General features: G+C 53.2%; 53 protein-coding genes, 4 tRNA genes and 1 riboswitch (2 of these 58 only partly in view). Of the genes, 17 read left to right on the top strand and 40 right to left on the bottom strand.

Going from position 1 to position 57,137, the window contains the following annotated elements; all coding sequences use genetic code 11:
• From rpsL to CA264_RS19300, 16 genes are all read right to left on the bottom strand, one after another.
• On the bottom strand, positions 1 to 334 hold the 5' portion of the coding sequence (gene rpsL, locus CA264_RS19375; protein ID WP_025609048.1) for a 30S ribosomal protein S12. It extends 80 nt beyond the left edge of the window; 334 of the gene's 414 nt are visible here — the first part of the coding sequence; its start codon is at positions 332 to 334; its stop codon lies beyond the left edge, outside the window.
• 104 nt (positions 335 to 438) lie between these two features.
• The gene (locus tag CA264_RS19370; RefSeq protein WP_025609047.1) at positions 439 to 756 is read right to left on the bottom strand and encodes a DUF3467 domain-containing protein; all 318 of its coding nucleotides are present in this window, start codon (positions 754 to 756) and stop codon (positions 439 to 441) included.
• A gap of 7 nt (positions 757 to 763) precedes the next feature.
• Positions 764 to 5,080 carry a DNA-directed RNA polymerase subunit beta' gene (gene rpoC / locus CA264_RS19365; RefSeq protein WP_025609046.1) on the bottom strand — a complete coding sequence of 1,439 codons (4,317 nt, stop codon included), beginning with the start codon at positions 5,078 to 5,080 and terminating at the stop codon, positions 764 to 766.
• Between the two features lie 102 nt (positions 5,081 to 5,182).
• On the bottom strand, positions 5,183 to 9,055 hold the full coding sequence (gene rpoB / locus CA264_RS19360; RefSeq protein WP_025609045.1) for a DNA-directed RNA polymerase subunit beta: 3,873 nt from the start codon (positions 9,053 to 9,055) through the stop codon (positions 5,183 to 5,185).
• Positions 9,056 to 9,216: 161 nt separating this feature from the next.
• The gene (gene rplL, locus CA264_RS19355; RefSeq protein WP_025609044.1) at positions 9,217 to 9,597 is read right to left on the bottom strand and encodes a 50S ribosomal protein L7/L12; all 381 of its coding nucleotides are present in this window, start codon (positions 9,595 to 9,597) and stop codon (positions 9,217 to 9,219) included.
• A gap of 43 nt (positions 9,598 to 9,640) precedes the next feature.
• Positions 9,641 to 10,165 carry a 50S ribosomal protein L10 gene (gene rplJ / locus CA264_RS19350; RefSeq protein WP_025609043.1) on the bottom strand — a complete coding sequence of 175 codons (525 nt, stop codon included), beginning with the start codon at positions 10,163 to 10,165 and terminating at the stop codon, positions 9,641 to 9,643.
• Between the two features lie 4 nt (positions 10,166 to 10,169).
• Positions 10,170 to 10,862: a 50S ribosomal protein L1 gene (rplA, locus tag CA264_RS19345; RefSeq protein ID WP_025609042.1), complete on the bottom strand. Its 693-nt coding sequence runs from the start codon at positions 10,860 to 10,862 to the stop codon at positions 10,170 to 10,172.
• A 14-nt stretch (positions 10,863 to 10,876) separates the two neighbouring features.
• The gene (gene rplK, locus CA264_RS19340; protein WP_025609041.1) at positions 10,877 to 11,320 is read right to left on the bottom strand and encodes a 50S ribosomal protein L11; all 444 of its coding nucleotides are present in this window, start codon (positions 11,318 to 11,320) and stop codon (positions 10,877 to 10,879) included.
• A 12-nt stretch (positions 11,321 to 11,332) separates the two neighbouring features.
• Positions 11,333 to 11,893 carry a transcription termination/antitermination protein NusG gene (gene nusG, locus CA264_RS19335; RefSeq protein WP_025609040.1) on the bottom strand — a complete coding sequence of 187 codons (561 nt, stop codon included), beginning with the start codon at positions 11,891 to 11,893 and terminating at the stop codon, positions 11,333 to 11,335.
• 8 nt (positions 11,894 to 11,901) lie between these two features.
• A complete protein-coding gene (gene secE, locus CA264_RS19330) occupies positions 11,902 to 12,093 on the bottom strand; it encodes a preprotein translocase subunit SecE (protein WP_025609039.1) in 192 nt (63 codons plus the stop codon).
• Between the two features lie 29 nt (positions 12,094 to 12,122).
• A tRNA-Trp gene (locus CA264_RS19325) sits at positions 12,123 to 12,195 on the bottom strand.
• A 109-nt stretch (positions 12,196 to 12,304) separates the two neighbouring features.
• Complete coding sequence (gene tuf / locus CA264_RS19320) at positions 12,305 to 13,492, bottom strand: elongation factor Tu (protein ID WP_025609038.1); 1,188 nt, start codon at positions 13,490 to 13,492, stop codon at positions 12,305 to 12,307.
• A gap of 73 nt (positions 13,493 to 13,565) precedes the next feature.
• Positions 13,566 to 13,637: transfer RNA gene (locus CA264_RS19315), tRNA-Thr, on the bottom strand.
• 108 nt (positions 13,638 to 13,745) lie between these two features.
• Positions 13,746 to 13,818, bottom strand: a tRNA-Gly gene (locus tag CA264_RS19310).
• A 79-nt stretch (positions 13,819 to 13,897) separates the two neighbouring features.
• A tRNA-Tyr gene (locus tag CA264_RS19305) sits at positions 13,898 to 13,980 on the bottom strand.
• 206 nt (positions 13,981 to 14,186) lie between these two features.
• Positions 14,187 to 16,679: a M1 family aminopeptidase gene (locus CA264_RS19300; protein WP_084196293.1), complete on the bottom strand. Its 2,493-nt coding sequence runs from the start codon at positions 16,677 to 16,679 to the stop codon at positions 14,187 to 14,189.
• 85 nt (positions 16,680 to 16,764) lie between these two features.
• On the opposite strand from CA264_RS19300, the gene CA264_RS19295 reads away from it, so the two are divergent.
• The 3 genes from CA264_RS19295 (at position 16,765) to frr (ending at position 18,738) form a co-directional block, all read left to right on the top strand.
• Complete coding sequence (locus CA264_RS19295; protein ID WP_025609037.1) at positions 16,765 to 17,265, top strand: acyl-CoA carboxylase biotin carboxyl carrier protein subunit; 501 nt, start codon at positions 16,765 to 16,767, stop codon at positions 17,263 to 17,265.
• An 80-nt stretch (positions 17,266 to 17,345) separates the two neighbouring features.
• Positions 17,346 to 18,122: a UMP kinase gene (gene pyrH / locus CA264_RS19290; protein WP_025609036.1), complete on the top strand. Its 777-nt coding sequence runs from the start codon at positions 17,346 to 17,348 to the stop codon at positions 18,120 to 18,122.
• Between the two features lie 52 nt (positions 18,123 to 18,174).
• Entirely contained in the window at positions 18,175 to 18,738 is a 564-nt protein-coding gene (gene frr / locus CA264_RS19285) for a ribosome recycling factor (protein WP_025609035.1), read from the top strand.
• Between the two features lie 141 nt (positions 18,739 to 18,879).
• Here frr and nadD read toward each other — a convergent pair whose 3' ends face one another.
• The 4 genes from nadD to CA264_RS19265 are packed head-to-tail and all read right to left on the bottom strand — an operon-like array spanning position 18,880 to position 20,942.
• A complete protein-coding gene (gene nadD / locus CA264_RS19280; protein WP_025609034.1) occupies positions 18,880 to 19,452 on the bottom strand; it encodes a nicotinate (nicotinamide) nucleotide adenylyltransferase in 573 nt (190 codons plus the stop codon).
• Complete coding sequence (gmk, locus tag CA264_RS19275) at positions 19,449 to 20,033, bottom strand: guanylate kinase (protein WP_025609033.1); 585 nt, start codon at positions 20,031 to 20,033, stop codon at positions 19,449 to 19,451. Before gmk ends, nadD begins: the two co-directional genes overlap by 4 nt.
• 6 nt (positions 20,034 to 20,039) lie before the next feature.
• On the bottom strand, positions 20,040 to 20,321 hold the full coding sequence (locus CA264_RS19270; protein ID WP_025609032.1) for an anti-sigma factor family protein: 282 nt from the start codon (positions 20,319 to 20,321) through the stop codon (positions 20,040 to 20,042).
• Between the two features lie 27 nt (positions 20,322 to 20,348).
• Entirely contained in the window at positions 20,349 to 20,942 is a 594-nt protein-coding gene (locus tag CA264_RS19265; RefSeq protein WP_025609031.1) for a sigma-70 family RNA polymerase sigma factor, read from the bottom strand.
• Between the two features lie 308 nt (positions 20,943 to 21,250).
• Between CA264_RS19265 and CA264_RS19260 the strand changes: the two genes are divergently transcribed.
• Both CA264_RS19260 and CA264_RS19255 read left to right on the top strand, forming a co-directional pair.
• Positions 21,251 to 21,991 (top strand): class I SAM-dependent methyltransferase, encoded by a 741-nt coding sequence (locus CA264_RS19260; RefSeq protein WP_025609030.1) that lies wholly within the window; start codon positions 21,251 to 21,253, stop codon positions 21,989 to 21,991.
• Between the two features lie 60 nt (positions 21,992 to 22,051).
• Entirely contained in the window at positions 22,052 to 23,146 is a 1,095-nt protein-coding gene (locus CA264_RS19255) for a glycosyltransferase family 4 protein (RefSeq protein WP_025609029.1), read from the top strand.
• 1 nt (position 23,147) lies between these two features.
• On the opposite strand, the gene CA264_RS19250 is transcribed toward CA264_RS19255, so the two are convergent.
• Entirely contained in the window at positions 23,148 to 23,918 is a 771-nt protein-coding gene (locus tag CA264_RS19250) for a glycosyltransferase family 2 protein (protein WP_025609028.1), read from the bottom strand.
• 287 nt (positions 23,919 to 24,205) lie between these two features.
• Here CA264_RS19250 and CA264_RS19245 point away from each other — a divergent pair, with 287 nt between their 5' ends.
• Both CA264_RS19245 and CA264_RS19240 read left to right on the top strand, forming a co-directional pair.
• Positions 24,206 to 27,178 (top strand): ligand-binding sensor domain-containing protein, encoded by a 2,973-nt coding sequence (locus tag CA264_RS19245; protein ID WP_025609027.1) that lies wholly within the window; start codon positions 24,206 to 24,208, stop codon positions 27,176 to 27,178.
• A 29-nt stretch (positions 27,179 to 27,207) separates the two neighbouring features.
• Positions 27,208 to 27,954, top strand: a complete 747-nt coding sequence (locus CA264_RS19240; RefSeq protein WP_025609026.1) for a LytR/AlgR family response regulator transcription factor — start codon at positions 27,208 to 27,210, stop codon at positions 27,952 to 27,954.
• Between the two features lie 130 nt (positions 27,955 to 28,084).
• Here CA264_RS19240 and ahcY read toward each other — a convergent pair whose 3' ends face one another.
• Together ahcY and CA264_RS19230 are read right to left on the bottom strand one after the other, a co-directional pair.
• On the bottom strand, positions 28,085 to 29,392 hold the full coding sequence (ahcY, locus tag CA264_RS19235; RefSeq protein ID WP_025609025.1) for an adenosylhomocysteinase: 1,308 nt from the start codon (positions 29,390 to 29,392) through the stop codon (positions 28,085 to 28,087).
• 166 nt (positions 29,393 to 29,558) lie between these two features.
• A complete protein-coding gene (locus CA264_RS19230; RefSeq protein WP_025609024.1) occupies positions 29,559 to 30,254 on the bottom strand; it encodes a DUF4397 domain-containing protein in 696 nt (231 codons plus the stop codon).
• A 160-nt stretch (positions 30,255 to 30,414) separates the two neighbouring features.
• Here CA264_RS19230 and CA264_RS19225 point away from each other — a divergent pair, with 160 nt between their 5' ends.
• From CA264_RS19225 to CA264_RS19210, 5 genes are all read left to right on the top strand, one after another.
• Positions 30,415 to 31,602 (top strand): THUMP-like domain-containing protein, encoded by a 1,188-nt coding sequence (locus CA264_RS19225; protein ID WP_025609023.1) that lies wholly within the window; start codon positions 30,415 to 30,417, stop codon positions 31,600 to 31,602.
• A gap of 111 nt (positions 31,603 to 31,713) precedes the next feature.
• The gene (locus tag CA264_RS19220) at positions 31,714 to 31,923 is read left to right on the top strand and encodes a hypothetical protein (protein ID WP_025609022.1); all 210 of its coding nucleotides are present in this window, start codon (positions 31,714 to 31,716) and stop codon (positions 31,921 to 31,923) included.
• Positions 31,924 to 32,017: 94 nt separating this feature from the next.
• Positions 32,018 to 32,281, top strand: coding sequence for a hypothetical protein (locus CA264_RS19215; RefSeq protein ID WP_025609021.1), 264 nt, complete (start codon positions 32,018 to 32,020; stop codon positions 32,279 to 32,281).
• Positions 32,282 to 32,308: 27 nt separating this feature from the next.
• A complete protein-coding gene (locus CA264_RS21980; protein ID WP_157593750.1) occupies positions 32,309 to 32,482 on the top strand; it encodes a hypothetical protein in 174 nt (57 codons plus the stop codon).
• 252 nt (positions 32,483 to 32,734) lie between these two features.
• The gene (locus CA264_RS19210) at positions 32,735 to 33,220 is read left to right on the top strand and encodes a GNAT family N-acetyltransferase (protein ID WP_025609020.1); all 486 of its coding nucleotides are present in this window, start codon (positions 32,735 to 32,737) and stop codon (positions 33,218 to 33,220) included.
• A gap of 56 nt (positions 33,221 to 33,276) precedes the next feature.
• Here the strand turns inward: CA264_RS19210 and CA264_RS19205 are convergent, their stop codons facing one another.
• Positions 33,277 to 33,876, bottom strand: a complete 600-nt coding sequence (locus CA264_RS19205) for a DNA-3-methyladenine glycosylase (protein WP_025609019.1) — start codon at positions 33,874 to 33,876, stop codon at positions 33,277 to 33,279.
• 159 nt (positions 33,877 to 34,035) lie between these two features.
• A riboswitch (cobalamin riboswitch) is annotated at positions 34,036 to 34,244 on the top strand.
• 107 nt (positions 34,245 to 34,351) lie between these two features.
• Between CA264_RS19205 and CA264_RS19200 the strand changes: the two genes are divergently transcribed.
• Positions 34,352 to 36,268 (top strand): TonB-dependent receptor plug domain-containing protein, encoded by a 1,917-nt coding sequence (locus CA264_RS19200; protein WP_036777573.1) that lies wholly within the window; start codon positions 34,352 to 34,354, stop codon positions 36,266 to 36,268.
• A gap of 22 nt (positions 36,269 to 36,290) precedes the next feature.
• Positions 36,291 to 37,391 carry a YncE family protein gene (locus CA264_RS19195; protein WP_025609016.1) on the top strand — a complete coding sequence of 367 codons (1,101 nt, stop codon included), beginning with the start codon at positions 36,291 to 36,293 and terminating at the stop codon, positions 37,389 to 37,391.
• Between the two features lie 73 nt (positions 37,392 to 37,464).
• Here CA264_RS19195 and CA264_RS19190 read toward each other — a convergent pair whose 3' ends face one another.
• Positions 37,465 to 37,773, bottom strand: coding sequence for a hypothetical protein (locus CA264_RS19190; RefSeq protein ID WP_051364524.1), 309 nt, complete (start codon positions 37,771 to 37,773; stop codon positions 37,465 to 37,467).
• 155 nt (positions 37,774 to 37,928) lie between these two features.
• Between CA264_RS19190 and CA264_RS21975 the strand changes: the two genes are divergently transcribed.
• Together CA264_RS21975 and CA264_RS19180 are read left to right on the top strand one after the other, a co-directional pair.
• Complete coding sequence (locus tag CA264_RS21975; RefSeq protein WP_157593749.1) at positions 37,929 to 38,105, top strand: hypothetical protein; 177 nt, start codon at positions 37,929 to 37,931, stop codon at positions 38,103 to 38,105.
• Between the two features lie 51 nt (positions 38,106 to 38,156).
• The gene (locus CA264_RS19180; protein ID WP_025609013.1) at positions 38,157 to 38,384 is read left to right on the top strand and encodes a DUF2798 domain-containing protein; all 228 of its coding nucleotides are present in this window, start codon (positions 38,157 to 38,159) and stop codon (positions 38,382 to 38,384) included.
• Positions 38,385 to 38,456: 72 nt separating this feature from the next.
• On the opposite strand, the gene CA264_RS19175 is transcribed toward CA264_RS19180, so the two are convergent.
• Positions 38,457 to 38,774, bottom strand: coding sequence for a hypothetical protein (locus CA264_RS19175; protein WP_157593748.1), 318 nt, complete (start codon positions 38,772 to 38,774; stop codon positions 38,457 to 38,459).
• A 297-nt stretch (positions 38,775 to 39,071) separates the two neighbouring features.
• Between CA264_RS19175 and CA264_RS19170 the strand changes: the two genes are divergently transcribed.
• Positions 39,072 to 41,273: a B12-binding domain-containing radical SAM protein gene (locus tag CA264_RS19170; RefSeq protein WP_025609011.1), complete on the top strand. Its 2,202-nt coding sequence runs from the start codon at positions 39,072 to 39,074 to the stop codon at positions 41,271 to 41,273.
• Positions 41,274 to 41,343: 70 nt separating this feature from the next.
• On the opposite strand, the gene CA264_RS19165 is transcribed toward CA264_RS19170, so the two are convergent.
• The 14 genes from CA264_RS19165 to CA264_RS19100 form a co-directional block, all read right to left on the bottom strand.
• Positions 41,344 to 42,264 carry a DUF6624 domain-containing protein gene (locus CA264_RS19165; protein ID WP_025609010.1) on the bottom strand — a complete coding sequence of 307 codons (921 nt, stop codon included), beginning with the start codon at positions 42,262 to 42,264 and terminating at the stop codon, positions 41,344 to 41,346.
• A 352-nt stretch (positions 42,265 to 42,616) separates the two neighbouring features.
• Positions 42,617 to 44,644 carry an excinuclease ABC subunit UvrB gene (gene uvrB, locus CA264_RS19160; RefSeq protein ID WP_025609009.1) on the bottom strand — a complete coding sequence of 676 codons (2,028 nt, stop codon included), beginning with the start codon at positions 44,642 to 44,644 and terminating at the stop codon, positions 42,617 to 42,619.
• A 303-nt stretch (positions 44,645 to 44,947) separates the two neighbouring features.
• Entirely contained in the window at positions 44,948 to 45,973 is a 1,026-nt protein-coding gene (locus CA264_RS19155) for a Kelch repeat-containing protein (RefSeq protein WP_084196292.1), read from the bottom strand.
• Positions 45,974 to 45,982: 9 nt separating this feature from the next.
• A complete protein-coding gene (locus tag CA264_RS19150; RefSeq protein WP_025609007.1) occupies positions 45,983 to 47,380 on the bottom strand; it encodes a DUF4270 family protein in 1,398 nt (465 codons plus the stop codon).
• A gap of 383 nt (positions 47,381 to 47,763) precedes the next feature.
• Positions 47,764 to 48,135, bottom strand: coding sequence for a hypothetical protein (locus CA264_RS19145; RefSeq protein WP_025609006.1), 372 nt, complete (start codon positions 48,133 to 48,135; stop codon positions 47,764 to 47,766).
• 274 nt (positions 48,136 to 48,409) lie between these two features.
• The gene (locus CA264_RS19140) at positions 48,410 to 50,104 is read right to left on the bottom strand and encodes an outer membrane beta-barrel protein (protein ID WP_025609005.1); all 1,695 of its coding nucleotides are present in this window, start codon (positions 50,102 to 50,104) and stop codon (positions 48,410 to 48,412) included.
• A complete protein-coding gene (locus CA264_RS19135; RefSeq protein ID WP_025609004.1) occupies positions 50,088 to 50,666 on the bottom strand; it encodes an RNA polymerase sigma factor in 579 nt (192 codons plus the stop codon). The genes CA264_RS19140 and CA264_RS19135 overlap by 17 nt, the downstream gene beginning before the upstream one ends.
• 508 nt (positions 50,667 to 51,174) lie before the next feature.
• On the bottom strand, positions 51,175 to 51,579 hold the full coding sequence (locus CA264_RS19130) for a YkvA family protein (RefSeq protein WP_025609003.1): 405 nt from the start codon (positions 51,577 to 51,579) through the stop codon (positions 51,175 to 51,177).
• A gap of 97 nt (positions 51,580 to 51,676) precedes the next feature.
• On the bottom strand, positions 51,677 to 52,417 hold the full coding sequence (locus CA264_RS19125; protein WP_025609002.1) for a shikimate dehydrogenase family protein: 741 nt from the start codon (positions 52,415 to 52,417) through the stop codon (positions 51,677 to 51,679).
• A gap of 4 nt (positions 52,418 to 52,421) precedes the next feature.
• Positions 52,422 to 53,375, bottom strand: coding sequence for a polyprenyl-phosphate transporter (locus tag CA264_RS19120; protein ID WP_025609001.1), 954 nt, complete (start codon positions 53,373 to 53,375; stop codon positions 52,422 to 52,424).
• Positions 53,376 to 53,481: 106 nt separating this feature from the next.
• Entirely contained in the window at positions 53,482 to 54,255 is a 774-nt protein-coding gene (locus CA264_RS19115) for a phosphosulfolactate synthase (protein ID WP_025609000.1), read from the bottom strand.
• Between the two features lie 6 nt (positions 54,256 to 54,261).
• Positions 54,262 to 55,659, bottom strand: a complete 1,398-nt coding sequence (locus CA264_RS19110; protein ID WP_025608999.1) for a tetratricopeptide repeat protein — start codon at positions 55,657 to 55,659, stop codon at positions 54,262 to 54,264.
• An 83-nt stretch (positions 55,660 to 55,742) separates the two neighbouring features.
• A complete protein-coding gene (locus CA264_RS19105) occupies positions 55,743 to 56,717 on the bottom strand; it encodes an NAD-dependent epimerase/dehydratase family protein (protein ID WP_025608998.1) in 975 nt (324 codons plus the stop codon).
• 38 nt (positions 56,718 to 56,755) lie between these two features.
• A protein-coding gene (locus CA264_RS19100; RefSeq protein WP_025608997.1) for a tyrosine-protein phosphatase crosses the window boundary here: on the bottom strand, positions 56,756 to 57,137 show its 3' portion. It continues 371 nt past the right edge of the window; only the last 382 of its 753 coding nucleotides appear in the window; the start codon falls outside the window, past its right edge; it ends in the stop codon at positions 56,756 to 56,758.

The following is a 57,137-nucleotide window of genomic DNA, read 5'->3' as shown; positions in this document are numbered from 1 at the left end:
GAAGACGGCCGTTTACTCCTGCCGTATCCAGGGCTCCACGTACGATGTGGTAACGTACACCCGGAAGGTCTTTCACTCTACCACCTCTGATAAGCACAATAGAGTGCTCCTGCAGGTTGTGTCCTTCACCTGGGATGTAAGCGTTAACTTCTTTACCGTTGGTAAGTCTTACCCTGGCTACTTTACGCATCGCAGAGTTTGGCTTCTTTGGCGTAGTTGTATATACTCTAGTACATACACCACGGCGCTGTGGGCATGAATCTAAGGCAGGAGACTTTGACTTAAATGTCAACTTTTCTCTACCTTTTCTTACTAATTGCTGTATAGTAGGCATTTACTAGCTGTTAATTATAGATTTTTCCACTTTAAATTTTGGTCTGCAAAGGTATAAAATTCACTTTGCAATTTCAAAATTTTAATTCATTAATTCTCTGCACCTTAGGCCTCTCCTACTGTTCCGCCGAAGTTCATCGGAAAGGAAGGAGCCTCCTGAGATTGCTTGATTTCGCCGAAACTGGCCTCGAATTTCTTGACATTATCTGCCAGAGCAGCCAAAAGTCTTTTGGCGTGCTCTGGTGTGATAATTATTCTTGATTTTACTTTGGCCTTAGGCAGCCCCGGCATCAATCTTATGAAATCAATCACAAACTCGCTGCTGGAGTGGGCAATCATGGCAAGGTTTGCGTACTCGCCCTCAGCCACCTCCTCCGTCAGCTCAATGTTTATCTGATTCTGTTTCTGCAGATCTTCAGCCATGGCTCAGTTATTTATTTTGCAACTCTTGCTGCTTTGTTCTCGCTGTTGTCTTTTTAGACTCCACCAGCGCATCATACTCTTCCTGGCTACCCACGATCAGGTTCTGGTATTCACGCAGACCCGTACCGGCTGGGATCAGGTGACCTACGATCACGTTCTCCTTCAGTCCAAGTAGTTCGTCGGCTTTACCTTTGATAGCGGCTTCGCTCAGTACTTTCGTAGTCTCCTGGAACGAGGCAGCCGAGATAAAGCTTTGCGTACCCAGTGACGCCTGTGTAATACCCTGCAGCGTAGGACGAGAAACGGCTGGCTGTGCATCGCGCACTGTCACCAGGCGCAGGTCACGGCGCTTCAGGCTAGAGTTCTCATCGCGCAGGCGACGAGGTGTCACAATCTGACCTGGCTTCAGGTTGGTCGAGTCTCCGGCATCTTCCACAACTTTCATGTCGATGATGTGGTCGTTCTCTTCCATGAAGCTGATCTTATCAACTGTTTGATTCTCCAGGAAGCTGGTATCACCAGCATCCACTACCACTACTTTCTGCATCATCTGGCGCACGACAACCTCAATGTGCTTGTCGTTGATCTTCACACCCTGCAGACGGTATACTTCCTGAATCTCATTTACCAGGTACTCTTGTACCGCACCCGGGCCTTGAATATTCAGAATGTCTGTAGGCGTGATCGCTCCGTCTGATAACGGCATACCCGCACGGATAAAGTCATTATCCTGTACCAGGATGTGCTTGGAAAGCGGCACCATGTATTTCTTCTTCACGCCGTCTTTCGACTCGATGAAGATTTCACGGTTACCACGCTTCACGCTACCGTATGTAACCACACCGTCGATCTCAGACACTACCGCCGGGTTGGACGGGTTACGCGCTTCGAACAACTCCGTCACGCGTGGCAGACCACCCGTAATGTCTCGTGTTTTACCGATAGCACGCGGTATCTTCACCAGGATCTGTCCAGCTTTGATCTTCTCGCCGTTCTCTACAGTCAAGTGAGCACCTACCGGAATGTTATAGCCTTTCGGCTCACCGTTTTTCGGGTTCACCACAATAGCAGGGTTCTGCGTCTTGTCTTTCGTGTCGATGATTACCTTCTCACGGTAACCTGTCTGCTCATCTGACTCCTCACGGTAAGTAACACCTTCGATGATGGATTCGTAAGAGATTTCGCCATCGAACTCGGAAAGGATAACCGCGTTATAAGGGTCCCAGTTACACAGGATCGCGCCCTTTTCAACTACCTGTCCTTCATTCACATGCAGGAATGAACCATATGGTACGTGGTTGCTGATCAGCAGCTTTCCTGTATTAGGATCTACTACTTTCACTTCACCTGAACGGCCCATCACCACTTTAACCGGCTCTCCTTCGTTGTTCACTGTATCCAGTGAGCGAACGTCTTCGAACTCGATCTTACCGCCAAACTTCGCCAGGATGGTTGCCTCTACCGCAATGTTAGAAGCCGTACCACCTACGTGGAATGTGCGGAGTGTCAGCTGTGTACCCGGCTCACCGATAGACTGTGCGGCAATTACACCTACAGCCTCGCCCTTCTGCACCATGAAGCCTGTCGCCAGGTTACGGCCGTAGCACTTGCCGCATATACCGCGCTTAGACTCACAAGTCAGCACGGAGCGGATCTCAACAGACTCGATCGACGTGTTTTCAATAGCACGGGCGATCTCTTCTGTGATCTCCGTACCTGACGCCACGATGAGATCGTTTGAGATTGGGTCAAACACATCATGCACTGCCACTCGGCCCAGGATACGCTCAGACAGAGACTCTACAATATCTTCGTTGTCTTTCAGTGCGCTCACTTCCAGACCACGCAGCGTACCACAGTCTTCCTCGTTCACGATCACGTCCTGCGATACGTCTACCAGACGACGCGTCAGGTAACCGGCATCGGCCGTTTTAAGGGCCGTATCCGCAAGACCCTTACGGGCACCGTGTGTAGAGATAAAGTACTCGATTACATCCAGACCTTCCTTAAAGTTAGAAAGGATCGGGTTCTCGATAATCTCACCAACGGAACCTTGCAGGGACTTCTGAGGCTTGGCCATCAGACCTCTCATACCACCCAACTGACGGATCTGCTCTCTTGAACCACGGGCTCCGGAGTGCATCATCATGAAGATGGAGTTAAAGCCTTGGTCTTCGTTCTCCAGGCGGCGCATCAACGTTTCCGTAATCTGGTTGTTGATACGTGTCCAGATGTCAATAACCTGGTTGTAGCGTTCGTTGTCCGTGATCAGACCCATAGAGTAGTTTTGCCATACAGCATCTACATCCTTTTTAGCCTGCTCTACCAACACTTCCTTCTCAGCCGGGATGTTGATATCACCAAGACCCATTGACAGACCTCCTTTGTAGGCAGACTGGAATCCTAGTGTTTTGATATCGTCCAGGAACTGGGCTGTACGTGCCATGCCCGTTTCCTTAAATACTCTTGAAATGATCTGCTGCAGCTTTTTCTTAGTCAGCAGTTCATCGATATATCCTACCTCTTCCGGTACAAACTGGTTGAAGATTACACGGCCGGCAACTGTCTCGATCAGCTTTGTCTCGAGTTCGCCTTGCTCGTTCTTAACCTTTGTTCTTACCTTGATGTAGGCGTGCTTAGAGATTCGCTTCTCGTTGGTGGCAATCACCACTTCCTCCGCAGAGTAGAAGCTCATTCCTTCGCCTTCGATCTTTTCGTTCTCTGTGCTGCGCTTTCCTTTTGATACATAGTATAAACCAAGTACCATGTCCTGAGAAGGTACCGCAATTGGAGCACCGTTTGCAGGGTTCAGGATGTTGTGCGACGCCAGCATCAGCATAGAGGCTTCCAGTACGGCAGCAGGTCCTAGTGGAACGTGCACCGCCATCTGGTCACCGTCAAAGTCGGCGTTGAATGCCGTACACACCAGTGGGTGCAACTGGATCGCCTTACCTTCGATCAGTTTCGGCTGGAAGGCCTGAATACCTAATCTGTGGAGTGTAGGAGCACGGTTGAGGAGCACTGGGTGGCCTTTCAGCACGTTCTCCAGGATGTCCCACACAACAGGGTCCTTACGGTCAACTATTTTCTTCGCTGACTTTACCGTCTTTACGATGCCTCTTTCGATCAGCTTGCGGATGATGAACGGCTTGAAGAGCTCAGCTGCCATGTTCTTAGGCAGACCGCACTCGTGCAGCTTCAGTTCAGGACCAACCACGATTACCGAACGGCCAGAGTAGTCCACACGCTTACCAAGCAAGTTCTGACGGAAACGTCCTTGCTTACCTTTCAGCATGTCAGAAAGCGACTTCAGCGCCCGGTTACCTTCTGCACGAACAGCGTTCACTTTACGTGAGTTGTCGAACAGGGAGTCTACCGCTTCCTGCAGCATTCGCTTCTCGTTACGGAGGATCACCTCAGGGGCTTTGATCTCGATCAGACGCTTCAGACGGTTGTTACGGATAATCACACGTCTGTACAGGTCGTTCAAGTCAGAGGTAGCGAAACGGCCACCGTCCAACGGAACGAGTGGGCGAAGCTCCGGCGGGATAACAGGCACCATGCGGATAACCATCCACTCCGGTCTGTTTTCGATACGTGTGGTGGCATCACGGAAGGCTTCCACTACGCGCAGACGCTTCAAGGCCTCAGCTTTACGCTGCTGCGATGTTTCGTGTGCGGCTGCGTGGCGCAGCTCGTAAGACAGATCATCCAGGTTGATGCGCTCCAGCAGCATTTGCAGGGCCTCGGCACCCATTTTCGCGATGAACTTGTTTGGATCATTGTTATCCAACATTTGGTTCTCGCGTGGCAGTTTATCCACCATGTCCAGGTACTCGTCTTCTGTCAGGAAGTCCAGCGTGTTTACGCCGTCTTCCGCCAGGATACCTGGTTGAATAACTACATATCTTTCATAATAGATAATCTGGTCGAGCTTCTTTGTTGGCAAGCCCAGCAGATAACCTATTTTGTTTGGAAGAGATTTGAAGTACCAGATGTGCGCAACCGGAACTACGAGCTCAATATGGCCCATACGCTCACGACGCACTTTTTTCTCCGTCACCTCTACACCGCAACGGTCGCAGATGATGCCTTTGTATCTGATTCTTTTATACTTTCCGCAGTGGCATTCCCAGTCCTTTACGGGTCCGAATATTCTTTCGCAGAACAGACCACCCATCTCAGGCTTATAGGTTCTATAGTTTATGGTCTCAGGCTTTACTACCTCTCCGTTGGAACGCTCCAGGATTGACTCCGGCGAAGCCAAGCTGATCGTAACTTTAGAGAAGTCCTGAGTTAGCTTTTTATTTTTCGCAAATGCCATATTATTAGAATAATGTCGATACAATGAATATGCGTTACAGCTTAACCTGTATAAGTATGCAAAGCGCTTTGGCTTATGCCGCAGCGCTTTGCTTTATACTTGTTACTCTAACGTAATCTCCAGAGCCAATCCTCTCAACTCGTGAATCAACACGTTGAATGATTCCGGGATGTTTGGCTTCGGCAGCACGTCGCCTTTCACGATTGACTCGTAGGCTTTCGCACGACCGATCACGTCGTCAGATTTAACTGTAAGTATTTCTTGCAGCACGTTTGAAGCTCCGAAGGCCTCCAACGCCCACACCTCCATTTCACCGAAACGCTGACCACCAAACTGCGCTTTACCGCCCAGTGGCTGCTGCGTGATCAATGAGTATGGACCGATAGAACGGGCGTGCATCTTATCGTCAACCAAGTGGCCCAGTTTCAGCATGTAAATCACACCTACTGTTACCGGTTGGTCAAAGCGATCACCACTCAGGCCATCGAACAGGTACGAACGGCCGAAGTGCGGCAGTCCGGCCTCAGCCAGCTCAGCAGAAACCTGCTCTTCTGTGGCACCGTCAAATATTGGCGTAGCGTATGTTCTACCCAATCTTAACCCGGCCCATCCAAGTACAGTTTCGTAGATCTGACCGATGTTCATCCTTGAAGGTACACCAAGTGGGTTCAGTACGATATCCATCGGTGTTCCGTCTTCCAGGAACGGCATGTCTTCTTCGCGTACGATACGGGCTACAACCCCCTTGTTACCGTGGCGGCCGGCCATCTTATCACCCACTTTCAGCTTACGCTTCTTAGCGATGTATACTTTCGCCAGCTGCACGATACCTGCTGGTAACTCATCACCTACCTCCAGTGTGAAACGCTCACGCTTGAAGTGCGCGGATACGATGTTGCGGCGCTTGTTATAGTTCTTCACAAGCTCCACCAGCATGCTGTTTGTGCTGTCGTCGGTGGTCCAGTTCTCCAGAATAAGATCTTTGAACATGTTCACCTCTTCCGGCACCGCGTAGTTGCTTTCGTCCTTGTAAGGGTTCTTCTCAGGGAACAGCGCATCGATGATGTTCTTTCTGCTGAACTTAGACCCTTTCGTCAGGATTTCATCGCCGAACTTGTGACGGATGCCTTGAGACGTTTTGCCTTCCAGCAGTTCCACCAGCTTGTCCACCATCACATTCTTGATGGCTGTCAGCTCCTTCGAGTATTTTACCTTCAGCTCTTCTACCTCTTTCTTAGACTTGGCCCGAAGGTTTTTGTCTTTCTTAGGACGAGAGAAAAGTTTTGTGTCTATTACCACACCGTTCAGTGATGGCGGCGCTTTAAGCGAGGCATCCTTCACATCGCCGGCTTTATCACCGAAGATGGCTCTCAGCAGTTTCTCCTCCGGCGTTGGGTCCGTCTCACCTTTCGGCGTGATCTTACCGATCAGGATGTCTCCCTCACGCACCTCAGCACCGATACGGATGATACCGTTCTCATCCAGGTTGCGTACGGCTTCCTCACTCACGTTCGGGATCTCAGAAGTAAGCTCTTCCTCGCCACGTTTCGTCTCACGCACTTCCAGCTCGAATTCTTCGATGTGGATAGAGGTAAACACGTCGTCGCGAACAACTTTCTCTGAGATTACAATAGCATCCTCAAAGTTGTACCCTTGCCATGGCATGAACGCCACCTGCAGGTTACGGCCCAGGGCAAGCTCACCATTGTTCGTGGCGTAGCCTTCGCACAGCGGCTGTCCCTTTGTTACGCGCTCGCCTTTCTTAACAAGCGGCGTCAGGTTGATGCACGTATCCTGGTTTGTTCTTCTGAACTTGATCAGGTTGTAAGTCACGTACTCAGCGTCGAAGGAAACAAGTTTCTCCTCGTGCGTCAGGTCGTACTTCACAACGATCTTGTTAGCATCTACAAAGTCAATCACACCTTCGCCTTCGGCGATCACAAGCGCTCTTGAGTCTATCGCTGCTCTTCCTTCCAGGCCTGTACCTACGATCGGAGCCTGAGGCTTCAGAAGTGGCACTGCCTGACGTTGCATGTTCGATCCCATCAGGGCACGGTTGGCGTCATCATGCTCCAGGAACGGAATCAGAGAAGCCGCAACCGATACAATCTGGTTCGGGGCAACGTCCATATATGTATAGGTGTTCGGAGCTTCCACAGGGAAGTCACCTTCGAAACGACCTTTTACAGTTGGGTTGATAAAGTTACCGTCCTCATCAATGATGGCGTTGGCCTGTGCGATGTGGTGGGTATCTTCTTCTTCGGCTGTGAGGTACTCGACAGAACCGTCTACAACCACTTTACCTTCGATCACCTTTCTGTAAGGCGTCTCGATAAAGCCCATGTGGTTCACGCGGGCGTGCACGCACAGGGAAGAAATCAGACCGATGTTCGGGCCTTCCGGTGTCTCAATGGTACACAGACGGCCGTAGTGTGTGTAATGAACGTCACGTACTTCGAAACCGGCACGCTCTCTAGACAGACCGCCTGGCCCCAGTGCAGATACACGACGCTTGTGCGTCACCTCTGCCAGCGGGTTGGTCTGGTCCATGAACTGAGAAAGCTGGTTTGTTCCGAAGAACGAGTTGATCACAGAAGACAGCGTACGGGCGTTGATCAGGTCAACCGGTTTGAAGTCTTCGTTGTCGCGCACGTTCATACGCTCTTTGATGGTACGGGCCATACGGGCCAGACCAACACCGAACTGGGCATACAGCTGCTCTCCCACCGTTCTTACACGGCGGTTGCTCAAGTGGTCAATATCATCCACTACAGCCTTCGAGTTGATCAGACCGATCAGGTACTTCACGATCAGAACGATGTCCTCGTTGGTCAGCACTTTCGCCTCCCAGTTGGTATCCAGGCCAAGCTTTTTGTTGATTCTGTAGCGTCCAACTTCGCCCAGGTCATAACGCTTGTCAGAGAAGAACAGCTTCTGGATAATATCGCGGGCTGTTTCAACGTCTGGCGCCTCTGTGTTACGCAGCTGGCGATAGATCTGCTCCACGGCTTCCTGCTCTGAGTTAGAGTTGTCTTTCTGAAGCGTGTTGTAGATGATCGCGTAGTCAGCGATGTTCACGTTCTCGCGGTGCAGGATAATGGACTGCACGCCAGAGTCAAGGATAATGTCTATATCTTCTGGAGTTATCTCTGAGTCACGCTCTAAGATAACTTCGTTACGGTCGATGGAAACTACCTCGCCAGTATCCTCATCCACGAAGTCCTCCGTCCATGTTCTCAGAACACGGGCAGCCAGCCTGCGGCCAACTGAGTTCTTCAGTGTGTTTTTGTCTGCAGGGATTTCTTCTGAAAGCCCGAACAGATCCAGGATATCTTTATCCGTACCATATCCAATGGCACGAAGCAACGTAGTAACAGGGAACTTCTTCTTACGGTCGATGTAAGCGTACATAACGTTGTTCACGTCAGTGGCAAACTCAACCCAGGACCCTTTAAAAGGAATAATTCTGGCAGAGTAAAGCTTTGTACCATTCGTGTGCTTGCTCTGGGCAAAGAACACGCCTGGTGAACGGTGCAACTGCGATACAATAACACGTTCAGCCCCATTGATCACAAAGGAGCCTTTTTCGGTCATGTACGGGATGTTGCCTAAGAACACCTCCTGCTCTATCGTTTCAAAGTCCTCGTTATCCTCGTCGTTACAGATCAGGCGAAGCTTTGCTTTTAATGGAACAGAATAGGTAAGGCCCCTGTCGATGCTTTCATCTACAGAGTATTTTGGAGGATCTATATGATAGTCGATAAACTCCAGTACGAAGTTTTCGCGTGAATCGGAGATAGGAAAGTTCTCGGCAAACACCTTAAACAAGCCTTCCTGCGCTCTATTTTCAGCCGGTGTTTCCAACTGAAAGAAGTCCTGAAACGACTGAACCTGAACATCTAGGAAGTCAGGGTAGTCAATAACAGGCTTGATAGAGGCGAAATTGATTCTATCTGTCGTTTTATTCTTAGCCAAAGCCTTGGAATTTTACGTTTATAATCATTTACTGGCACACAGAGTCCAAAACAGCTGTGGGCAAAAAAAAGATCCAATTTTATTTGAATCTATATACAAACAGGAAAAGACCTGACGAATTTGCCAGGTCTACCTGTTCTCAGTATGTTGATAAAGCGAGATTATTTAACCTCCACTTCAGCACCAGCTTCTTCCAAAGATTTCTTCAGTGAGTCTGCTTCGTCTTTCGCAACACCTTCTTTCAGTGTCTTAGGAGCACCGTCAACTAGCTCTTTCGCCTCTTTCAGGCCAAGACCAGTCAGCTCTTTTACAAGCTTAACTACCGCTAGTTTCTGAGCACCAGCTGACTTAAGGACTACGTCAAAAGAAGTTTTCTCTTCTGCAGCAGCTCCACCTTCAGCAGCACCACCACCAGCAACCATTACTGGAGCAGCAGCAGCAGGCTCGATGCCATACTCATCCTTAAGGATAGTAGCTAGTTCGTTAACTTCTTTAACAGTTAAGTTTACTAACTGCTCAGCGAATGCTTTCAAATCTGCCATTTTTATAGAAATTAAAAGTTACTTATTGATTACGTTTTTTAAATTATTCTTTTTCTGATAAAGTTTTCAAGATGCCGGCCAGTTTACCGCCGCTGCTCTGAAGGGCAGATACCACGTTCTTCGCTGGAGACTGAAGCAGACCAATAATATCGCCGATAAGCTCATTTTTGGACTTGATTTCAGACAGAGTTTTCAGCTGCTCATCGCCAATGAAAATGCCACTGTCGATAAAAGCACCTTTCAGCAGAGGAAGCGTGTTGCCTTTCTTTCTGAAGTCCTGGATCAGTTTCGCAGGTGCATTGCCTGACTCTTGCGAGAACAGGATACCGGAAGCGCCCTTTAAAACATTATCCAGCGCAGAAGTGTCAGCTTCTAAAGTATCTAGCGCTTTCTTGATAAGAGTGTTTTTGTACACTTTGTATTCGATACCACGATCGAATGCCATTCTTCTGAACGCATTGATGCCAGCTACACTCATCGTGGAAGCATCAGTTATGTAGAAGTAGTTAGTGGTAGCTAACTTCTCGCTCAGGTCTTTTACGATTATCTCTTTTTCTTCCCTGGTCATGTTCTTAGATAGCTGAGTTCTTTTCAACGGTTACCGCCGGGCTCATTGTGCTAGACAATGTAATGCTCTTGATGTAAGTTCCTTTTGCAGAAGCTGGCTTCAAACGGTTCAGGGTCTGGATAACCTCGTTTGCGTTTGCTGCAAGTTGCTCAGCAGAGAAAGACACTTTTCCGACGCTTGTGTGGATGATACCGAATTTGTCAACTTTGAAGTCGATTTTACCGGCTTTCACCTCTTTAACAGCTTTCGCTACATCTTGAGTAACGGTACCCGACTTAGGGTTTGGCATCAGGTTACGAGGACCTAAGATTCTACCCAAACGACCTACTTTAGCCATAACTGCAGGCATCGTGATGATTACGTCAACATCCGTCCATCCTTTTTCGATTTTCTGGATATAATCATCAAGACCAACGAAGTCAGCGCCAGCTTCTCTAGCTTCCTCCTCTTTGTCCGGAGTAACTAGGGCAAGTACTTTTACTTCTTTACCAGTACCATGAGGCAATGTAACGATACCACGAACCATCTGATCTGCTTTTCGTGGATCTACGCCTAAACGTACATCAATATCAACAGAGGCATCAAACTTTGTGAAGGTAATGTCCTTTACAACTGAAGCGGCATCTGTTAAAGAATACTCTTTCGTTAGATCGGCTTTCGCTAAAGCCGCTTTTCTATTTTTTGAAATCTTCGCCATTTTCCTTCAACTTGTTATTCGTTCCACGGAGCTGTGCCAGATACGGTGATTCCCATGCTTCTTGCTGTTCCTGCTACCATTTTCATGGCTGACTCCAGTTTGAAAGCATTCAGGTCAGGCATCTTCGTTTCAGCAATCTCTTTGATCTGATCCCATGATACCGAGCCAACTTTGTTACGGTTAGGCTCTTTGGAACCGCCTTTGATTTTAGCGGCGTCCATCAGCAACACTGGAGCAGGTGGAGTTTTAACAACGAAGTCAAACGACTTGTCTGCGTAAATAGTAATCAAAACTGGTAACACCTGGCCTGCCTTATCCTGTGTTCTAGCATTGAACTGCTTACAGAACTCCATGATGTTAAGACCTTTAGAACCAAGTGCAGGTCCAACCGGTGGCGATGGGTTCGCGGCACCTCCCTTTATCTGAAGCTTCAGATAACCTTTTATTTCCTTTGCCATTATATGTATTTACTACGATTCTTTTTCTACTTGCATGTAGTTCAGCTCAACCGGTGTGTTTCTTCCGAAGATCTTCACCATTACGTTCAGCTTCTTACGCTCCTCGAACACCTCTTCCACCGTACCGGAGAAACCGCTGAATGGACCATCCATTACTTTTACAATCTCCCCAACTACAAATGGCGTGTCAAGTACTTCTGTCTGCTCTTCTGCCTCGTCTACAGTACCCAGTATTCTGTTTACCTCCGACTGGCGCAGCGGCACCGGCTTTTTACTTGCCGCACCCTTCTCCTCAGTACCTAAGAAGCCGATGACACCCGGCGTACTGATAATAATGTGTTCTGCTTCACCGTGAGAGAGGTCGGCGTGCACCAGCACGTAGCCTGGGAAAAAACTACGCTCTCTGATTCGTTTCTTGCCGCCTCGCATTTCGTATACTTTCTCTGCCGGTATCAACACCTGCGGAACATACTCATCGAGGTTGTGCCTCATTATCTCATTCTCCAGGTAAGCTTTCGCTTTTTTCTCCTGGCCACTAACCGCACGAACTACATACCACTTTAAATCAGCCATAGACTTTATTAAAACTGGTTGTAAAACCAAGTCAGCACAGTATCGAACCCAAAGTCCATTGCGCCAACCACAAGAGCAAAAATCAAAGAACCGATCAACACCAGCACCGAGCTGTTCTGCAGCTCAGAGTATGTTGGCCAGGAGACTCTATCTTTCATCTCCTCCACAGTATCGTTAATATAGGTCCTTATGTTGCTCATCGCTTCGCTTACCAGATAGTGAAAAATTGCACGGGTGGAGAGACTCGAACTCCCAGCCAATGGTTTTGGAGACCACTACTCTACCAATTGAGCTACACCCGTAAAAAAATGCACGCCACTTTTTTAAATGGAGTGCAAATTTATCCATAAGTTTTATGAAAACAAACCCGTTCTTAAAAAACTTTTCCAAGAACGGGTTTGAAACATATTATTAGTCAAGGATTTCAGTTACCTGACCGGCACCTACAGTTCTACCACCCTCACGGATAGCGAAACGCAGACCTTTCTCCATCGCTACAGCGTTGATCAGGTTCACCTCGATAGTGATGTTATCACCTGGCATAACCATTTCTACGCCTTCTGGAAGCATGATCTCGCCAGTAACGTCTGTCGTTCTGAAGTAGAACTGTGGACGGTACTTGTTGAAGAATGGCGTGTGACGGCCACCTTCTTCTTTAGAAAGAACGTAAACTTCGGCTTTGAATTTAGTGTGAGGCTTAACTGAACCTGGCTTACAGATAACCATACCACGACGGATATCAGTTTTCTCAATACCACGAAGCAGCAGACCTACGTTGTCACCAGCTTCACCTCTGTCAAGGATCTTGCGGAACATCTCCACACCAGTAACTGTAGACTTCAGGTTCTCAGCACCCATACCAAGGATTTCAACCGGCTCACCTGAGTTGATTACACCACGCTCGATACGGCCAGTAGCTACTGTACCACGACCAGTGATTGAGAACACGTCCTCAACTGGCATCAAGAATGGAAGGTCAACCAGACGCTCTGGAAGTGGAATCCAGCTATCAACAGCATCCATCAGCTCTTCGATAGTTTTCACCCACTTGTCGTCGCCGTTAAGGCCACCAAGAGCTGAACCCTGAATCACTGGAATGTTATCGCCATCGAACTCGTAGAAAGAAAGCAGTTCACGGATTTCCATCTCAACCAGCTCAAGAAGCTCTGGGTCGTCCACCATGTCCACTTTGTTCATGAATACTACCAGCTGAGGTACACCTACCTGACGGGCAAGAAGGATGTGCTCACGCGTCTGTGGCATAGGACCATCAGTAGCAGCAACCACTAGGATAGCACCGTCCATCTGGGCAGCACCAGTAACCATGTTCTTCACGTAGTCAGCGTGACCTGGGCAGTCAACGTGAGCATAGTGACGGTTTTCTGTAGCGTATTCTACGTGAGAAGTATTGATAGTAATACCTCTTTCTTTTTCTTCAGGAGCGTTGTCAATTGAAGAGAAGTCACGAAGCGAAGCCAGACCTTTCTTAGCCAACACAGTAGTGATAGCAGCTGTAAGAGTAGTCTTACCGTGGTCAACGTGACCAATAGTACCGATATTTACGTGCGGTTTGGAACGGTCAAATGTTTCTTTAGCCATTGTATGATATTAAATTAAGGTTAAAACGTTTAAGTTTATGTCGCGCTTTTAAATATACACGTAACGGACTGTGAGCCAACGATGGGAATTGAACCCACGACCCCTTCCTTACCAAGGAAGTACTCTACCCCTGAGCTACGTCGGCTTTTGAATCCACCAGAAAACTACAACCCTATTTACACTAAAAAGGAAGCTCATCTGCATGAATTTCCTTCTCCAGTCCTTTTAGTAAATATGTTTTCTGACTTAAATGAGCGGGAGACGAGGGTCGAACTCGCGGCCTATAGCTTGGAAGGCTATCGCTCTACCAACTGAGCTACTCCCGCTTACTTTAATTTTGAATGAGTGAATAATTGAATGCCTGAATACACAATTCACTCATTCGCTTATTCACTCATTCAGTTGTGGGGAGAGCAGGATTCGAACCTGCGAAGTCGTAAGACAACGGAGTTACAGTCCGTCCCATTTGGCCGCTCTGGAATCTCCCCGAAACTTAATCCTACATCAAAACAGCAGAACTTTTCCCTTAAAACCTCACCGCTTCTGCCGTGTTCTTCGTTCTAAGTGGATGCAAAATTAAGCGCTTTTTTATCGAAGTCAAACATTCCGGTAAAAAAATGTTAAAAAATTTCGCGCAGGCTTACGCACCGTACATTTCCAGCAGGCGCGCGTCCTTCTCATTGGCCTTGATCTGCTACAGCAAAGCCTGCACCTCCGGCTTCTCCGACATCACCATAAGTGCCTGATAGGCAGCCGCGCGCACGTAGTACAACCGGTGGTGCTGCGCCAGGTCGGCCAGCAGGGAAATCACTTCGGGGGTGTTCGTCTCGCTGTTTCCGGCCAGGTAGGCGCCAAAGCTTTGCAGGAGGTAATAAAGTTCGCCGCCGCTTGCTGCCTTCATCTGTTTCATAAACCAGCCGTACTTTTCAGGGCCGGCCTCCACGGCATAAAGGGTGGCCAGGGCCAGCACTATTTCCTCGTTGGTCTCACCCTCAAACCGGGCAAGCTTCTTCGGCGCGTCCGCCGCACCGGTGCCCGCGTAGGCAAGTATGGCGGCGGCGCTGGCCTGGTAGGAACTGTCGCGCATGGCTTTTTCAAACACCGGTTTATACTTGTTGCCGTTCCAGCCTGCCAGGGCAAGTATGGCGTCGGCCCGCACGGCTCCTTTTTCGTCCTGTGTGGCCATTTCCTTTACCTTCGGCTCTACCGGCGCTGCCTGCCCCTCCTTTAGCTGGCTGAGCATGTTTATGGCTTTGCTTCGGACCATCCAGTATTCATCCCGCAGGGCCTGCTGGTACATGCTGAGCACCTGCGGGCGGGCCGCCTGCTCCTGTAGTTCCTCCAGCGCCTCGAGCTTCAGGGCCAGCTGTTCGGCGTTGTGGAATTGGAAGAGCAGCTCCTGCTCTGTTTTCTCCTGCTCCACCACCCCCAGTAGCTGCTGCTCCGGGTCCAGCAACACCAGCTGCGGCTGCTCCGCCACATCAAAGGTAAAGAGCTGCTCGGCCTTGTCTACCACCACCGGGTGCACCTGCTTTTTGCCCCCCGCCCACACGGCGACGTTTAGCGGCAGGCGGTACAGCGGCGCATAGGTTGTGTCCTGCATCTGCCGGACGTACAGCTTTACCTGCCCGTTGGCGTAGGTTTGCTCCACTTTCAGCTCCGGGTGCCCCGGCTGCATAAACCACTGGTCAAAGAACCACATCAAGTCACGGCCTGTCACATCCTCGAAGGCCATGCGCAGCTCCGCCACCTCTACATCGGAGAACTTGTTTCGCGTTAGGTATAAGTTGAGCGAGGCCCACCAGGCTTCGTCGCCAACCAACTGGCGCAGCATGTGCAGCACGCGGCCGCCTTTGGCGTAGGAGTGGCTGTCGAACATGTCTTCGCGGTCTTTGTAGTAGTAGCGGATGAGCGGCTCCCGCTTTTCCTGCGCCTCATCCAGGTACTGGCTTAGCTCATCCATCTGCAGGTAGGCGGCCTCGTCTGCGCCGTACTTGTGCTCGGCCCACAGGTACTCGGAGTAGTTGGCGAAAGCCTCGTTCAGGGGCAGGTTGGCCCAGGACTCCGTCGTTACGTAGTCTCCGAACCACTGGTGGAACAGCTCATGCGCGATAATACCGTCCCAGCTCTTATCGAGCAGCTCGCGCTCGTTTAGCTGCAGATCCTCCATAAAGGTGGAGGCCGAGGTGTTCTCCATCGCCCCCGACACAAAATCGCGCACGACCACCTGCGCATACTTTGGCCACGGGTAAGCCACTCCCAGCTTCTGCGAGAAAAACTCCATCATTTCGGGCGTGTTGCCGAATACTTTCTTGGCTGTATTTTTATAGGCCGGCTCCACATAGTAGTTCACCTCCCTGTCGCGCCACTTGTCCTGCACCACGGCAAAGTCGCCGATGGCCAGCATGGCCAGGTACGGGGCGTGGGGCAGCTCTTGCTTCCAGTAATCTGTTTTGGTGCCGTCGGCGTTCTGCCGCGAGTAGATAAACTCGCCGTTGGACAGGGTTTTATACTTGGGGTCTACCGTAACGTAGATTTCCTGCGTCATGCGCTCGTTGGGCGCATCGATGGTGGGGAACCAGGCCGAGCTGGCCTCCGTTTCGCCCTGCGTCCAGATCTGCTGCGGCTTGTTCGGCTCCTTCCCCAGCGGGTTGATAAAGTACAGGCCCTTATCCGCTGTAATGGCATCGGAGCCACCGGTCGGCAGCTCGTTCGGCTTGGCTGTGTAGTCTACCTCAATGGTGTACTGCTCCTCGCGGGTGTAGGCCTTACCCAAGTCAATCGTCAGCTTTTGGCCGTCATAGTCAAACTCCAGCGGCGTTCCGTCGTAGCCTTGCATTAGGTATACGCTGTGGATATCCATGCCTTTGGCATCCAGCACCAACTGGCGCTGCGGGTAGAAGTATGGCTTTGCCGTAATCTCCGCCAAACCGTGCAGGTACTGTTTCTCCCAGTCAAAGCTCACGCGCAGGGTGGTGTGCAGCAGGTCGCTCTCCTTGGTTCGGGAGGGGTTAAAGGCATACTTTTTCGATGCCCACACGGGCACAGCGTCGGCGGGGGCTGCTTTGGCTTTGCGTGCAGCCGGGGCAGGGGCTTTTGTCGCTACAACGGCTTTATTGGTGTTGCAGCCACTCGTAAAGGCCATGGCAGCCGCTAAACCTACTATGCTCAGAAACCTATGATTCATGCTTGGAATGATTTAATTTTGAGGTGAAGTTCTAAAAATACTCTGAGAAACCACTAACTTTAAGGTCAAAACCATACGAAAGAAGATGCTTCAGGTAAAAACCGGTAACGACAAAACATGGCAGGTTGATATTCAGAAAGATGGTATCTCCCTAAACGGAACACCTTTTGGCTGGGACGTCTCGCCTATCGGCCCCAATACCTACCACATCATCAAAGGCTCCCGCTCCTTCACCGCGGAGGTAGTTTCGGCTAATTACCAGGAAAAGACCTTCAACTTTAAGATAAACGGTGCCATACAGACTGTTAGCGTTAAAGACCGTTTTGACCTGCTGCTGGACAAGCTGGGCATGAGCAACGCCAACGCCAACAAGGTGAATGACGTGAAAGCGCCCATGCCGGGGCTTATACTTGAGATTAAGGTAGAGCCGGGCCAGGAAGTAAAGAAAGGCGACCCGATCATGATCCTGGAGGCGATGAAGATGGAGAACATCCTTAAGTCGCCGGGCGATGGCGTCGTAAAGGAAATAAAGGTGCAGACCAGGCAAAACGTAGAAAAGAGCCAGGTGCTGATCCTTTTTCAATAGATATTTGTTAGCGAGAGCGGCTGCCACGGTGGCCGCTTCTTTGTGTTAAAAGAATTCAAAACCTATACAGATAAAATACCGTGAAGTATAAACGAATTTTGCTAAAGCTGAGTGGCGAGGCACTGATGGGCGAACAGCAGTACGGCATCGACTCTAACAGACTGATTCAGTATGCCGAAGAGATTAAAGAGGTAGCCGCCCTGGGTGTGGAAGTGGCCGTAGTGATTGGCGGAGGTAATATTTTCAGGGGCGTGCAGGCGGAGCAGGTTGGGCTGGACCGTGTGCAGGGAGACTACATGGGCATGCTGGCGACCGTTATCAACAGCATGGCACTGCAAAGCGCCCTCGAGAAACTGGGCGTGTACACGCGACTGCTCTCCGGCATCAACATTCAGCAAGTATGCGAGCCCTACATCCGCCGCCGCGCCGTGCGCCACCTGGAGAAGGGCCGTGTGGTAATCTTTGGCGCCGGCACCGGTAACCCGTACTTCACAACCGATTCGGCCGCCTCGCTGCGCGCCATCGAGATTGAGGCCGACGTGGTACTGAAAGGCACCCGTGTGGACGGCATTTACTCTGCTGACCCGGAGAAAGACCCGAACGCCGTATTCTACTCCCAGATCTCGTTTAAGGACGTTTTCGAGCAGGGGCTGAACGTAATGGACATGACAGCCTTTACGCTGTGCAAAGAGAATGACCTCCCTATTATCGTGTTCGACATGAACACGCAGGGCAACCTGAAGCGCCTGGTGCAGGGCGAGCGCGTGGGAACGCTCGTGAGCATGGACGACCTCGGCGAAACGCTGAAGGAAACGGTAGACCAGATGCAGTCGGGGCCAAAAGGCGACAAAAAATAAAATTTGCTATTTTTGCCCAGAAATTTTTCAGAACAAGAATAAGTAAACAGATATGACGGAAGAAATTCAGTTTTACCTAAGCGAGGCGGAGGAGTCTATGCAGAAGGCCTTGCAGCATACCAGCAGCGAGCTAACCAAAATCAGAGCGGGTAAGGCCTCCCCTGCCATGATCGAGCACCTGCGCGTAGACTACTACGGCAACCCGACTCCAATTTCCCAGGTTGCCAACGTTGCTGCACCGGATGCACGCACGCTGCTTATCAAGCCTTGGGAGAAGAACATGCTTGGTGAGATCAACAAAGCCATCAAGAACAGCGACCTTGGCCTGAACCCACAGCAAGAGGCTGACGCGGTTCGCCTGAACATTCCTGCCCTGACGGAGGAGCGCCGCCGCGACCTGGTAAAGCAGGTGAAGGGAGAAACAGAGAACGGCAAGATCAGCATCCGCAACATCCGTAAAGATGTAAACGACTCGCTGAAGAAGCTGCAGAAGGAAGGCACTGCCGAAGACGCCGTTCGCGACGCAGAGGGCAAAGTACAGAAGCTGACTGACGCTTACATCGTGAAGATAGATGAGCTGCTTGCCAAGAAGGAAGCGGAGATCATGACGATCTAAATGCGTACCTCGTAGCACGCAGCAAGAAATACGATTACAGAAAAGGCCTTCGATCAAGATCGAAGGCCTTTTCTGTTTTCACTCAAGTTATACTACAAACTGGGCGTGCTACGTGTATCGCGTTACCTGACACGAGGAAAGCTACTGGTAGAGCCGGTGCACCTGGATGTAATCGGCCACCTCATCCGGCACCAGGTACTTTATACTTTTCTCCTCTCGTATGCATTTGCGGATGAACGTGGCGGAGATATCCAGTACAGGAGCTTTCACAAAAGTTACGTTCGGCATGTCCGGCAGCTCCGTGGTAACGGAGCCGGAGCGCGGGTAAACGTAAACCTTGTGAAACGCCAGGATGCTCTCGGCGTTCTTCCACTTCGGAAACAACGACAGGTTGTCCTCCCCCATAATCAGCACAAACTCATAGCTGGGATACTTCTCCTGCAGATAGGTCAGGGTGTCGATGGTGTAGCTCGGCTTGGGCATGCTGAACTCAATGTTCGACACGCCCAGGTTCGGGTTATCGGCTATCGCCAGCGACACCATGTGCAGCCTGTCGAACTCGTGCAGCAGCGTGTTGCTGGGCTTAAACGGGTTCTGCGGAGACACAACCAGCCATACCGTATCCAGGTCGGTGTTGGTGGCCATGAAGTTGGCAAGTATAAGGTGCCCGGTATGGATGGGGTTGAAGGAGCCAAACAGGAGCCCTACCTTCATACGATCGCGGGTTCAGACTTCAGAAAATCATTTACCAGCTTCTCCGCCTCAGTGCAGGCCCGGGTCAGGTCGTCGTTCACGATCACCTTGTCGAACTGGTCCTCAAAGCCCATCTCAAACTTGGCTTTGAACACGCGGCTGCTGATGCTGGAGGCCGAATCGGTGTTGCGGGCCGTCAGGCGCTTGGCCAGCTCGTCTATGGACGGTGGCTTAACGAATACGGCCAGTGCTCTTTCTTTGTAAAAATGCTTTATACTTAATCCTCCTTTTACGTCTACGTCCAGAATAACGTGCTTGCCGCTCTTCCAGATCCGTTCGATTTCAGACTTTAATGTACCGTAGAAAGCGCCCTCGTATACCTCCTCCCACTCTACAAACTCATCGTTTGCGATTTTCTTCTTAAAATCCTCGGGCGTGATAAAGTAGTAGTCTTTGCCATTCTCTTCGGTGCGGCCGCGCTTGTCGCGGGTGCAGGCCGAGATAGAGAAATTCAGCTGGGGGTTTACGCTGAGCAGGTGCTTTACAATAGTGGTTTTACCGGCACCGGATGGCGCCGAGAAGATGATAATCTTGCCTTGCATTAGGGGTTATAACGTTTCTTGAATCCTCGCTTTTATAGACTGCACCAGGCTATGTGGTACAATCACGCGCTTCAGGTGGCCGGTTATCAGCCCTTTCAAGAGCTTTTGTTTTTGATGGTTCTCGAAGCAGCTGACGCAGTCTTCAATATGGTGGTTGAAGAACTTCTGTTCCTCGGGGGACGCCTCGCCGTCAATCATCAGGTCTAGCATGTGAGATACCTGCTCACAGTCGGCCGTACGCGCATCGCCAGGTGCTTTTGGGTATACTTCTGTAATTTTTGATTCCATCTTAACTCAAACTCTTAATTTTCTTCTCTAACTGTTATATCCCATGCCTTTAGCATACTTTTCCAACTTCTCTTTCAAAGAGTTCCGGGCTCGGTGCAACCTGGAGCGTACGGTGCCTATGGGGATGTCCAATATCTTGGCCATCTCTTCGTAGGTAAAGCCTTCCAAATCACAAAGTATAATCACTGTCCTAAAGTCCACGGGCAGAGCATTCAGGGCGCTGGCCACCTCGTCGCCGATCAGGTCCTGCACGCTTTCAGTGCGCATGTCGGTCGTGGATGCCACGCCGCTCTCACCTTCCACGTCCTCGGAGTTGTAATACCCCTCCACCTCGCTGTAGTCTACCTTGGCAGGCTGTTTGCTCTTCTTCCGGAACTCGTTAATGAAAGAGTTCTTCAGGATTCGGAACAGCCATGCTTTTGCATTAGTTCCTTGCTCGAAGTAGTCAAAAAAGCGGTATGCCTTCAGGTAAGTCTCCTGTACCAGGTCGTTGGCGTCGTCTTCGTCTAAGGTGAGCCTGTAGGCAAAATTGTACAGAGGGTCCAGCACAGGAAGCAGTTCGGCCTCGAACCGTGCGTCCTTTTCCTCTTTACTAAGCTGTTTACCTGTTTGCTCGCTCATTTACTTTAATGGATTTTGTACTTTAGTGAAGTCCTCCATCGCGCGTAATACGCAAATATAGGAATTTTAATTACATACCACGCTTGGGGCTTAAGGGTTACGGCCTGCCTGCCCAAATGTGCTTGTATGGTCTTATACGTAGCATTTTTAAAGTTGCAGGCATTATTGTATTTAAGTACAATATTTTCTCCGGAACTGAAACTTGATTACCATTGAAGATAATTTGTTATATTTAGTAGGCGATCATCATTTGTAGCCATAAGTATTGCAAACCCTAAACCGATCAGCACCTGTTACTCCTGATTCTTATGAGAAGAAGTTATAAAGGCATCCCCATCAATACCTCCAAGAACACCCACGAAACCGTCTTTAACCTACTGCCAGCCGACAAAGGAGCCCGTATTCTTGATGTTCCCTCCGGAGCAGGCGCATTTACCCAACGGCTGAAGGACAATGGCTACAGCAACATTGTCAGCGTTGATGTTGTAAACGGGCTGCAGATAGCGCATGACCAGTTTATCCAGGGCGACATGACCAAGCCCCTGCCGTTTGAGGACAACTCAGTGGATGTGGTTGTTTGTATAGACGGCATTGAGCACATCAACAAGCAGTTTGACTTCGCCAGGGAAGTGAACAGGATACTAAAGCCCGGCGGCTACTTTATCGTTTCTACCCCTAACATCAGCTCGCTGCACTCCCGCTTCAGGTGGTTCTTAACAGGCCACCACAACAAGTGCAAGTCGCCGCTGGATGAGCAAAGGCCTGACCCCTCCCACCACATTGCCATGATCTCCTACCCGGAGATGCGCTACCTCCTGCACTCCAGCAACTTTAGGATTGACGTAGTAACGACAAACCAGACAAAGCCTGCCTCCTGGCTGTACCTTCCGCTAGTGCCCCTCGCTTACCTCACCACAAAGATGGTGTACAGTAAGGAGGAGAAAGACCAGGACCAGCGAACGCGCAACAGGCAGATTATCTCTCAAACACACTCAAAGCCTGTCCTCTTTGGGGAAACAATGATTGTAAGAGCGCAAAAGGTAGGCTAACTTTGGCGCCAAAGCCTGTCATCCGGCTTTCTACACGACTGTAAGAACCAACACAACGGAATGCGCATACTACATCTGGTATCAGAGAAAACATGGAGAGGCGGTGAGCAACAGGTGGCCTACCTGATAGAGGAGCTCGACAAGCAGGGAGTAACCAACCTGGTAGCGTGCCGGCAGCACTCTGCCTTTCATACTTACTGCCAGCAACAACAGCTGCCGCACCTGGCCCTGCCATTCGCCAATGAGTTTGATGTAGTAACGGCACTGCGGGTAAAAGCCTACAGCAAGCAAAACAAGGTTGATTTAATGCACGTGCACAGCGGCCACTCGCATGCCATTAGTGTGCTGTCGCATGTGCTTGGCAACACCCTGCCTATTATACTTAGCCGCCGCGTGGATTTCCCGGTTAAGAACAATCTGCTCTCCCGGTTAAAGTATAACTACAAAGGCATTAAGCGCGTTGTTTGCGTTTCTGATAAAATAAAGGAAGTAGTATCAGCAAGCCTGAAGCACCCTGAGCTCTGTGTAACGGTGCACAGTGGCGTTGACCTTAGCCGCTTTGCCAACAGCAAAAAGGACGGTAAGCTCCACCGCGAGTTTAACCTGCCTCCATCAGCCCCGCTTATTGGCAATGTGTCTGCCATCGCCCCACACAAAGACTATTATACCTTTGTAGATACCGCTGAACTGGTGCTAAAGCAGCACCCTGAGGCATTTTTCTTTATTGTTGGAGATGGCCCGCTGCGAGAGGAAATAAAGGCTTACGTGCAGCAAAAGAAGCTGCAGCAGTCCTTTGTCTTCACAGGCTTCAGAAATAATGTCCCCCAGCTGATGCCGGAGCTGGACGTGATGCTGGTTACCTCCGAGACGGAAGGGCTGGGAACGACCATCCTGGATGCCTTTGCCTGCCAGGTACCGGTAGTTGCGACCAAGGCTGGTGGCATACCAGAAATCGTGCGGAACGAAGACACAGGGCTGCTGGCACCTGTAAAATCGCCGGCCATACTTGCCGAGAAAGTGCACCAGGTGCTCACCAACGCGGCCCTGCGCAGCACTATCATACAGGGGGCGAGCAAACTTCTGCAGGAGTTCTCGAAGGAGAACACAGCGCTGCGCACCTTAGCCGTTTACAAAGAAGTACTGCAGCAAGTATAGATCAGCTGCCCCTGTTAACCTGCTTGTTGTGCATGTACAGCTTGACGTACTTGTAGTAAACAGACACGGCAGAAGAAACAGAAATGATAAACCCCTCCGGCCCATCCATAAAACCGCGCTTTAAGATATAGGCCCTGAAAAAGCGGAAGGCAGGTTTCAGGATTACCATCGGCAGCGACACAGTCTTTCCATCCCGAATCAGGGCTTTAGACGAAGCATCCGTAAACCTGTTTATCTGCCCCAGGTGCTGCGACACACTGTAGTACGAGTAGTGCAGCAGGTCGCCCTGCAGGTGCTGCAGTTTGGCTCCTTTGCTCAGGATGATCTTATCGTGGGGGTTCTCGCCTCCCCAGGTGGCCTTGCTGCGGTCAAACAGGCGCACTTTGGTGTCCGGGTACCAACCGGAGTGGTGAATCCACTTGCCGCAGTAGTTGGTGAGGCGGTTCATACTGTAGGCGTCGGCCTGCCAGTTGCTTTTTGCCGCCAGCACGGCCTGCTCCAGATCCGGCGACAGGGCCTCATCGGCATCCAGCGAGAGCACGTGGTAGTGGGCAGCCTGGGTTAAGGCATAGTTCTTCTGCTCTATGTGCCCCTCAAAGGGATGCTCCACAAACCGGCACCCGAAAGAAAGGCAGATCTCCTTCGTACGGTCCGTTGAGAAAGAGTCTACCACAACGATTTCATCAGCCACGTTTCTGACTGACTCCAGGCAGCGCGCAATGTTACGCTCTTCGTTGAAGGTGATAACGACTACTGAGATGCTTACAGGCATAGAGGCAAGAGTATTACTACCAGAAAAAGAAATTACCTTGTTTCGGCTTTCAGGCAGCTAGCAAGCGCCTGCCGAAGTGCCCAAAGTTACTCATTTCTCAACTTTAGCCTCTTTCACTACTAAACATTTAACGTTTACAGCCAAAAACAGCGTTCTAGCCAAGAACACGCAACCATTTCCCTTATACTTTTTCACAGAGCATGCGTAAGGAGTCTATACCTTAACCGCTTTCGCGTTGGATCCTGACCAGGAGAGACCCGCCACCGGAGGCAAAACGGAGACAACGAATGCACTGCTTGCGCGCCATCCTTTTCCTATGTCTGCTCCTGACCACTGCTGTTGGCGCTGCACAGCAGTACAACATCCGTAGCTGGACCCTGGAGCAAGGCCTGCCGCAGTCGCAGGTGATGGCCATACAACAGGACCACGAAGGGTTTCTCTGGCTGGCTACCCGCGCCGGCCTCAGCCGCTTTAACGGCACCGACTTTACCACCTATACCAAGGAAGAAGGGCTGAGCAGCCACAACATCTCCACGCTTTTCCTGGACAGCCGCCATCGGCTCTGGGTCGGCACGACGGACGCCGGCCTGCTGCTCTTCAATGGGGTTTCCTTTCAGCCGTACGGGCAAGAGCAGGGGGTCGGGGCAAAAGCCGTACGGGGCATAACAGAGGATAAGGCAGGCAAGCTGTGGCTGGCAACCGATAACGGCGTGTACTCCCTGGCCAGGGAGGGCATGCTGAAATACGCCTCCCTGCCCGACCTAAACTACACCGCTGTTACTGCTACCCCTACCGGAGAACTATGGGCGGGCACAGCAGACAACGGCCTTTACAGGGTGAAAGGCAGCCAGACAACGCACTTCACCGCCGGCAACAGTGAGCTTCCCTCCAACCACATCACCGCGTTGTCCGTCAGCAAAAGCCACGAAGTATGGATCGGCACGGCAAAGGGCCTGGCACAGGCGGAGCAAACTACCCTCAGCAGAGTTCAACTGCCGCAGCACCTCGATAGCAGCCGTATTACCAGCTTTACCAGCGATCACTATAATAACCTCTGGGTGGGGCTGCAGCGCAACGGCCTCCTCAAGTATAACGGTGACTCCTTTACACATATCACCCGAAACGGCGGGCTCCGCACCAACCGCATCACGGCGCTGTCCACCGATAAGGAGGGCAATGTATGGATCGGCACCAACGGATACGGCCTGCAGCAACATATGGCTCCCTGGTTTGTGCATTTCTTCGAGTTCCCCAACCTCACAGAGCCCCGCGTTACCGCTATCGCCCAGGACAGGAACGGCACCCTCTGGCTCGGCACCGATGAGGGAGAGCTGGCAAAGATGGAGCAGCACAACCTGACATGGCTCAGCAGGAAGCCCTGGCCCCAGGGCACCACCGTCTACAGCTTTCTACCGACACCGGAGGCGCTCTGGGCCTGTACCAGCAACGGCGTTTGGCGCCTGGCGCAGCAAACCACCACGCACTACAGCACCGCCGAGGGGCTTCCCTCCTTGGATGTGTACCAGGCTACAGCAGGCCCGGACGGGCAGCTGTACTTGGCAACAGGAGGCGGTGTGGCTGTGCTGCAAGGCAGCACCTTCCGGCTGCTTCCCTCTCCGGAGGGCACGCTCAAGGCCAACTCTATCCTGCGCGACAGCAAGGGCCGGATCTGGGCTGGCGGCGACAAAGGCATCTTTCGGGTTGAGCGGGGCCAGGTAGTGCAGCCCCCGGAGCTGCAGGGCCTGCACCTGACGGAGGTGCGGTCCATCACAGAAGACAAGAAGGGCGTGCTGTACTTCGCGGCCTTCAACACGGGCATCCTTATGCTGCAGGGCACAAAGGCAACGCTCGTTACTGCCGCCGAAGGCCTTCCGAGCGAGGCTGTTAAAAGCGTGTACGCCGACAGCGCCGATAACCTCTGGGTAGCCACCAGCCGCAACGTGCTGAAAGCCCGTTTGCCGGCGCTGCGCCAGGAAGGCGCTTTTAACCACAGAAGCTACTCAGGGCCCAGCGGTTTCAGAGGAATGGAAGTATGCGACAACGCCATGCTGCAGACGCAGGAAGCTGTGTGGTTTGGCACAACCAAAGGGCTGACAAAGTACCTGCCCGGGCTGGACCGCCGCAACAAAGTGCCCCCCAGGCTGACCTTAACCGAGGTACTGCTGTACTCCAGGCCCACCGACTGGGAAGCACTGGGCTATGCCTACGACAGCCTCACCGGCCTACCGGTAAACCTCCGCCTGCCGCACACCCAGAACCACCTGGCCTTTAATTTTCAGGGTATTTGCCTCTCTGCACCGGAGCAGGTAAAGTATAAGTACAGGCTGGTGGGCTACGAGGATGCCTGGTCGCCGGTAACCAGTCGCTCCTTCTCCACCTATGCCAACCTCTCGCCCGGCACCTACACCTTTGAGCTGATGGGCCAGAACAACGACGGCTACTGGACGCCCCAGCCCCTTACCTACACGTTTTCCATTGTGCCGCCCATCTGGCGCCGGGAGTGGTTTATAGGGGTGCTGCTGGTGGTGATTGCCGGCACCATCCTGAGCGTGGTGCGCCTGCGCGAGCGGAGCCTGGTAAAAATGAACTCCCTGCTGGAGCTAAAGGTGAACCACCGCACGCGCCTGCTGGAGCGCCAGAACAGGGAGAAGGAAATCCTCCTGCAGGAAATCCACCACCGTGTGAAGAACAATCTCCAGATCGTGATCAGCTTGCTTAACCTGCAGGCCCGCCACGTGGAGGACCCATCGGCGCAGGAGGTAATGAAGGCGCTGCGCAGCCGCGTGCGGTCTATGTCGCTGCTGCACGAGCGCCTGTACCAGCACAGCAACCTGGAGCATATCAACCTGGAGGATTACTTTATTGAAATATGTGAAAGCCTTTATGCCTCCTATGGCGTAAGTATGGACAGAATTGCGCTGGAATTGGACGTGCCGGATATAAAAGTAGATGTAGACTCGGCCATAACACTGGGCCTGATCGTAAACGAGCTAGTATCCAATACCTTAAAGTATGCGTTCCAAGAAGGAGAGCACGGTGTGTTGCGCATTGAGCTGATAAGGCACGATGAGGTGCAGTACACCCTGACCGTGAGCGATAACGGACGCGGCTTACCAGAAGACTTTTTCCTGAAACAGCAGAAGGGGCAATCCTTTGGGCTTAAACTAGTACAGTCGCTGAGCAAGAAACTGGAGGGAAATATTCGCTTTTACAACAATAATGGCACAAAATCAATATTATATTTTGTTTTGCCATCGTAATTAAATTTTTAACGTATGAACCTAATGCTATGACAAAACCTAAAATCCTTATATCGGAAGATGAGGTCATCATCGCGGAAGACCTTGCGGCTAGCCTGGAAGAGTTAGGTTACGAGACGTGTGCCATAGATGCAGGTGAAGACACTATAGACATGATCCGGGAAACCCAGCCTGACCTGGTGCTGCTCGATATTAACCTGCGCGGCAGTGCCGACGGGGTTGACATCGGCTCGCGCATCCGCGAAGAGTTCAAGATCCCGTTTATCTACCTCACCGCCTACGCCGATCACGCAACCATCGACCGCGCCAAGAAGACCGAACCCGACGGCTTTCTGGTAAAGCCTTTCGACGAAAAGAGCCTCCGCTCCGCCATTGAAATCGCGCTGTACAAACACGACAGTAGCCAGAAGAACGGAAAAGAGACCAACGGCAACCAGCTGGAGCACAAAGAGCAGGAAGTAACCTCTGACTATATCTTTGTGAAGGTAAAGCACCGCATCATTAAGGTGCATTACAGCGACATCCTCTGGGTGGAGGCCTATGACAACTACTCCTTTATTGTGACCGCCGACCAGAAGTACCTGGTAAGCTCCACCCTGAAGGATATGGAGCATAAGCTGCCGTCGCAGAACTTTGTGCGCGTACACCGCTCCTACATCGCCAACCTGGACAAGATAGAAGCACTGGAGGAGAACTCTGTGGTCTTCTCGAAAGGAGACGTCCCGATCGGGAAGTCTTACAAGAAAGCGCTCATGTCTAAGTTCAACATTATATGACCAAACACTACTACACCTAAAAATACGAAGCGGGTTTACGGCGCCACCTGCCAGGGCGGCCGTGCCCAAAAAGAAAAGGCCGGCGCTTTGCAGCACCGGCCTTCTTTATACATAAACGGGGAAACCCGGATTAGTATCTGTAGTACTCTGGCTTGTACGGCCCTTCTACCTCCACGCCAATGTAACTGGCCTGGTCAGGAGAAAGCTCATCCAGCTCCACACCGATCTTGCTCAGGTGCAGGCGTGCCACTTTCTCATCCAGGTGCTTCGGCAAAGTATAAACCTTGTTCTCGTAAGCCTCTGTGTTTGTCCAAAGCTCCAGCTGCGCCAGCGTCTGGTTAGAGAAAGAGTTAGACATCACAAAAGATGGGTGACCGGTAGCACAGCCCAGGTTCACCAGGCGGCCTTCTGCCAGCACAATAATGTCTTTCCCGTCAATGTTGTACAGGTCAACCTGCGGCTTGATCACGTCTTTGGTGTTGCCGTACGTTTTGTTCAGCCAAGCCATGTCGATCTCGTTGTCGAAGTGGCCGATGTTACAAACGATGGTTTTGTCTTTCATCGAACGGAACTCCTGCTCCCCGATGATGTCTTTGTTGCCAGTAGCTGTTACTACAATGTCAGCCTCTTTTACGGCGTCCACCATTCTTTTCACAGCGAAACCGTCCATAGCAGCCTGCAGTGCGCAGATTGGGTCGATCTCGGTAACGATCACGCGGGCACCGGCACCGCGAAGCGAAGCGGCAGAACCCTTGCCAACGTCACCGTAGCCAGCCACAACAGCCACTTTACCGGCCATCATCACGTCCGTGGCACGGCGGATAGCGTCTACCAGAGACTCCTTACAGCCATACTTGTTATCGAACTTAGACTTGGTTACAGAGTCGTTCACGTTAATGGCAGGCATAGTCAGCGTGCCGTTTTTCATGCGCTCGTACAGGCGGTGCACGCCCGTGGTTGTCTCCTCAGACAAGCCTTTGATACCGGCAGACAGCTCAGGGTACTTGTCCAGCACCATGTTGGTAAGGTCACCACCGTCGTCCAGGATCATGTTGAGCGGCTGGCGGTCTTCCCCGAAGAACAGCGTTTGCTCAATGCACCAGTCAAACTCCTCGGCAGTCATGCCTTTCCAGGCATAAACAGAGATACCGGCAGCAGCAATGGCAGCGGCAGCATGGTCCTGCGTAGAGAAGATGTTGCAGGAAGACCAGGTTACCTCAGCACCCAGCTCTACCAGCGTTTCGATCAGCACAGCCGTCTGGATCGTCATGTGCAGGCAGCCTGCGATGCGTGCGCCTTTCAGCGGCTTGCTTGGGCCGAACTCCTCGCGAATTGCCATCAGGCCAGGCATTTCAGCCTCAGCCAGTCTTATTTCCTTGCGGCCCCAATCGGCCAGCGAGATATCTCTTACTTTGTACTTCAAATATGTCTCTACCATTTTTTGATGATTTTTCAGATGAAAACTCAAATTTACGCAATTTGTTGCGGTTGGTCAATATTACTTAGTCTGAGGCGGTTCTGATTGAGTAGGCCGCACAAAAGACAGCGCCCGCCAAAGGAGGGTGGCGGGCGCTGCAAAGCCAGGTTGTAAAGGAGGAGGCAGTTTAGTCGTTCACGATGACCTCCACGCCCAGATTGTTGTTGTTTCCGGCAGGCGGTGTTAAGAAGCCTTTAGCGAAAACGGTGTAGATCTTGCCTGCTTCGAGGGTAAGGGTAGCCGTTACAGCGGCCAGGTCTGTGCCAACCGGCTGTACTTCCAGCGTGTAAGTGCCCGCATCTACAGGAGTAAAGGCCGTCGCCTCTTTAAACTCCAGGTCCGAGAACAGCTCAGGCCCACCCTGCACAACCACATCCACGTTCGGCGCATCCGGCGACAGGTGCACAACGCGCACATGCGCTTTACCGGCGGCAGGGTCTGTCAGGTTATCCTCCAGCACCAAGGGCTCAATGTTGCCAAGCGTGTTAACGGCAAATACGGTGTAGTCTTTGTCCTCTTCAAACGGCACATCGGCGTTGATAACCGGGCTGCCCACGCCTGCTCCGGCGGCTGTTACTTTAATGTTTCGCGTACCCGCCTCCACATCAAGGTAGCCTGTGTTGCCCGGGTAGTTCAGGGGCGTGGCGTTAACCAGGGTGTTGTCCAGGTACAGGTCTACGGCAGGTGCGTCAGGGGAAGCGTGCACCACCATCACGTTCGCCTCGTCCTCCACAATGTCCAGGTCATCATCGTCGTCGTCACAGCTTGCAAGCACCATGGTAGGCAGCACGGCCACCAGCAGTAGTTTCATCCATTTTCTCATAGCGTTTTTATTTAAGTTTTAAATTTTTGTTGATTATTGGTTTAACTGCCTTTGTTCAATTTTGTTTAATAAATTTTAATAATCATTAAACAAAATATATACTTATTACGGAAGGTGAACGAAATAAGTATCTTTGCCTAAAGAACAAGCAGGCCTTACTATGCGCGTATTTACCACCGAGGAGCTAGATTTTATAGGGGCACACCAGCACCAGGACGCTGCCCAGCTGATGCTGCAGGCAAAGCGGTACCCACACCTGCCGGTGCTTGAGTTGGTGCAGCAGATACAGGCGCGGCAAAAAGCTGCCCAGAAGCTGCCAACCTGGGTAGAGCACCCGCAAGCGGTGTTCCCGGTGGCGCTGTCGGTGGAGCAGAGCTCCTCAGAGGCAACGGCGGCCTTTAAGGCTAGCCTGGTAAGCGGTAGGCTGCTGGTAGACCTGACCGGCGGCTTCGGCGTGGACAGCTTTCATTTTGCCCGCAGCTTTGCGCAGGTGACCCACGTGGAACAGAACCCGGAACTGCAGGAGATAGCCGCGTACAACTTCAACCTGCTTGGGGCCGGCAACATCCGGAGCGTAGCGACTACGGCCGAGGATTTTCTAAGGGATTTTACAGGCACGGCCGATGTGCTGTACCTGGACCCGGCCCGCCGTGGCAACCACGCCCAGAAGCTGCACCTGCTGCAGGACTGCGAGCCGGACGTGTTGCGCCTGCTGCCCCTGCTCTTCCAGAAAGCCAACGCCGTACTTCTGAAAGCCTCCCCCATGCTGGATATTGAGCAGGCCGTGCAGGAGCTCGGGCATGTTGTGCAGGTATGGGTGGTGGCTTTGCAAAACGAGGTAAAAGAGGTACTGTACCTGCTACAGCCCAAGGCCCCTGCGCCGGCTGATGTGCCCCGCACGGCTGTAAACCTGCTGCCCCAGGCCACTCCACAGCTGCTTACCTTTACCCGCGCGCAGGAAGAGGCTGCCACGCCAGCCTACACCGACCCGCTCGAGTTTGTGTATGAACCCAACGCGGCCCTACTTAAGGCCGGCGCTTACCGCTACCTGGGCCAGCACCTGCAGCTGGGCAAGCTGCACCCCAACAGCCACCTCTACACTTCGCGGCAGTTGCTGCCCCACTTCCCGGGCCGAAGCTTCAGGTGCCTGCACGTGAGCCGCTACAGTAAAAAGGAACTGCTCCGGCAGCTGCCTGGCAAGAAAGCCAACATCACGGTGCGCAACTTCCCGGAGTCTGTAGCCGATATCCGCAGGAAGACAGGCCTTAAAGAGGGCGGCCACACCTACTTGTTCTTTACCACCGACATGCACCAGAAGCCTGTTGTGCTCGTCTGCGAGAAAGCCTGACGGTTCCTTTCGCCCCCTACTCTTCTCAACAAGCCCATAGCTACCCCGTACAAAGTATAGAGGCCGGCCCCGGCATGGCCCTTTATCATGTACGACTTTAAATTAACAGCTATGAAACAAGAGAAGGATAAAAACCAGGAAGACAGAATGAAGCAGGATGTGAACGAGACCTCGCGGACCATGAAGCCCGGTAAATCGGTAAAGGAAAGCGCCACCAGTTCACAGAACAGCGCTACCTCGCCTACTGTTGGCGGTGGCAGCGGCATCACGAACATCCGCTCCAGCAAGGACGCCGAAGAAAACAGCGATAAGAAGTACTAAGCTAAACAGCTGAACATGAGCCCATGGCTGACGTACACCTGTAGACGGCCTTGCACAAGAGGCTGATTGTTTCACCTAAAAACTACGAAAACAAATGAAAGGAGAAAAGAACAAGCACACAGAGTTCCACGGCTTTGCAAGCAACCCTGAGAAATCGTTTGAGGCGGGTAAAAAAGGGAGCAGACTTGCTGTGGAGGCTTCGCTGAGAAACAGTAACAACAACCCTCGCAACCCTAACGCCCAGACCCAAACTGCTTCTAAAACAGGCAACCAAAACAAGCCAACGCAGGGCAAAGGCTGGCAAAGCGTTGCCGCCGGCTCTGAGAGCGCAGGCAAGAAAGGCGCCTCCGAGGAGTAAGAACAGTTTATTTAACCTACGAGAACCATGAAAGATCAAAATAAAAAACAGCAGTCTGACCTGACTGACAAGAACAAAGGCAACAAAAAGGACATTGGCAACAGCCTGGAGCAGGACGTAACAAACACCGACCTCTCTAAAAGGCAGACACCGCAGGGCCGCACAGACAATGAGCAGGACCGCGAAAGCAAGAAGCGCTAGCCAAGCCTTACACCAATAAAAATAGCCAGCCACAGCACCTGATGCTGTGGCTGGCTTCGTTTTCGCCCCTGTACGCCCTTTCTCCGAGCTATCATAACCCTACAGGGCTGGTGCAGCGGAAGGGCAGGCGGCATGTTAGCAGCTCAAAAAATAACATTGCCATCACACGCGCCGTGTAACAGTTGCTTCGGAATTAAACTATATTAGCTATTCTTTTCGAGTAGCAATCGGATTAAAGCAGCCATAAAACAGATGTTGGCAGGAATAGAGAACATAACAATTAAGCACCTGCACGAAGTGCCTGAGCATTTCGACACGGTAGCCAACTGGATCTACAACCAATGGTGGAAGAAGCCCGGCAATACGGAGGAGGTCGTAAAGGCGCCCCTGCGCGAGCACCTGCAGGGCAAGGGCTTTCCCGCCACGCTGATAGCACTGGATAAGGGCGTGCCTGTAGGGTCGGTGCTGCTGCTGGAGAGCGACGGCGTGGACGAGCTACCCGAACTGACACCCTGGCTGGCGGCCTTATACGTAGCCCCGCAGTACCGCAGGCAGGGCGTGGGGCCACAGCTGGTACAGGCCCTGGAGCAGCATGCCGCTCAGCTCGGCTTCGGGCAGCTATACCTGGTGGCAACAGACCGCGTCGATTTTTACCTGGACCTGGGCTGGCAGGTGCACTTAAAACTGGTCGGCAACACCGGCATCACCATCATGCAGAAGAGCCCCGGCAGACCTTAAGGCAGGCAAGCACTACACTAATTCTCTCCTATACTTCCCGCAGGTGACGGGAGCAACTACCGTTTTTTACTCACCCATTTGCTATCCTTCACCCAGAAGCGCCATGGCAGCAGCGCATCCTCACCGGCGTAGTCTATGCCAACGCGGGGGCCGGTGGCGATGCTTTCGGGGGGCAACGTTACATTTTTGTCTTCCAGCCAAATGGTACTGCCCGTTAGGTCGGCGCCGTAGAGCTTTTTGTCAATGCCCAGTGAGATGCTCAGCACACCGGGGCCGGCGGTCAGGTTGGGTTTTATACTTTGCATCCCCCGCCGAAGCAGCATCTCCTCCACCCCTACCTCTGGCTCTATGGCCCGCACGAGCACAGCATCGGCTTTATCTTGCTTGTTGGTGATGATGTTGAACAGGTGGTACATGCCGTACACCAGGTATACATAAGCCACACCGCCTTCGTGGTACATGATCTCGGTGCGGCGGGTGCGGCGGTTCATGTGGGCATGGCAGGCCCTGTCGTTCTCTCCGGCGTACGCCTCCGTCTCTACAATCATGCCGCCGGTCAGCATGCCGTCCACACAGGTGTACACGTACTTGCCCAGCAGTTCCTGTGCCAGCTGCACCACGTCCGGGCGGGTGTAAAATGATTTCGGGAGCTTCAAGTCAGTTATTCGTTTAGGGGTCTCGTATTCCGATACGGCCCATGAGCTTTTCTGTTGGAGTAGCTCCCATCCCTGCACCGATTAGCTTCCGGGCAAGGCTTCCCCCAGCCTCCCCTCCTCAGCCCTGATTTTTAATTTCTAATTGATAATAAAAATATCTAATTTTGCGCCCAGATTGGTGGCCGTAACTACTGCCGTGGTTATAGCCTTAAAAGGGAAGCAGGTGTAAGTCCTGCGCTGTTCCCGCAACTGTCATCTTCAAAAAAAGAGGTTAATCCAGAACCAACGGCCACTGTGCAGCACTTGCGGCATGGGAAGGCGGATTAACTGAAGAGAGCCAGGAGACCTGCCAGTCCGACATTTAATTAGTCGTATGCTTTCGGGTAAAAAGCTGCACGGTCACTGCTGCGTCTCTGCGTTTGCTGTTCCTGCCTTTCTACCTGCGGCATGCTTCGGGATATAAGCAAGACGTATTTTGGCTCAATTCTCTTTCCTGAATGTATGGCTTTGCGCCTGCCTGAGTGGCATTGCTACCAGCGCAGCGGCGCAACAAGACACTACGCAGCACCAGTTGCGCACTGTAGAGGTTTTCGGCAAGCCTGCCGAAGTGTTTGCCGCCGGCAGCCGCGTGGTGCAGGTAGACAGCACCTTTCTGAGCACCTACAGCTCCAGCTCACTGGCTGAGGCACTGCAGGCACGCTCCCCGATCTACTTTAAGAGCTACGGTGCCAGCGGCATCTCCTCAGTATCGTTTCGGGGGACAAACGCCTCCCAAACGGCTGTGCTCTGGAACGGCCTCAACATCTCCCCTGCCACTTTAGGCCTGACCGATTTCTCCACCCTGCCCCTCAGCGGCCTTGGCGAAGTGGCCCTGCAGCACGGCTCTGCGGCGGCTATGTATGGCAGCGGGGCCATCGGCGGGGCAGTGCTGCTCAACTCCCCCAAGTATAAAACACGTGGGCTGGGAGGCGACGTGAAGCTGGAGGCGGGTAGCTTTGGCCGGTACTTCGGCAGCGGCAGCATAGGGTACAGCGGCAGGAAGTTCTCCTACGGCCTCAGTGCCTACGGCCACATAACCGAGAATAACTTTAAGTTCAAAGACCTTAGCCGGTACAAAGCTCCGGAAGTACGGGAGGAGCATGCGGCGGTGGAGCAGCGTGGCTTTACCCAAGACCTGCGCTGGCACCTGTCCCCTAAAACAGAGGTGGCCGTGCACGGCTGGTACACTTTCTCCGACCGGGAGCTGCAGCCGGCCATGGGCTCGGCCAACACCAACTCCAGGCAACTCGACGAAAGCCTGCGCCTGATGGCAGAGCTGCAGCACCAGAGCCAACTGGGCCAGACAAGCGTGAAAGCGGCTTTCTTTAATGATTACCTGCACTTCACCGACCTTAGCAATAACTCCAAAGCAGAGGTGGGCACCTACCAGCTGCAGGCAGAGCAGACATACACCCACGGAGCGCGCTGGAGCCTGCGTGGCGGCGTGAACCTGCAGCGGTTTGTGGCAGAGAACGACGGCTATGAGGCGCAGGCAGACGAAAACCGCGCCGCCCTGTTTGCCCTCTTCCGCTACGACCCGGTGCAGCCGCTGCAACTAACGCTTAACCTGCGGCAGGCGCTGGTAGAGGGGTTTAACCCGCCGCCAACGCCCGCCCTGGGCTTCAACTGGAAATTCTTCAACAGCAATCGGCACCAGGTTTCCCTCAAGGGCAACACCAGCGGCAGCTACCGCGTGCCCACCCTCAACGACCGCTTCTGGGTTGGGGCAGGCAACCCGGAACTGCGCCCCGAGCAGGGCTGGAACCACGAGCTGGGCCTGCGCCACGTGCTGGTACAGGGCAACACGCTGTTGCTGCAGACCGAGGCCACTGCCTACTACATGCTGGTGGACGACTGGATACAGTGGGCACCGGGTGCAGGCGACGTATGGCGGCCAACCAACCTGCACAAAGTGGAGAGCAAGGGCGTTGAGGTCAGCACGACTGCCACGGCTACGCTGGCCGGGGTAAAGCTCAACAGCACGGCCGCTTATACTTACACCTCCTCTGAGCAGGTGGAGGTGTACGAGGGCAGCGGCGACAAAGGCAAGCAGCTCATGTACGTGCCGCGCCACAAGGCTATTTTCTCTACGGAGGCGGCCTACCGTAACTGGACGCTGCTTGGCAACCTGAACTATACCGGGCTGCGCTACACCAGCAACTCCGAAACCACCAGCCTCGACAGCTTCCTGCTCCTGCACCTGGCCCTGACCCGGAAGCTGCAGCTCGGGCAGAACTCGCTGCTGCTCACGCTCCGCTCAGACAATGTGACCAACGCTGCCTACCAGACCATGGTGTCCCGGGCTATGCCTCCGCGTGGCTATACCTTCAGCATTCGCTTTATCATCCCTTAACTTATACCATACTTAAACCATAATGAGAAAATTAAACTCTTTCCGCAGCTTTTTTCTGGCTGCCACGCTGGCAATCGGTTCTTTTGCCTTCAGCAGTTGCAACGATGACAACGACGGCCCAAGCGGTGCCTATGCCGAGGATGGCGTCTTTGTTGTAAACGAGGGTAACTTCACAAACTCGAATGCTTCTATTTCCTTCTACAACAACAATACAGCCCAGGTAGAGCAGCAGGTTTTCGAAACTACAAACGGTCGTTTTCTTGGTGATGTGGCTCAGTACATGACCATCTATGGAGACCGTGCCTTTATCGTGGTTAACAACAGCAATAAGATGGAAGTGGTGAACGCTGCCACGTTTAAAAGTGTGGGAGCAGTAGAAAGCCTGAATCAGCCGCGCTACTTTGCAGCGTTAAACAACGACAAAGGCTACGTTACAGAGTGGCTCAACTATGACCCGACCACCTTCGTGTACCCTACCGGCCGCATTTCCGTGGTAGACCTGAGCACTTACACCGTTACCAAAACCATCGACGTAGGCGTGCAGCCGGAGCAATTGGCCGTGGTAGGCGGCAAGCTTTATGTGGTAAACCAGGGCAGCAACACCGTTTCCGTTATCAACACAGCGACAGACGCGGTGGAGAAGACCATACCGGTGGCCGACTATCCAACCAGCATCGCCGTAGACGCCGCCAATAACCTGTGGGTACTGAGCAGCGGCAACAAAGTTTACGCCAATTACCCAGAGGTAGACCCTGCACAAAGCACTGCCGGCGCATTAACCAAACTCAACGGTGCAAACGGCGCCGTACTCGGCACCTATACCTTCCCGGATGTAGCGGCATCTGCAAGCCAGCTGGTGCTGAACGGCCCCAAGAACAAGCTCTACTATATCTACGACGGCAAAGTGTATCAGCAGGACGTAAACGCCGAGAGCCTTAGCCACTCCGCTGTTGTTGAGCGCAGCTTCTACGGCCTGGGCGTTGACCCGGACAACGGCTATATCTATGGCGGTGAGAAGAACGGCTTTACCGGCGACGGCACCGTGTATGTGTACCGCCCGGACGGCACGCAGGTGACCAGCTTTAAGGTTGGCATTGGCCCGAATGGCTTCGTCTTTAACTAGACGCCTCCACAACAAGTATAAAAAAAGGCAGCCTCTGTTCGGAGGCTGCCTTTTTTATACTTACAGCAGAGTTCTACTGATCCAGTTCACCCCGTTCGATGCCGTCGCCCTTGCCGTCGTAGGCACCGTCGCCGAGCGCTTCCCTGTCGTTGTCGCTGTGGTTTTCGTGGTCGGCATGGTCATAGTACTTTTCCAGACTATCGGTGTCTTCATAGCGCGTATCCTGGTCTCCCTCTTCCCCTATCATCTCGCCTGCGTCTTTGATGTCGCTGCGTTCCACGTTCGTTTCTCCCGGCCTGGTCCCTTTGTCGCAGGCTGTAAGGCCGCACGCGAAGAAGGCGGCAACAGTTAAGCTAAGTATAGTTGTTTTTAGTTTACTCATATTCATGCTGTTCAGCGGTTTCAGTTTAACATGGTGCGGCCGCTGCGTTGCATCGCCGCCTTTTTATGTACGTCCTGTCCCGGTTTATAGTTAAAATCCGCATCGCTGGGGCAGGCAGTCCGTACATCAGCATAAACCACACGTTAAAACCTGCCATGGAAGAGAACAAGCAACACCGACCACCCCAGGAGACCACAAAGGACGACTCGTCCGACGTGGAGAAAGTACGCCAGGACAAACAAGGGCCTCCGCCCCAGAAAGCGGCAGACGACGACCAGCAGCAGCCACCACGCCGCCGCGAGGAGGAAGAGGCGGAAAAAGGGCACGCCTGACTTTTTATTGTGCCGGCCGCCAGCGTACCTTTGCCCCTTTCGTGAAAGCCTATGAAAAGAGTCGCCATAAAACCGCAGCTGCGCCGCAGGCTGCTGCTTATCGCCATCACAAGCCTGCTGCTGGCATCGGCGCTGGAGCTGTATACCTTCGGCCTGCACGCCGACTTTCCGGGCCGGTGGCTGCGCAGTTTCTTTGTATTTTTCGTGATGATCTCTGTAACGGTGCTGGCGATCGTGCCCGGAGTGAATTACGGCGTGGCGAAGGTGTGGAGGAAATAACCTCCTTCGGGGAAACAGATAAAACAGAAAAGCCTGCGACAGTACGTCGCAGGCTTTTGCTTTTAAAGGGTATCAGTTAGTTAGTGGCATCTTCAGGTATGTGGCAGCAATAGGATGCAGCGAGCTGTCGGCATGATGCAGCAGCTCGTCTTTACGGAGCACTCTGCCGGGCTCCATCGCCAGCAAGTCCCCAGCGGTGTCTCCCTGGGTGGCCTGGAGCGCGTGGCGCAGGCAGCAGTCAGCCTGTTTAGCCAACGCCACGGGCGCCGCTTTAAGGGCCGCCGCCGCAGAGGCATCCTCGTATGGCGTTTCCGTTTCCTGCCAGTGCAGCACATAGGCAGCCAGTATCAGCAGTGCCAGGGTCAGCAGCATGTGTAGTGTTTTTCGCATACTCATAGCCGAATAGTCCATCGTTGTAGCATCAGAGAGTAAGTCATTATCCTTCAATATCCTACCACTTATCAAAGATAAGTAAAATAAACAAACTTATAAAAATATTTACATAAAATACTGGATAATAGTTATACTTATATCTGTAGATATAGTTACATGCTTCCCCCTCACTGCTGAACCACTGTGCCACCCGCACTGTTGCAATGGCGGCGGCGTTTAGATTATGCGTCAGAAACTCTGTACTTTTGTAATCGGCCCTGCCGCCGCCAGTTATACTTTAAAGCTATACTTACCTTGGAGAAGCCAACTATACTGCTCATCACGCCCCCGCTCACACAGCTCAACACGCCGTATCCCGCTACCGCGTACCTGAAAGGTTTTCTGGGCGGGCGGGGCTACAGCGTAACGCAGGCCGACATGGGCATTGAGCTGGTACTGCGCATGTTCTCGCGCAGCGGACTGCAGCAGATATTTGCCTCCATTGAGCAAGGTGCCTACGAGCTGTCGGACAACAGCCTGCGCATGCTGCGCCTAAAGCGGGAGTACCTGAGCACCATAGAGCCGGTTATCCGCTTTCTGCAGAACAAAGACCACACACTGGCGCAGCAGATAAGCTACAGCCGGTTTTTACCGGAGGCCTCGCGCTTCGACCAGGTGGAGGACATTGACTGGGCTTTCGGAAGCATGGGCATTACCGACAGGGCCCGCTACCTGGCCACATTATACCTGGAGGACCTAGGCGACCTGATTAAGGAAACCATCTGCCCCTATTTTGCCTTTAGCCGCTATGCGGAGAGCCTGGCGATGTCGGCCACCAGCTTTGACCCCTTGGAAGAAGCCCTGCAACCAGCGCCGAATATGGTGGATACCTTGCTGCTGGAGCTGCTGGAAGAGCGCCTGCAGCAGGTAAAGCCGGATGTGGTTGGCTTTTCCATCCCCTTCCCCGGCAACCTCTACGGCGGCCTGCGCATGGCCAAGTACATAAAAGAGAAGTACCCGCAGCTGAAAACGATGATGGGCGGCGGCTATCCAAATACGGAACTGCGCAGCCTGCGCGAGCCACGCCTCTTTAAGTACATTGATTTTGTAACCCTGGATGATGGCGAAGGACCATGGCTGAAGCTGCTGGAGCACCTGCAGGGCCAGCGACACGTGGAACAGCTGCAGCGGACGTTCCTGCTCCAGGATGGCGAAGTACGGTACGTTAACGGAAGCACGGACGCCGATATTCCGCACACGGAGGTGGGCACCCCGGACTACAGCGACCTGAAGCTGCAGGACTACCTCTCGGTGATCGATGTGATCAACCCCATGCACCGCCTCTGGAGCGATGGCCGCTGGAACAAGCTGACCATTGCCCACGGCTGCTACTGGAAACGCTGCTCCTTCTGCGACATCACCCTCGACTATATAAACCGCTACGATGTGGCACCGGCAACGCTCCTGGTAGACCGCATTGAGCAGATAATAGCCCAAACCGGGCAAGCAGGCTTCCACTTTGTTGATGAGGCCGCTCCCCCTGCCCCACTCCGCGACATGGCCATTGAGCTCATCCGCCGCGGTGTGAAAATCAGCTGGTGGGGCAATATCCGCTTTGAAAAAACATTTACCCCGGACCTGTGCCGCCTGCTGGCTGCCTCCGGCTGTATTGCCGTATCAGGTGGCCTGGAAGTGGCCTCAGATAGGTTGCTGGCATTGATGGAGAAGGGCGTAAGCATAGAGCAGGTGGCCCGGGTAACCGACAGCTTTACGCAGGCCGGCATTATGGTGCATGCCTACCTCATGTATGGCTTCCCGACGCAGACCGCCCAGGAAACGATTGACTCACTGGAGGTGGTACGCCAGTTGTTCCTGAACAATGTCATCCAGTCCGGCTACTGGCACCGCCTCAGTATGACGGCGCACAGCCCCATCGGGAAAAACCCGGAGAAGTACGGCGTGGTGAAAGTGGGCCCTGAGGAAGGACTGTTCGCCAACAACGACCTTTGGCACGAAGACCCCACCGGCACCGACCACAGCCTGTTCGGGCAGGGGCTGGCGAAGGCTATCTATAACTATATGCACGGGGTGGCCCTGGAGGAGCCGCTGTCGTTCTGGTTCGATTTTAAGACGCCACGCCCTAAGCTCCGCCCCGACCTGATCTACAATGCCATTCAGCAGCCGCCAAAGCCGGATGCGGAGCGCCGGAACGCGCGCGCGCTCTGGCTGGGAGGCATGCCCGAGATAGAGTTCACCATGTACGCCAAAAAGGGGGAAACACTGGAGCGCTGCCTGCTCACGTTCTTTGAGAAGGCCGAGGACTTCCAGGTAAAGACAACCGCCACAATTGGGCAATGGCTGTTCGATGCGCTCCAGAAGGTAAGGCCAGAGGACCAGCCCGTAACCCTGAAGCAGCTGGAGGAGACCTTTCCGGGGGAAGCGCACCTGCACTTTTCGGAGTTCCTCAGCTCCCCCACCTGGTTTGAGCTGCGGGAGAAGGGGCTATTACTGTTGTAAAGTGGCTATAACGTATAAAGGCCGAAGCTGATCACCCGCTTCGGCCTTTATACTTCTTATACTTGGAGGTTTACTTTTCGGCGCTTGCCTGCGGCACTTCATACTCCAGGCCGAACCGTTTCATGTAGTCCTGTAGCGGCTCCATGCCCATTTCCTCCCGGCGCTTGTTTACATTGGCCTCGTCTTCTATCTGGTAGAGCTCATACTTTCCCGTCTCTTTGTTCATTCGGAGCTGGCTTCCGTAGAGCTGCGGCTGGCCGTTGTTCATGCGCACCCTGTCCTCCATCAGTGCCACCTGGCCCTTGGCTGCCTCGCCTTTTTCCGCTGCTTCGCGCAGCAGGGGCAGGTACTTCTCCATTGTCTCTTTATCTGAGTGCTGGATAACCAGAAACGCCGCTGCATTGGCCTGTAACCCTACCAGGCTTTTGCCCGGCCAGCCATGCTTCTCTAAAATGGCCACCACCTCGATCTTGTTTTGCTCATCCACCTGCCGCATTTCCTCCCAAAGCGCCTTCATTTCGGGCGAGTCGTTGCCAAACTCCTTCTGCGTTGGCTCCACCTTTAGCCGGATGGCCTGGTCTGTCTCGTAAATCCTCTCCAGCTGCGCTTTCAGAGGTTTGTTGTAACCTGCCTCCAGAGCGGCTACTTTTTTCTCCAGGCCCTGCACCAGTGCGGCCCAGCGCTTATCCTGGTGCAGGCTGTTCAGGTCGGCGTCCTGCTTTAGGTGTGCCAGGTTGCTCCAGCCTGTGTTTACAGCTTTACCCAGGTAGCCAAACGCTTTGTTCTTGTCTCCTGCCAAAGCCCAGGAGCAGGCGGCGTTGTAGTAGTCTGCAGGGTTGGCCTTGCCTTTCGCCAAAGCTTTGTCGTACAACTGCCCGGAGGCTTTGTATTCCTTCGCATCATACTTGGCATTTGCCTCGCCTACACTCTGTGCCGAAGCAGCCACAGCCATACTGGCCACTAACAGCGCTGTTAAAAAGTTTCTCTTCATAGCATTTTACATTTTGTATACATGAATATAATAAGTTTACGTTTGATAAACTAAAAACTTAGTTATAAAAGTGTTCTTTTTCAGAATTTTTTACACCCCCATGCAACCTCAGCCTCCTTTCCGGCATCTTCATACTGTAAGCCGGCACTAAAGCTGCCAGCTTACAAACTACTACCTACTACCAAATAAAACTATGAAGAAGGCCTGGCCCCATTCCTGCTTTACTAGGAGGCAGGGATGGGAGCGCCAGGCTAAACAGTGCCGCAATCAGTTTTCTGCAAATAAAGACGGGCGCCCGCAGCAATAGCTACAGGCGCCCGTTCTTTTATACTTGTACTAAGTCTGGCTTAGGTTAGTCGCGCTTAGATTTGAGCAGCTTGCGCAGGTCGGCCAGTTCGTCTCTGTACTTGGCGGCCTGCAGGAAGTCTAGATCCTTGGCGGCGGCCTCCATCTGCTTCTCCGTTTTCTTGATGAGCTTCTCCAGCTCATCCCGCTTCATCGTCTGGATGATCGGCTCGGCTGCAATAGACACCTCCTCTGGCCCGGTGTACATCTTCACCTCCTTCTTCTTAGAGTCAGCAACAGAGGTCTGTCCGTGGATCTCATCGCTCGTCTTCAGGATAGTGCGCGGCACAATACCGTGCTCCTCGTTGTAAGCCATCTGCGTGGCGCGGCGGCGGTTGGTTTCGTCTATGGCGCGCTGCATGGAGTCGGTCATACGGTCGGCATACATAATCACCTTGCCTTTCTCGTTTCGGGCAGCCCGGCCCATGGTCTGGATCAGGGAGCGCTGGTCGCGCAGGAAGCCCTCCTTGTCAGCATCCAGTATAGCCACCAGGCTCACCTCCGGCAGGTCCAGGCCCTCGCGCAGCAGGTTTACCCCGATCAGCACATCGATCACCCCCAGGCGCAGCTCCCGCAGAATCTCTACCCGGTCCAGCGTTTTCACCTCCGAGTGCAGGTACTTTACCTTAATGTTGAGGCGCTCCAGGTACTTGGCCAGCTCTTCCGACATGCGCTTGGTAAGCGTCGTCACCAGCACGCGGGCCCCCTCTTTCACGCGCTCGTCAATCTCATCCAGCAGGTCGTCTACCTGGTTGGTGCTCGGCCTGATCTCAATCTCGGGGTCCAGCAGGCCGGTCGGGCGGATGATCTGCTCTACAATCACACCTTCCGACTTCTGGATCTCATAATCTCCCGGCGTAGCGCTCACAAACACGACCTGGTGCATCAGGCTCTCGAACTCGTTAAAGGTAAGCGGGCGGTTGTCCATGGCGGCCGGCAACCGGAAGCCATACTCTACCAGCGCCACTTTACGGGAGCGGTCGCCGCCCCACATAGCCCGCACCTGCGGCACCGTTACGTGGCTCTCGTCTATCACCATCAGGAAGTCATCCGGAAAGTAGTCGAGCAGGCAGAAGGGGCGTGAACCCGGCGCGCGACGGTCGAAATAGCGGGAGTAGTTCTCTATGCCGGAGCAGTAGCCTAACTCCCGGATCATCTCCAGGTCAAACTCCGTCCGCTCTTTTATGCGCTTGGCCTCTGTTGGCCTGTCCTCCTTCAGGAAGTACTCGTGCTGCGCCACCATATCATACTGAATCTCGTGGATGGCCTGGTTCAGCGTTTCCTTGCCCGTCACGAAAAGGTTGGCCGGGTAGAGCGTCACCGCCTTCTCATCCGACAGCTTCTTGCCAGACTCGGGGTCAATGCGGTGTATCGCCTCCAGCTCATCCCCAAAGAAGTATAAACGATAGGCAAAGTCGGCGTAGGCCGGGAAGATATCCACTGTATCGCCCTTTACCCGGAATGTTCCACGTGTGAACTCCGCCTCGGTGCGGCTGTAGAGGATCTGCACAAACGTATACAGCAGGTTATTGCGGCTGTAGCGCTGCCCCGGCGCCAGGTACAGCACGTTCTTGCCGAACTCCTCCGGGTTACCGATACCGTAGATGCAGGACACCGACGCCACCACCACAACATCGCGCCGGCCCGAAAGCAGCGCCGAAGTTGTGTGCAGGCGCAGCTTTTCGATCTCCTCATTAATGGCCATGTCTTTCTCGATGAACACATCGTTGGAGGCAATGTACGCCTCCGGCTGATAGTAGTCGTAGTAGGAGATGAAGTACTCCACCGCATTGTCCGGAAAGAACTGCTTAAACTCGCCGTACAGCTGCGCGGCCAGCGTTTTGTTATGGCACAGCACCAGTGTTGGCTTGCCCGTGTTTTTGATCACGTTCGCCATCGTAAAGGTTTTACCCGTACCTGTGGCACCCAGCAACACCTGGGAGGGCTCACCTTTGTTGATGCCCTCGGTGAGTTGGGCTATGGCTTTCGGCTGATCGCCGGTAGGTTGAAATTCTGAGGTTAACTTAAAATCCATTCGCTTGTTTTACGGATTAGTAAAGATAAACTATAACATTTAAAATCGGCAGTAAGTTTAGCCAGCGCTACAGTTACACCTCTCTACGGCGGCGGCAGCAAAAGGCTCAGAACGTAAAAAAGCCTGCTGCAGAACAACAGGCTTTAAACTACATTACAGAAAATCAAATTTAGGGGCAGATGCAGGAACTGCTGCTGCCTTCTTACTGATGACCCGCCCGGGGCAGCGGCCGTTGCAAGCAGGCATAAAAAAAGCAGCCGGCGTTTAAACCGGCTGCTTCAGGTACAGGAACTGTAAACCTTCTTATTTTTCGACTATGAGCGTCGGGTTCAGCTTCCAGAAATCGTCAGCATAGAAGCTGCCGGAGTTGCCAAGGCCAACATAGCCAGACTCCCCGATCCCAAAGCCAACGGCCCCTACTCTTAAACCGCCTTTAAAAACGTTCAGCTGTGTCCAGGTATCGCTCAGCGGGTCATACTTCCACACATCGGCCAGCGCCGAGGTTCCCCCTGCGGTACCACCTACCAGGTAGGCGTTGTTGTTGATGGTGAACGCGGTGCCATACATACGCGACACAGGGAACTCTTCTCCTGCGCGGTCCGCCTCTTCCAGGCCTTTCTTGTTGCTCCACTCGCCGGTGGCAGGGTCAAACTCCAGCAGGTCGGTCTGGTACACGCTGTTGTTCTGCCCGCCGCCTACATAGCCTTTGCCATTCACCGTAAAGGCAAAGCCGTTCAGGCGCTTGGCCCCTTTCAGGCTTACCTGCTCCGTCCAGGTGGCGGTGGCAGGGTCGTACTGCCAAAAATCTTTAAGGTAGTTGCCGTCGAACCCGGCACCAACGTAGCCTTTGTTAGCCAGCGACATGGCAATGGCCCCATAACGGGCAGTGGCCGGGAAATCTTCAATCTGTACCCACTCGCCGTTGCCTTCTCCTGCATTTGGGTCAAACTCGTAGAAGTCCTTCAGGTAGCCGTTGCCGTCATAGCCTGTGCCGATGTAGCCTTTGCCATTCGCAGAGAACCCTACGGCACCGCTTCGGGCCGGGCCAGGCAGGTCTGGCAGCCTTTTCCAGTCGCCGTTCTCCGGGTTAAACACCCAGAAATCTTTCAGGCGCTTGGAGCCGTCGTGGCCGGTGCCCACGTAGCCCTTGCCATCGATAACGAACGACACGGCGCTGCTACGCGCCACGCCAGCAAAGTCAGAGCTTTTTTGCCACTCGCCCAGCAGTACTTCATCGTCATTGTCTGAGTCGCAGGAGGAGAACACGCACAGGGACAGCACAAAAGCTGCTACCGCCCAAAAGCGCATGTTTTTAAAAGGATTTTTCATAGTTGTGGATTATTGGATTGTGGTATAGTAAACTTTAAGCTTGATGTTCTTGATGTTCTTGTCCTGCGCCCCCACAACCAGGCGACTTACAGCGGTATTAAAGCCTGAAGCCGGTGCAATGTACAGCGGCTCGTTTATGAGCTGCTCGTTTTTCAGCCTGCTGATCAGGTACTCGGTGATAGAGAACTCATAGTGCCCCGTTGTCGCGTTTTCGCTATCCTTAACAAAGCCGGAAACAACAGGTGAGCCTTTCGTATCATAGTCGTAAGGCAGCGGGCTGTAGGTCACGCCCGTATTCTGGTTTGTTCTGTATATGCCGACAGTCGTCGGCACCGGATATGGATAGGTAGTAGTCGCGCTTCTGAGCGGCTCTATTACCAGCACGGCCTTGTTGATAAACTCCGGCTTCAGCTGGGCCTTCAGCTGCTCCAGGTACGGCAGCTCCAGCTTAATCATCAGCCCTGTGCCTGCCTGCGCCACGCTCATACCGTTTGTAGCACTGGCGGGAAGGATGTTGTTGTCTTTCAGGCCCTCCAGCGGCGAGCCTGTAAAGTCAGATGTGATCCTGTTAAACTGCAGGGTAGGGTTGTTCAACGGGAAGTTTAGCGTTTTAGCCACTCTTGTGCCACCCGATGCCGCAGGCTCTGAGTAGTACAGCTGCACCATTACCCCAGAGGACGCATTGAAGCCAAGCACAGAGGTGCTCTGAGAAGCCTTGATGCCCAAGCCTTTGAAATACGTGATAAAGTTGCTTGTCTGCTTCAGTTGCTCTCCTCCTGCCTTGCGGATATCGAACCATGCCTGGCCCAGGGCATCCGGCAGGTCCACCTGGAGTGTATCCTTTTTGGCTACTCCTGGCTGAAAGGTAAAGCTGGTCAGCGGCTCATCCTTTACAGCTATCTTGCTCTTGTTGTACAGCGCAGACTGACGGTAGAAATCAGAGACAGGGCGCTCATTCGGGTAAATAGGCGGCAGTTCTCTAAGCTTCAGGTCCGAGTTCAGCTCGTACACCTCATACGTGACCGCATTGGTGGTGTCGCCGTAGTAGTAGCCCGATAACGGCAGAACCAGCTTGATAGAATCATAAGTGGCTTCCGTTCCGATGGTCGCTGCGCTACCGATACCCAGCTGGAAATAGGTAGAAGCGTTTAGGGTGCCTGTCTGAGGTGTGGCATACTGCCCTACCAACAAAGCACCTGTTCCGGAGGTATAGACAGAGTCCAGCAGTACGGTAGACACATCTACTGTGAGTGTGTCTGTAAACTTGCCGGAAACGTTATCCTCTACCAGCTCCAGGCCCAGTTCGTTCGGGTCCTCGCAAGAAGAAAGAGCCAGTGCTGCACCAAGGCAGCAAAGCAGGTAGTTAAACTTATTCGTGAAGAGGGTTCTTGTCTTGGAAAGTAACATATATTAACTGTGAAAACAGGTTTCCCCAAACAAAACACGGCGGTTTGGTCGGTTCTTACCTCGCCTGGTTATAGAAGAGAAACATGGTGTATAAAATCCTTTCTTCCTTATAGCTATAAAAGCCACAACTTATTCCGGTTCAAATATAACACTATATTTTCTTCAACTGAAAGATATTGCAATCTGTAAACTGCAATACACACAGATTATTGCACAGCAGCACAAGGGAAAATACGCAGGCAAAAAAGTTGTGCCGGGCAGCCGGTGCAGTGCCGGAGGCACGCAGCAGGGGTATACAAAAGACCTGCTTGGCAGGCCCTCTGTATCTCTTTTATTTATTCATTCACACTTAATCTCAATACATGTTATGTTACAAAGGTACCTTACCGTACATCTTCCCCACAAACAGCCACTATCCTAACGGCGGGGTAGAGCATGGCTGTCGAGACGCAGGTGGGGCCGTAGGAGCCGTTTAGCTCCAGGCGCACGCTTACTTTTGCGCCGGCCCGCCGGAACTGCTCCGGCAGGTTATCTGTGGTAACGTAGCCGCCCTGCAGCTGCCCCACATACGTGCCGGATTTCCCCTCCGCCTCATCCGTATCGTCTTCCAGCTTCAGGAGGTACCAGCCTTGCTCACAGTCCTGCCCTACCACCTCTACCGCTTTGCAGGCCGGCACAGGAGCGCTTTTGGTGCACCCCATCGCCAGCAGCGCCAGGCAGAGGTACAGCAACGCAATGTAGAGGAGGCTTTTCATAGTTGTTAAATTGCACTAATGGTGGTAAACGTAACGGCAACCCGGCAGCTTTACCTGCAGGCGCTTTTCATAGCTTAGAGTGGCACACTTAAAGTACAGCAAAGGCGAGCAGCACCAGCAGCAGATACCATCCGTACAGGTTTTGCTGCGCTACAATGGCGCATACCTGAATAAAGTCTTGCAGTGGTTTCTTAAGCATCGGCTTTATCTTCTTCTTCAGTATTAGGACCCCATACCAGGCCCGCGCGTTGCATGGCCTGTGAGAAAAAACCGGTTACCTGCGGCCGGGCCCAAGGTCATAGTTCACCGCCATGTTCAAGCCCATGGTGTATGGCTTGCCCTGTGGTGCATGCGCCTTCTCCGGGGAGGAAAGCAACGTATCGAAGTACCCTCTAAACTCCGGGCCAATCGTGACTGACAGGTTGTTAGACAGGCGCTTACCCAGGCCAGCCGTAACGTTCCCGGACCATTGCAGCTTACGGAACGGCGAATTGTCGTCGCTGACACCGTAGTCGATGTCATTCACATCAGAGGCGGAGGCCAGGATGGACGTCTGCAGCAGTATGTTCGCGGCGACACCTCCCCCGGCGAACCAGAACCAGTCTTTGCTTAGCTGGCCCTCGTACTGCACCCCTACCGGCACCGTCAGGTGGCGGTAACGGTACTGCACGTTAAATTCCTCTGCTTTGGTTACATTTAGCGAGTCGGAGGCAAAGTTACTGCTCAGCGACGGCAGAAAGATGGTGGTTGGTCCGGGAGAAACCCGCTCCTCAGAGTTGGGCTTGTTCCAGAACTGCTGAATCACGTAGCTGGATTTTGAGCGGGCCGTATTCTGCGTAAAGCCGAGGCCGCTCAGCAGTTTCCATTTCTTCCCTAGCTTAAAGCCCGCTTTCACCTCTACCCCGAACGAGAAGCCAGGCTCCACCTCCTGCTCATACTCTTCCCGGGCCTCCTCTACCATGGCGGTTGATTCCTGGATCGCAGAAGGGGGCATTAAGGTTTTGAAGCTGCTTGGCCCCATCATTTGGGTGGGCATGCCTATATTCTGCTCAAAATAGCTGGGCGTGTAGGCCATTCCCAGCGACCATTTGCCCGCTGAGCCACTGCGCTCTTCTTTCTCCGTTTTCCCGGCGACGGCCAAAGCCTGCTCGGCTTTGTAGCGCTGCAGCATTTGCTCCTGCTCCGCCTGTACTTCCTTTACGCGGTGCATCACCGCCTCATTTAAGCTTCTGAAGTCAGCAGCGGCCTCTCCGGCCTGCTTTGTTGCGGCAAAGGCCGGGGGTGCTGCGGAAAAACCAGCTTTTACAGGCATCCCCGTCAACGCCTCCCGTGCGGAAGGGAACATAGAGAGAACGCGCTGGCTTGCCTGCTTTCCGCCGTTGCTCCCAAAGGAAGCGGTGTACGTTGCGCCCGGCACAGCGTGCCAGGCGCCAGGCTCTGTTGCCACGGCGCTAGCAGCATCAGCTACGAACGCCTCCTCGGCCCCTGCTATAGTTGCTGGTGTCGCCCCTGTTTGCGCGGAGCCGGATGCTGATTTCTTCGCCAGCTTTGGTTTTGCCGCCTGCGCAGGCCGCCTTACGACTACCGGCTGCTGCACGGCCTCCTGCATTGCCGCAGCAATGGCTTCGTCGGTTACAGGCCTTTCTTCTGCCGTTGCCGCCGCCATGCCTGCAGAGGCCACAGCCGCCGCCGCGCTTTGCCCCGGCTGCACATGCGCCAGTGGTGCAGGCGCTGCGCCTTGGAGATAGTACACCGCCAGGCCTCCCGCTACGATCAGCAGCGTGACACAGGCTGCGGCCAGCTGCCTGTAGAACAGCATGCCGCGCTTGTACTGCCCGTTTTCCTGCACCGTAAGCTGGTGGTCTATGCGAGACCAAAGGTCTGCGGACGGAGAAGCCTCAGCGTCGTGCATGCGGCGCTGGAACTCTTCTTCCATTCTCCCCCGCTGGTTATTAGTTGCTGATGACATGTTCCTTAATGTTTTCTTCCTGGCGCAGAAGCATATTCTGAAGTATGACTCTGGCACGTGAATACTGTGATTTTGAAGTTCCCTCTGATATGCCCAGCATCTCGCCAATCTCTTTGTGGTTGTAACCCTCTATGGCATAAAGGTTAAACACCATGCGGTAGCGTGGCGCGAGGCTCTGGATCATACTTAGGAGTTCGTCCAGGGAGTAGCCGCTTAGGTTCACATCATCAGCGCTAAGGTTTGCTACCTCCTCCGACTCATGCGACACCGTCAGCAGCTGCTTGCTGCGCAGATGCTTTAGGGCCGTGTTGATCATGATGCGGCGAATCCAGAACTCCACCGGGCAATCCCTTTTAAAGGTCTGGAGATTGTTGAACACCTTCACAAAGGCATCCTGCATAATATCCTCCGCCTCAAAGGTCGTGGGCGCGTAACGCAGGCACACCGCCATCATTTTCTTGGAATACAGGTCATAGAGCAGGCGCTGCATGTCGCGCTTGCCCGCGATGCATCCGTCTATGAGTTTTTCCTCGTCAGATTTAGGTTTTGAAAAAAGCTTCAAGTGCTGCCTGTTTTACGCTTGTGTACCTCTATGATTCCACGCAGAGCCGGATGGTTGCAAGCAGGTAAAAAATAATTATGGAACAGTTGGCTGCCCGGGCGCGTGCTCACAAAGCCGCTCCGCCAGCAGGTAAAGCTATGAAAATCCGATGGTTGAAGCCACACCTTCTAAAAGAATTATTTAAAAGTAGCTACCCATAATCCAATATATCATTAGAAGCAGCCGCATGCTGCATTCCGCAATTAAGGACATGCAAGCAAGGTGGCAAAGAGCGTAAAGCAGGAAGGGAACAGCGGTTCAGGGCAACGCTTAATTGCCAGCCGGAAGCAAATGGGAAAAGCCTGCTTTCCGGGGACGCAAAAGTCGCCCCCCAAACAGCGGCAAGGCTACTACAAGTGTGCACGGGGTAAAAAAACAAAAGCCTCCCGGGTATGGGAGGCTTTCTCTTTCGCAGCAAGCTCTTAGTAGTTGTAAATCATCTTAAACCTTGCTCGGAAGCACTTTATACTTAGTAGAGTATATCCAGAAATAAAATTTTGTAGCCGATCAGCGCTGTTAGCGTCAGCAGCAGCAGCCAAGTATAGCTGATCACTTTCAGGGCCACGACCGGGTTACCGCTTTCGTAGCCCATCTCCTCGTATGCCTGATGCTGTGCCTCTTGCACCACCTGCTTTGGAACCAGCCGGTAAGAGCCGAACAGCCCCAGCGTCACCAGCAACACATCATCCAGGTACCCGAAAACTACCCTCAGGTCCGGCACCAGGTCCAACGGGCTAAGGGCATAACCGATAGCCAGGGCCAGCAGCACCCGCACATACCACTTTACACGGCTATCGCGGTAGGATAGGTACAACGCGTAGACGGCAGTGTTGAAAGCATGCGCTTTATGCTTTAGGGTGTTAAAGTGCGGCATGGTATCGGGAGTTGGGTACTTCCCTCCTTCTACGCACATAACACAGGACAAAGTTGCACTGCAGGCATACTTTTTAGTGCCTTTACAATTGTACTGTTTAATATTCGGAATTCCAAATGCTCCAGGCAGCGTCGGCCTGGCGATAAAGCATCGGCAGGCCATTGAGGGTTTTAGCGCCGTTAGCGGCACTTCTCTGCATGAGCAGCGTTTGTTCGGGGTTGTACACCAAATCGTAGATGTAGTGCTCAGGCGTTATGCTACTGTAGGGCAGCTCCGGCGCCTCCTGCACCTGCGGGTACATGCCCAGCGGGGTGGTATTCACGACCAGGTTATACTTTTGCAGCAGCGCCGGCGTCAGCTGCCTGTAGCTTAGCTGGCCCTCCGCCTCCTGCCGCGACACCCGCACGTACGGTACACCCAAGGCATCCAGGGCTGCCCAGACGGCTTTGGCCGCGCCACCCGTGCCCAGCACCAGCGCCTGCCCTCGCTCCTGCTCCGGGTAAAAATCCTCCAAGGAGCCTTTAAAACCCAGGAAGTCGGTGTTGTAGCCTTTTGCCTTACCGCCGCTTATCTTGATGGTATTCACCGCACCGATTTTAGCAGCAGCGGCATCCAACTCGTCCAGCAGCGGCATTACCTGCTCCTTGTAAGGCACGGTCACGTTCAGCCCCACCAGCTCCGGCTCTTGCCGCAGCAGCGCCGGCAGCGCCTCTACCTGCGGTAGCTCATACAGCTCATAGGCAGCATCTGCTATGCCTTCGCGGGCAAACTTCTCTGTAAAGTACTTCTTAGAGAACGAGTGCCCCAGCTTTTTACCGATGAGTCCGAACCTGCGCATACGCCTATACTTTAACCTGAGGGGTGGTGGTGTCGTCGGTGATGCGGTCCACGAAGTACACCAGCATAAAGCCAAAAACGGCCAGCAGTATGCCGTACATCAGGTACGGCTCCTGCCCTGTGAGGGCTTCGTAGCTTCCGGGCAGCACGTTTTCCTGCACCAGCGGCTTTACCTCCCCGTGGCGGTCGGTATAGGTTTCCAGCGTTTGCTTCCACGGCCACACTTTGTTCAGCGAGCCGACCATAAAGCCCGTAAGCAGGGCCACTGTTACATTATGATGCCGCTTCAGCATGTAGTTAAGCACATGCGAGAAGGCCAGTATCCCGGTAACGCAGCCAACGCCAAACACGGCCACAATATCGACCCGCAGCTCTTTTACGGCGTTAAGTATAAACTCATACTTGGCCAGCAGCACCAGCAGGAAGCTCCCGGAGATACCCGGCAGAATCATGGCGCAGATGGCAATGGCGCCAGACAGAAAGATAAACCAATACGCCTCCGGACTTTGTGTGGGCGTGGCCACTGTGATGTAGTAGGCAATTGCTGCTCCGGCCAGGCCGGCGAGTAACACACCGGGTGTCCAGCGGGTGATCTTCTTGCTCACCACCACGGCAGAGGCCACTATCAACCCGAAAAAGAAAGACCAGAGCATCTCCGGATGGTTCTCCAGGAGATACAGGATAAGGCGCGACAGGGAAGCGATGGAGAACAGAATGCCTGAGATGAGCACCACCAGGAAGTTGCCGTTAATGTGCTTCCAGAAACCCTTTAAGTCGAAGCGCAGCAGCAGCTTTAGCGCCTCGCCGTTTACCGAACGGATAGAGCCCAGCAGCTCCTCATAAATACCGGTGATAAAGGCAATAGTGCCACCAGAGACACCGGGCACCACGTCAGCGGCACCCATACCTACGCCTTTAGCAAACAGCAGCAGGTACTCTCGTAAAGATCTTCGTTCCATTTTTTGTGTTATTGCGACAGCTGGTGTGCGCCTGGTTAAAAAGAAATTGCCCGTGCGGCCACACCGACGGGCAATTTATGTACTTTTTATTTTATCCTTAAACCTGCTAGCAGGGTTTTTCCATATCCAGGAAGTGGCTGAAGGTGTCTCCACGCAAGCCCAGGCGGATGGTCTCCAGCGGAATGACCTCGCTCGGCGCGATGTTGCCCAGGTTTACGTTGGCTCCCAATAGCTTGATGAACCATACTTGCTGCGCTTTCTGCGGCGCCTCCCAAAGAATCTTCTCGAACGGAATCTGAGTCAGGATCTCTTCCACCAGGCCGCTGCGCACCTCTCCCGTTGAACGGAACAGGCCAACGTTGCCGCCTTCGCGCGCCTCGCCGATCACTTTCCAGGCACCTGCCTCCAACTCGGCTTTCATCAGCTTGATCCACATATAGGGCGGGATGATTTTCTCCGCGTCCTTGGAGCCAACCTCTGAAAGCACCGTGACCTGCTCCGACAGCTTGGCGATGTACTCGCACTTCTCATCGTGTGCCATCTCCAGCGAACCGTCAGACACTTCGGCAAACGTCATCTCGTACTGATCCAGCACCCGGCGGTAGTCGTCGAACTGATTGCGAACGATGAAGGCCTCAAACAGGGTACCCCCAAAGTAGGTCGGAATACCGGCAGCCCTGTAAACCTCCAGCTTCTTTTTCAGGTTAGGCGTAACGAAGGACGTGGCCCAGCCAAGCTTTACAATGTCGACATAATCTCCGGCTACCTCCAGGAAGTCTTCTACCTCCCGGATGCTAAGCCCCTTGTCCATGGCCATGGTAAAGCCGCGTTCGCGCGGTTTTGTGGCACGCTCCGGAATGCTATTCAGCGTATAGTTCATTTGATTTTATTTGCGATACTGATCAATTAATCGGGCTAATGCTCGCTGCGACTCCAGCTCAGGGAAGAACTCGAACAGCAGCTTGTGCTTGTCGAAATCCAAAATTAACGCATTTTCCAGATAATTGTAAGCTTCGCGGTATTTTCCTGCAGAAAGCATGTATGCGCAGGCCCTGTAATAGAGCTCAGCCTCCTTTGGCTGCAGTTCTATGGCATTTAAAATAATGTCTGTCGCCTCCTCAAAGTTACCCTGCTCAAAGAGGATAATGGACCAGTTGAGGTAGATGTTCTTGTCGTCGGGGCGGATCTCGGCGGCCCGCTCGTAGCTTTCCAGCGCCGACACCACATGGCCCACGTGGTACTCTGCGGCAGCCAGCGCCACCCAGTAGTCGGCACTGTCGTTGTAGAGTTCCACAGCCTTCTTAAAGAAGTGCACCGCCTCGTACCACTTGCCCTGGGCATCCAGAATCACGCCGATACCGAACCAGGCCTCGTCCATCTCCGGGTCCAGGTCCACCGACTTCTGGTAATAGCGGCGCGACAGGTCCCACTGCAGCAGCTTTTCGTAGCACTCGCCAATGTTACAGTACACCTCCGCATTCGGCTCCCCATGCTCAATCATGGCGTTGAAGGACTCGATGGCTTTGGTATACTCGCCCAGGTACACCTGCGCATTGGCCATGTTGTTGTAGGCCGTTATAAAGTCGGGGCGGATAATGGTGGCGTAGTCGTAAGCGGCGATGGCCTTGTCGTAGGCGCCCATCTTATTGTACACGTTACCCAGGTTAAACCACGCCACATACGAGTAAGGGTCGTCGTCCACGAACTTCTGGAAAAACGGCAGGTGCTCATTCACGGAGTTGGTCAGGTCCATGCAGTAAAGCACTTCCTGCATGGCGGCCTCGTTCTCCTGGTTCAGCTCCACGCACTTCTTGTAGTACTTAATCGCCGAGGCCACTTTGCCCCAGGTTTGGTAGGCCAAGCCAATGTTAAAGTATATATCGTCCCGGTCATCGGCGTAAGCCAACGCCTTTTTGAAGTAGTCTATGGCCGCGCGGAACTCGCCGCGCTGTGTATAGACAATGCCGCGCGTTAACTGCACGTCAGCATTCTCCGGCTCTACCTCCGCCACTTTGTTGATCAGCTCCAGGGCGCCCTCAAAGTTACCGGACATGGCCAGCAGCTGCGCCTTGTCTATCTGCAGCTCCGTCGAGAACGGGTACTGCACCAACGCGGAATCGCAGGCAGCCAGGGCTTTCTTATACTCAAAATTTGCTGTATAGTGATCTATGATATACTCAAAATCCGTGAGGTCAAAAAACGCCGTCTCATTGTTGCCGAGCATGCGCTCGAAACGCTGTATCAGTTCCAGCTCTTCGCTGTGTTCGTCAAAGTCTTCTTTCATCTCCAATGTCCAACCAGCTGCTTCTAAACAGCCTTTTTCTTACTACATATTAACGCTGCAAATAGTTTATTCAGCCTTTGCAGCTACACACCCTGCACCTGCTGCTGCAGCTCCTGGCACACCCAGCGCACCGACTCCGCAACAGGCCTGAACTCGAAGCTCAGGGTTTTCCTGATTTTGTCGTTGCTGAAAAAGTGCGTTTTCTTGGCCACCCGCGCAGTGTCCTTGGTGATCAACGGGCGGCGGCCCGTGAGCCAGGCACGCGCATGCTCCAACCGCCAGACGGCCTCCGCCAGCAAGGGCGGCACTTTTATGGACGGCGCCTTTTTGCCAAAGCAGGCGGCCACCTCCTCAAAAAAAGCGCGGTAGCTCATCCGTTCCGCATTTAAGATAAACCTTTCCCCTGAGATTTCCGAGAACGTCAGGCGCATCATGGCCTCCACCACATCGCGCACATCTACAAAGTTGGCTTCTCCTGCCGTGTAGAAAGGGCGTTCGTTGTACACGTACTTAAACAGCTGCGTGCTGCTGCGGCTCCAGTCGGCCGGGCCAAGCACAATGGAAGGGTTCACCATCACGGCGTCCAAGCCTTCGGCCACGCCGCGCCATACTTCCAGCTCCGCAAAATACTTGGAGCTGGCATAGGCCGACAGGTCGGCCGCCGGGTCCCACTTGGCCTTCTCGGTCAGCACCTCCACGGCTTTGGGCCTGCCCACTGCGGCAATAGAGCTCACATGGCAAAGCTTTATACTTCCAGCCTCCAGGCAGGCATCCACTATGTTGGCCGTGCCTTCGGTGTTTACCTGCTTCAGCAGCTCCTCATCCTGCGGCGCATAGGACACCAGGCCGGCACAGTGGAACACATACTCCACACCCGCCAGGGCCTCGCGGAGCAGGGCCGGGTCCAGAATATCGCCCTCGACCCACTGCACTCGGTCAGCGCCGGCCACAGCGGGTATTTGCCCACGGTAGAGCGCCTTTACCGGGTGCCCCTGCCGTAAAAGCGCTGGGATCAGAAAACTGCCGATCAGGCCACTGCCGCCTGTTACAAATACCATGTTTAAAGGAAGTATAAAATAAGCGTGAGGAGATAAAACTATAGTTGCCTGTTGCGCAAAGGCAAAGCCAGCGCCTTAACCAGGTGTTTCGTGCTAAGCACTTTCTGCAGCGTGTGCGTGTGTTTCAGGCCGTGGGCATCAGAGCCCAGGAACTCCACAAAGCCCTGCTCTATCAGGCGCTCGGCCACCTCCCTGGCTCCCGGCGAGTAATAACCGGCCAGGGAATTGAGGTTGGGCTGAAACATGACGCCCAACTCCCGCAGGGCCACCAGCTCCTCGTACTTGCCGTAGAAGTAGGTGTAGCGCTCCGGGTGGGCCAGCACCGGCTGATACCCCTTGGAGCGCATCGTAAAGATCGCCTCGCGCAGGTTCAGGGGCTCATTCAGGAAGGAGGTTTCGAAGAGCAGGTACTTATCGCCG

The organism is Pontibacter actiniarum (assembly GCF_003585765.1).
Taxonomy (GTDB): Bacteria; Bacteroidota; Bacteroidia; order Cytophagales; family Hymenobacteraceae; genus Pontibacter; species Pontibacter actiniarum.
Note: the sequence above shows the minus strand (reverse complement) of the source record. Positions and strands in the feature narration are given on the sequence as shown.

What these genes read in the sequence shown, in the direction of transcription:
- CA264_RS19370 (WP_025609047.1), bottom strand. Translation starts at nt 756, where the DNA reads ATGGCTGAAGATCTGCAGAAACAGAATCAGATAAACATTGAGCTGACG.
- rpoC (WP_025609046.1), bottom strand. Translation starts at nt 5,080, where the DNA reads ATGGCATTTGCGAAAAATAAAAAGCTAACTCAGGACTTCTCTAAAGTT.
- rplL (WP_025609044.1), bottom strand. Translation starts at nt 9,597, where the DNA reads ATGGCAGATTTGAAAGCATTCGCTGAGCAGTTAGTAAACTTAACTGTT.
- rplJ (WP_025609043.1), bottom strand. Translation starts at nt 10,165, where the DNA reads ATGACCAGGGAAGAAAAAGAGATAATCGTAAAAGACCTGAGCGAGAAG.
- rplA (WP_025609042.1), bottom strand. Translation starts at nt 10,862, where the DNA reads ATGGCGAAGATTTCAAAAAATAGAAAAGCGGCTTTAGCGAAAGCCGAT.
- rplK (WP_025609041.1), bottom strand. Translation starts at nt 11,320, where the DNA reads ATGGCAAAGGAAATAAAAGGTTATCTGAAGCTTCAGATAAAGGGAGGT.
- nusG (WP_025609040.1), bottom strand. Translation starts at nt 11,893, where the DNA reads ATGGCTGATTTAAAGTGGTATGTAGTTCGTGCGGTTAGTGGCCAGGAG.
- secE (WP_025609039.1), bottom strand. Translation starts at nt 12,093, where the DNA reads ATGAGCAACATAAGGACCTATATTAACGATACTGTGGAGGAGATGAAA.
- tuf (WP_025609038.1), bottom strand. Translation starts at nt 13,492, where the DNA reads ATGGCTAAAGAAACATTTGACCGTTCCAAACCGCACGTAAATATCGGT.
- CA264_RS19300 (WP_084196293.1), bottom strand. Translation starts at nt 16,679, where the DNA reads ATGAATCATAGGTTTCTGAGCATAGTAGGTTTAGCGGCTGCCATGGCC.
- CA264_RS19295 (WP_025609037.1), top strand. Translation starts at nt 16,765, where the DNA reads ATGCTTCAGGTAAAAACCGGTAACGACAAAACATGGCAGGTTGATATT.
- frr (WP_025609035.1), top strand. Translation starts at nt 18,175, where the DNA reads ATGACGGAAGAAATTCAGTTTTACCTAAGCGAGGCGGAGGAGTCTATG.
- nadD (WP_025609034.1), bottom strand. Translation starts at nt 19,452, where the DNA reads ATGAAGGTAGGGCTCCTGTTTGGCTCCTTCAACCCCATCCATACCGGG.
- gmk (WP_025609033.1), bottom strand. Translation starts at nt 20,033, where the DNA reads ATGCAAGGCAAGATTATCATCTTCTCGGCGCCATCCGGTGCCGGTAAA.
- CA264_RS19270 (WP_025609032.1), bottom strand. Translation starts at nt 20,321, where the DNA reads ATGGAATCAAAAATTACAGAAGTATACCCAAAAGCACCTGGCGATGCG.
- CA264_RS19265 (WP_025609031.1), bottom strand. Translation starts at nt 20,942, where the DNA reads ATGAGCGAGCAAACAGGTAAACAGCTTAGTAAAGAGGAAAAGGACGCA.
- CA264_RS19260 (WP_025609030.1), top strand. Translation starts at nt 21,251, where the DNA reads ATGAGAAGAAGTTATAAAGGCATCCCCATCAATACCTCCAAGAACACC.
- CA264_RS19255 (WP_025609029.1), top strand. Translation starts at nt 22,052, where the DNA reads ATGCGCATACTACATCTGGTATCAGAGAAAACATGGAGAGGCGGTGAG.
- CA264_RS19250 (WP_025609028.1), bottom strand. Translation starts at nt 23,918, where the DNA reads ATGCCTGTAAGCATCTCAGTAGTCGTTATCACCTTCAACGAAGAGCGT.
- CA264_RS19245 (WP_025609027.1), top strand. Translation starts at nt 24,206, where the DNA reads ATGCACTGCTTGCGCGCCATCCTTTTCCTATGTCTGCTCCTGACCACT.
- CA264_RS19240 (WP_025609026.1), top strand. Translation starts at nt 27,208, where the DNA reads ATGACAAAACCTAAAATCCTTATATCGGAAGATGAGGTCATCATCGCG.
- ahcY (WP_025609025.1), bottom strand. Translation starts at nt 29,392, where the DNA reads ATGGTAGAGACATATTTGAAGTACAAAGTAAGAGATATCTCGCTGGCC.
- CA264_RS19230 (WP_025609024.1), bottom strand. Translation starts at nt 30,254, where the DNA reads ATGAGAAAATGGATGAAACTACTGCTGGTGGCCGTGCTGCCTACCATG.
- CA264_RS19225 (WP_025609023.1), top strand. Translation starts at nt 30,415, where the DNA reads ATGCGCGTATTTACCACCGAGGAGCTAGATTTTATAGGGGCACACCAG.
- CA264_RS19220 (WP_025609022.1), top strand. Translation starts at nt 31,714, where the DNA reads ATGAAACAAGAGAAGGATAAAAACCAGGAAGACAGAATGAAGCAGGAT.
- CA264_RS19215 (WP_025609021.1), top strand. Translation starts at nt 32,018, where the DNA reads ATGAAAGGAGAAAAGAACAAGCACACAGAGTTCCACGGCTTTGCAAGC.
- CA264_RS21980 (WP_157593750.1), top strand. Translation starts at nt 32,309, where the DNA reads ATGAAAGATCAAAATAAAAAACAGCAGTCTGACCTGACTGACAAGAAC.
- CA264_RS19210 (WP_025609020.1), top strand. Translation starts at nt 32,735, where the DNA reads ATGTTGGCAGGAATAGAGAACATAACAATTAAGCACCTGCACGAAGTG.
- CA264_RS19195 (WP_025609016.1), top strand. Translation starts at nt 36,291, where the DNA reads ATGAGAAAATTAAACTCTTTCCGCAGCTTTTTTCTGGCTGCCACGCTG.
- CA264_RS19190 (WP_051364524.1), bottom strand. Translation starts at nt 37,773, where the DNA reads ATGAGTAAACTAAAAACAACTATACTTAGCTTAACTGTTGCCGCCTTC.
- CA264_RS21975 (WP_157593749.1), top strand. Translation starts at nt 37,929, where the DNA reads ATGGAAGAGAACAAGCAACACCGACCACCCCAGGAGACCACAAAGGAC.
- CA264_RS19180 (WP_025609013.1), top strand. Translation starts at nt 38,157, where the DNA reads ATGAAAAGAGTCGCCATAAAACCGCAGCTGCGCCGCAGGCTGCTGCTT.
- CA264_RS19175 (WP_157593748.1), bottom strand. Translation starts at nt 38,774, where the DNA reads ATGCGAAAAACACTACACATGCTGCTGACCCTGGCACTGCTGATACTG.
- CA264_RS19165 (WP_025609010.1), bottom strand. Translation starts at nt 42,264, where the DNA reads ATGAAGAGAAACTTTTTAACAGCGCTGTTAGTGGCCAGTATGGCTGTG.
- uvrB (WP_025609009.1), bottom strand. Translation starts at nt 44,644, where the DNA reads ATGGATTTTAAGTTAACCTCAGAATTTCAACCTACCGGCGATCAGCCG.
- CA264_RS19155 (WP_084196292.1), bottom strand. Translation starts at nt 45,973, where the DNA reads ATGAAAAATCCTTTTAAAAACATGCGCTTTTGGGCGGTAGCAGCTTTT.
- CA264_RS19150 (WP_025609007.1), bottom strand. Translation starts at nt 47,380, where the DNA reads ATGTTACTTTCCAAGACAAGAACCCTCTTCACGAATAAGTTTAACTAC.
- CA264_RS19145 (WP_025609006.1), bottom strand. Translation starts at nt 48,135, where the DNA reads ATGAAAAGCCTCCTCTACATTGCGTTGCTGTACCTCTGCCTGGCGCTG.
- CA264_RS19140 (WP_025609005.1), bottom strand. Translation starts at nt 50,104, where the DNA reads ATGTCATCAGCAACTAATAACCAGCGGGGGAGAATGGAAGAAGAGTTC.
- CA264_RS19130 (WP_025609003.1), bottom strand. Translation starts at nt 51,579, where the DNA reads ATGCCGCACTTTAACACCCTAAAGCATAAAGCGCATGCTTTCAACACT.
- CA264_RS19125 (WP_025609002.1), bottom strand. Translation starts at nt 52,417, where the DNA reads ATGCGCAGGTTCGGACTCATCGGTAAAAAGCTGGGGCACTCGTTCTCT.
- CA264_RS19120 (WP_025609001.1), bottom strand. Translation starts at nt 53,375, where the DNA reads ATGGAACGAAGATCTTTACGAGAGTACCTGCTGCTGTTTGCTAAAGGC.
- CA264_RS19115 (WP_025609000.1), bottom strand. Translation starts at nt 54,255, where the DNA reads ATGAACTATACGCTGAATAGCATTCCGGAGCGTGCCACAAAACCGCGC.
- CA264_RS19110 (WP_025608999.1), bottom strand. Translation starts at nt 55,659, where the DNA reads ATGAAAGAAGACTTTGACGAACACAGCGAAGAGCTGGAACTGATACAG.
- CA264_RS19105 (WP_025608998.1), bottom strand. Translation starts at nt 56,717, where the DNA reads ATGGTATTTGTAACAGGCGGCAGTGGCCTGATCGGCAGTTTTCTGATC.